Annotated in this window: 55 protein-coding genes and 1 pseudogene (2 of these 56 cut by a window edge); 15 read left to right on the top strand and 41 right to left on the bottom strand. The window is 34.1% G+C overall.

The window, feature by feature from the left end; genetic code table 11:
* The 8 genes in view from fusA to trpB are tightly spaced (at most 29 nt apart) and all read right to left on the bottom strand, a layout consistent with a single transcriptional unit that may run on beyond the window.
* A protein-coding gene (gene fusA, locus FLY87_RS07875; RefSeq protein WP_012546422.1) for an elongation factor G crosses the window boundary here: on the bottom strand, positions 1-611 show its beginning. The gene continues 1,486 nt to the left of window position 1, outside the view; the window shows 611 of its 2,097 coding nt (coding positions 1-611); its start codon is at positions 609-611; its stop codon lies beyond the left edge, outside the window.
* A gap of 29 nt (positions 612-640) precedes the next feature.
* Positions 641-1,933, bottom strand: a complete 1,293-nt coding sequence (gene purB, locus FLY87_RS07870) for an adenylosuccinate lyase (protein ID WP_012545083.1) — start codon at positions 1,931-1,933, stop codon at positions 641-643.
* Positions 1,934-1,935: 2 nt separating this feature from the next.
* On the bottom strand, positions 1,936-2,844 hold the full coding sequence (gene truB, locus FLY87_RS07865) for a tRNA pseudouridine(55) synthase TruB (protein WP_012546120.1): 909 nt from the start codon (positions 2,842-2,844) through the stop codon (positions 1,936-1,938).
* Positions 2,822-4,921: an LPS-assembly protein LptD gene (locus tag FLY87_RS07860; protein WP_012545799.1), complete on the bottom strand. Its 2,100-nt coding sequence runs from the start codon at positions 4,919-4,921 to the stop codon at positions 2,822-2,824. The genes truB and FLY87_RS07860 overlap by 23 nt, the downstream gene beginning before the upstream one ends.
* Entirely contained in the window at positions 4,918-6,222 is a 1,305-nt protein-coding gene (locus FLY87_RS07855; protein ID WP_164924820.1) for a folylpolyglutamate synthase/dihydrofolate synthase family protein, read from the bottom strand. Before FLY87_RS07855 ends, FLY87_RS07860 begins: the two co-directional genes overlap by 4 nt.
* Before the next feature lie 8 nt (positions 6,223-6,230).
* On the bottom strand, positions 6,231-7,205 hold the full coding sequence (accD, locus tag FLY87_RS07850; protein WP_028842662.1) for an acetyl-CoA carboxylase, carboxyltransferase subunit beta: 975 nt from the start codon (positions 7,203-7,205) through the stop codon (positions 6,231-6,233).
* A complete protein-coding gene (gene trpA, locus FLY87_RS07845; protein WP_012546593.1) occupies positions 7,205-7,984 on the bottom strand; it encodes a tryptophan synthase subunit alpha in 780 nt (259 codons plus the stop codon). Before trpA ends, accD begins: the two co-directional genes overlap by 1 nt.
* Entirely contained in the window at positions 7,981-9,180 is a 1,200-nt protein-coding gene (trpB, locus tag FLY87_RS07840) for a tryptophan synthase subunit beta (protein ID WP_012546381.1), read from the bottom strand. Before trpB ends, trpA begins: the two co-directional genes overlap by 4 nt.
* Before the next feature lie 84 nt (positions 9,181-9,264).
* Between trpB and FLY87_RS07835 the strand changes: the two genes are divergently transcribed.
* The 4 genes from FLY87_RS07835 to FLY87_RS07820 are packed head-to-tail and all read left to right on the top strand — an operon-like array spanning position 9,265 to position 13,628.
* The gene (locus FLY87_RS07835; RefSeq protein WP_012545510.1) at positions 9,265-10,962 is read left to right on the top strand and encodes an AarF/ABC1/UbiB kinase family protein; all 1,698 of its coding nucleotides are present in this window, start codon (positions 9,265-9,267) and stop codon (positions 10,960-10,962) included.
* A gap of 30 nt (positions 10,963-10,992) precedes the next feature.
* Complete coding sequence (locus FLY87_RS07830; RefSeq protein ID WP_181406011.1) at positions 10,993-11,682, top strand: lytic transglycosylase domain-containing protein; 690 nt, start codon at positions 10,993-10,995, stop codon at positions 11,680-11,682.
* Positions 11,664-12,575 (top strand): quinolinate synthase NadA, encoded by a 912-nt coding sequence (gene nadA, locus FLY87_RS07825; RefSeq protein ID WP_141266773.1) that lies wholly within the window; start codon positions 11,664-11,666, stop codon positions 12,573-12,575. Before FLY87_RS07830 ends, nadA begins: the two co-directional genes overlap by 19 nt.
* A 6-nt stretch (positions 12,576-12,581) precedes the next feature.
* Positions 12,582-13,628, top strand: a complete 1,047-nt coding sequence (locus FLY87_RS07820; RefSeq protein WP_012545013.1) for a class I SAM-dependent methyltransferase — start codon at positions 12,582-12,584, stop codon at positions 13,626-13,628.
* Here FLY87_RS07820 and FLY87_RS07815 read toward each other — a convergent pair.
* The 8 genes and pseudogenes from FLY87_RS07815 to FLY87_RS07780 form a co-directional block, all read right to left on the bottom strand.
* Positions 13,625-14,011 (bottom strand): annotated as a pseudogene (locus FLY87_RS07815) (CAP domain-containing protein); the annotation flags it as partial. The gene FLY87_RS07820 and the pseudogene FLY87_RS07815 overlap by 4 nt on opposite strands.
* A gap of 160 nt (positions 14,012-14,171) precedes the next feature.
* Entirely contained in the window at positions 14,172-15,332 is a 1,161-nt protein-coding gene (locus FLY87_RS07810) for an acyl-CoA dehydrogenase family protein (protein ID WP_141266771.1), read from the bottom strand.
* A gap of 12 nt (positions 15,333-15,344) precedes the next feature.
* A complete protein-coding gene (locus tag FLY87_RS07805; protein WP_012545326.1) occupies positions 15,345-16,670 on the bottom strand; it encodes a TldD/PmbA family protein in 1,326 nt (441 codons plus the stop codon).
* Positions 16,645-17,013, bottom strand: coding sequence for a 6-carboxytetrahydropterin synthase QueD (gene queD / locus FLY87_RS07800; protein ID WP_012546681.1), 369 nt, complete (start codon positions 17,011-17,013; stop codon positions 16,645-16,647). Before queD ends, FLY87_RS07805 begins: the two co-directional genes overlap by 26 nt.
* Positions 17,013-17,537 (bottom strand): hypoxanthine phosphoribosyltransferase, encoded by a 525-nt coding sequence (hpt, locus tag FLY87_RS07795; protein WP_012546262.1) that lies wholly within the window; start codon positions 17,535-17,537, stop codon positions 17,013-17,015. The genes queD and hpt overlap by 1 nt, the downstream gene beginning before the upstream one ends.
* Positions 17,538-17,733: 196 nt before the next feature.
* Positions 17,734-18,864, bottom strand: a complete 1,131-nt coding sequence (locus FLY87_RS07790) for a site-2 protease family protein (protein WP_141266769.1) — start codon at positions 18,862-18,864, stop codon at positions 17,734-17,736.
* Entirely contained in the window at positions 18,861-21,536 is a 2,676-nt protein-coding gene (locus tag FLY87_RS07785) for a cation-transporting P-type ATPase (RefSeq protein ID WP_141266767.1), read from the bottom strand. Before FLY87_RS07785 ends, FLY87_RS07790 begins: the two co-directional genes overlap by 4 nt.
* Before the next feature lie 2 nt (positions 21,537-21,538).
* Entirely contained in the window at positions 21,539-21,943 is a 405-nt protein-coding gene (locus tag FLY87_RS07780; RefSeq protein WP_012545179.1) for a phosphate-starvation-inducible PsiE family protein, read from the bottom strand.
* Positions 21,944-22,061: 118 nt separating this feature from the next.
* On the opposite strand from FLY87_RS07780, the gene FLY87_RS07775 reads away from it, so the two are divergent.
* Entirely contained in the window at positions 22,062-22,283 is a 222-nt protein-coding gene (locus FLY87_RS07775; protein ID WP_028842658.1) for a type II toxin-antitoxin system VapB family antitoxin, read from the top strand.
* Entirely contained in the window at positions 22,273-22,659 is a 387-nt protein-coding gene (locus FLY87_RS07770) for a PIN domain-containing protein (RefSeq protein ID WP_038059266.1), read from the top strand. Before FLY87_RS07775 ends, FLY87_RS07770 begins: the two co-directional genes overlap by 11 nt.
* Positions 22,660-22,680: 21 nt before the next feature.
* Here FLY87_RS07770 and FLY87_RS07765 read toward each other — a convergent pair whose 3' ends face one another.
* Both FLY87_RS07765 and FLY87_RS07760 read right to left on the bottom strand, forming a co-directional pair.
* Positions 22,681-23,790: a hypothetical protein gene (locus FLY87_RS07765; protein WP_141266765.1), complete on the bottom strand. Its 1,110-nt coding sequence runs from the start codon at positions 23,788-23,790 to the stop codon at positions 22,681-22,683.
* Positions 23,791-23,869: 79 nt separating this feature from the next.
* On the bottom strand, positions 23,870-25,060 hold the full coding sequence (locus FLY87_RS07760; RefSeq protein WP_028842655.1) for an oligosaccharide flippase family protein: 1,191 nt from the start codon (positions 25,058-25,060) through the stop codon (positions 23,870-23,872).
* Positions 25,061-25,602: 542 nt separating this feature from the next.
* On the opposite strand from FLY87_RS07760, the gene FLY87_RS07750 reads away from it, so the two are divergent.
* Together FLY87_RS07750 and FLY87_RS07745 are read left to right on the top strand one after the other, a co-directional pair.
* Complete coding sequence (locus FLY87_RS07750) at positions 25,603-27,216, top strand: acyl--CoA ligase (RefSeq protein ID WP_012545924.1); 1,614 nt, start codon at positions 25,603-25,605, stop codon at positions 27,214-27,216.
* Between the two features lie 5 nt (positions 27,217-27,221).
* Positions 27,222-28,214, top strand: coding sequence for an NAD(P)H-dependent glycerol-3-phosphate dehydrogenase (locus FLY87_RS07745; RefSeq protein WP_141266763.1), 993 nt, complete (start codon positions 27,222-27,224; stop codon positions 28,212-28,214).
* A 28-nt stretch (positions 28,215-28,242) separates the two neighbouring features.
* Here FLY87_RS07745 and rimI read toward each other — a convergent pair whose 3' ends face one another.
* The 4 genes from rimI to mnmG are packed head-to-tail and all read right to left on the bottom strand — an operon-like array spanning position 28,243 to position 31,931.
* On the bottom strand, positions 28,243-28,683 hold the full coding sequence (gene rimI, locus FLY87_RS07740) for a ribosomal protein S18-alanine N-acetyltransferase (protein WP_012546589.1): 441 nt from the start codon (positions 28,681-28,683) through the stop codon (positions 28,243-28,245).
* 8 nt (positions 28,684-28,691) lie between these two features.
* Complete coding sequence (gene tsaB / locus FLY87_RS07735) at positions 28,692-29,393, bottom strand: tRNA (adenosine(37)-N6)-threonylcarbamoyltransferase complex dimerization subunit type 1 TsaB (protein ID WP_012546261.1); 702 nt, start codon at positions 29,391-29,393, stop codon at positions 28,692-28,694.
* Complete coding sequence (gene rsmG / locus FLY87_RS07730) at positions 29,381-30,052, bottom strand: 16S rRNA (guanine(527)-N(7))-methyltransferase RsmG (protein WP_141266761.1); 672 nt, start codon at positions 30,050-30,052, stop codon at positions 29,381-29,383. Before rsmG ends, tsaB begins: the two co-directional genes overlap by 13 nt.
* Before the next feature lie 4 nt (positions 30,053-30,056).
* Complete coding sequence (gene mnmG / locus FLY87_RS07725; RefSeq protein WP_141266759.1) at positions 30,057-31,931, bottom strand: tRNA uridine-5-carboxymethylaminomethyl(34) synthesis enzyme MnmG; 1,875 nt, start codon at positions 31,929-31,931, stop codon at positions 30,057-30,059.
* A gap of 44 nt (positions 31,932-31,975) precedes the next feature.
* On the opposite strand from mnmG, the gene FLY87_RS07720 reads away from it, so the two are divergent.
* The gene (locus tag FLY87_RS07720; RefSeq protein ID WP_141266757.1) at positions 31,976-33,538 is read left to right on the top strand and encodes a sigma 54-interacting transcriptional regulator; all 1,563 of its coding nucleotides are present in this window, start codon (positions 31,976-31,978) and stop codon (positions 33,536-33,538) included.
* Here FLY87_RS07720 and FLY87_RS07715 read toward each other — a convergent pair.
* Genes FLY87_RS07715 through FLY87_RS07705 form a run of 3 tightly spaced genes read right to left on the bottom strand, consistent with a single transcriptional unit; the run spans position 33,500 to position 37,298 of the window.
* Positions 33,500-34,390 (bottom strand): lysylphosphatidylglycerol synthase transmembrane domain-containing protein, encoded by an 891-nt coding sequence (locus FLY87_RS07715; protein WP_028842648.1) that lies wholly within the window; start codon positions 34,388-34,390, stop codon positions 33,500-33,502. The genes FLY87_RS07720 and FLY87_RS07715 overlap by 39 nt on opposite strands.
* Positions 34,387-35,331, bottom strand: coding sequence for a glycosyltransferase family 2 protein (locus FLY87_RS07710; RefSeq protein WP_012546047.1), 945 nt, complete (start codon positions 35,329-35,331; stop codon positions 34,387-34,389). Before FLY87_RS07710 ends, FLY87_RS07715 begins: the two co-directional genes overlap by 4 nt.
* Positions 35,332-35,342: 11 nt before the next feature.
* On the bottom strand, positions 35,343-37,298 hold the full coding sequence (locus tag FLY87_RS07705) for a glycosyltransferase family 39 protein (RefSeq protein ID WP_181406010.1): 1,956 nt from the start codon (positions 37,296-37,298) through the stop codon (positions 35,343-35,345).
* Positions 37,299-37,409: 111 nt separating this feature from the next.
* Between FLY87_RS07705 and FLY87_RS07700 the strand changes: the two genes are divergently transcribed.
* Genes FLY87_RS07700 through FLY87_RS07680 form a run of 5 tightly spaced genes read left to right on the top strand, consistent with a single transcriptional unit; the run spans position 37,410 to position 43,007 of the window.
* Complete coding sequence (locus FLY87_RS07700) at positions 37,410-37,793, top strand: 4Fe-4S dicluster domain-containing protein (protein ID WP_200855674.1); 384 nt, start codon at positions 37,410-37,412, stop codon at positions 37,791-37,793.
* Positions 37,790-39,550, top strand: a complete 1,761-nt coding sequence (locus FLY87_RS07695; protein ID WP_141266754.1) for an aldehyde ferredoxin oxidoreductase family protein — start codon at positions 37,790-37,792, stop codon at positions 39,548-39,550. The genes FLY87_RS07700 and FLY87_RS07695 overlap by 4 nt, the downstream gene beginning before the upstream one ends.
* A gap of 6 nt (positions 39,551-39,556) precedes the next feature.
* Positions 39,557-40,867 carry a nodulation protein NfeD gene (locus FLY87_RS07690; RefSeq protein ID WP_141266752.1) on the top strand — a complete coding sequence of 437 codons (1,311 nt, stop codon included), beginning with the start codon at positions 39,557-39,559 and terminating at the stop codon, positions 40,865-40,867.
* Complete coding sequence (locus FLY87_RS07685) at positions 40,864-41,826, top strand: NAD(P)-dependent oxidoreductase (RefSeq protein ID WP_028842643.1); 963 nt, start codon at positions 40,864-40,866, stop codon at positions 41,824-41,826. The genes FLY87_RS07690 and FLY87_RS07685 overlap by 4 nt, the downstream gene beginning before the upstream one ends.
* The gene (locus tag FLY87_RS07680; RefSeq protein WP_239639296.1) at positions 41,799-43,007 is read left to right on the top strand and encodes a pyridoxal phosphate-dependent aminotransferase family protein; all 1,209 of its coding nucleotides are present in this window, start codon (positions 41,799-41,801) and stop codon (positions 43,005-43,007) included. The genes FLY87_RS07685 and FLY87_RS07680 overlap by 28 nt, the downstream gene beginning before the upstream one ends.
* A 114-nt stretch (positions 43,008-43,121) precedes the next feature.
* Here FLY87_RS07680 and FLY87_RS07675 read toward each other — a convergent pair whose 3' ends face one another.
* The 12 genes from FLY87_RS07675 to groES form a co-directional block, all read right to left on the bottom strand.
* Positions 43,122-43,613, bottom strand: coding sequence for a hypothetical protein (locus FLY87_RS07675; protein ID WP_012546438.1), 492 nt, complete (start codon positions 43,611-43,613; stop codon positions 43,122-43,124).
* Positions 43,568-44,491 (bottom strand): type II secretion system protein, encoded by a 924-nt coding sequence (locus FLY87_RS07670; protein ID WP_141266750.1) that lies wholly within the window; start codon positions 44,489-44,491, stop codon positions 43,568-43,570. Before FLY87_RS07670 ends, FLY87_RS07675 begins: the two co-directional genes overlap by 46 nt.
* Complete coding sequence (locus tag FLY87_RS07665; RefSeq protein ID WP_012546114.1) at positions 44,488-45,108, bottom strand: prepilin-type N-terminal cleavage/methylation domain-containing protein; 621 nt, start codon at positions 45,106-45,108, stop codon at positions 44,488-44,490. Before FLY87_RS07665 ends, FLY87_RS07670 begins: the two co-directional genes overlap by 4 nt.
* A complete protein-coding gene (locus FLY87_RS07660) occupies positions 45,086-45,541 on the bottom strand; it encodes a prepilin-type N-terminal cleavage/methylation domain-containing protein (RefSeq protein WP_012544961.1) in 456 nt (151 codons plus the stop codon). Before FLY87_RS07660 ends, FLY87_RS07665 begins: the two co-directional genes overlap by 23 nt.
* The gene (locus FLY87_RS07655) at positions 45,526-49,266 is read right to left on the bottom strand and encodes a pilus assembly protein (protein ID WP_012545300.1); all 3,741 of its coding nucleotides are present in this window, start codon (positions 49,264-49,266) and stop codon (positions 45,526-45,528) included. Before FLY87_RS07655 ends, FLY87_RS07660 begins: the two co-directional genes overlap by 16 nt.
* A gap of 7 nt (positions 49,267-49,273) precedes the next feature.
* Positions 49,274-49,564, bottom strand: coding sequence for a hypothetical protein (locus FLY87_RS07650; RefSeq protein WP_012546168.1), 291 nt, complete (start codon positions 49,562-49,564; stop codon positions 49,274-49,276).
* A gap of 74 nt (positions 49,565-49,638) precedes the next feature.
* Complete coding sequence (locus FLY87_RS07645) at positions 49,639-50,064, bottom strand: DUF86 domain-containing protein (protein WP_012546800.1); 426 nt, start codon at positions 50,062-50,064, stop codon at positions 49,639-49,641.
* A 3-nt stretch (positions 50,065-50,067) separates the two neighbouring features.
* Complete coding sequence (locus tag FLY87_RS07640) at positions 50,068-50,481, bottom strand: nucleotidyltransferase domain-containing protein (protein WP_012545960.1); 414 nt, start codon at positions 50,479-50,481, stop codon at positions 50,068-50,070.
* 265 nt (positions 50,482-50,746) lie between these two features.
* On the bottom strand, positions 50,747-51,640 hold the full coding sequence (locus FLY87_RS07635; protein ID WP_012545894.1) for a HAMP domain-containing sensor histidine kinase: 894 nt from the start codon (positions 51,638-51,640) through the stop codon (positions 50,747-50,749).
* Positions 51,637-52,281 (bottom strand): response regulator transcription factor, encoded by a 645-nt coding sequence (locus FLY87_RS07630; RefSeq protein WP_012546125.1) that lies wholly within the window; start codon positions 52,279-52,281, stop codon positions 51,637-51,639. The genes FLY87_RS07635 and FLY87_RS07630 overlap by 4 nt, the downstream gene beginning before the upstream one ends.
* A gap of 89 nt (positions 52,282-52,370) precedes the next feature.
* Positions 52,371-53,993 (bottom strand): chaperonin GroEL, encoded by a 1,623-nt coding sequence (gene groL, locus FLY87_RS07625; RefSeq protein ID WP_028842636.1) that lies wholly within the window; start codon positions 53,991-53,993, stop codon positions 52,371-52,373.
* A 16-nt stretch (positions 53,994-54,009) separates the two neighbouring features.
* Positions 54,010-54,276 carry a co-chaperone GroES gene (groES, locus tag FLY87_RS07620; protein ID WP_012546861.1) on the bottom strand — a complete coding sequence of 89 codons (267 nt, stop codon included), beginning with the start codon at positions 54,274-54,276 and terminating at the stop codon, positions 54,010-54,012.
* Between the two features lie 333 nt (positions 54,277-54,609).
* Here groES and FLY87_RS07615 point away from each other — a divergent pair, with 333 nt between their 5' ends.
* Positions 54,610-55,821, top strand: a complete 1,212-nt coding sequence (locus tag FLY87_RS07615) for a lytic transglycosylase domain-containing protein (protein WP_012546425.1) — start codon at positions 54,610-54,612, stop codon at positions 55,819-55,821.
* On the opposite strand, the gene FLY87_RS07610 is transcribed toward FLY87_RS07615, so the two are convergent.
* The 4 genes in view from FLY87_RS07610 to FLY87_RS07595 are tightly spaced (each overlapping or abutting the next) and all read right to left on the bottom strand, a layout consistent with a single transcriptional unit that may run on beyond the window.
* Positions 55,818-56,420 carry a tol-pal system YbgF family protein gene (locus FLY87_RS07610; protein WP_012544965.1) on the bottom strand — a complete coding sequence of 201 codons (603 nt, stop codon included), beginning with the start codon at positions 56,418-56,420 and terminating at the stop codon, positions 55,818-55,820. The two genes, FLY87_RS07615 and FLY87_RS07610, sit on opposite strands and share 4 nt — an antisense overlap.
* A complete protein-coding gene (locus FLY87_RS07605) occupies positions 56,417-57,067 on the bottom strand; it encodes a histidinol phosphate phosphatase domain-containing protein (RefSeq protein WP_028842635.1) in 651 nt (216 codons plus the stop codon). Before FLY87_RS07605 ends, FLY87_RS07610 begins: the two co-directional genes overlap by 4 nt.
* Entirely contained in the window at positions 57,064-57,624 is a 561-nt protein-coding gene (locus FLY87_RS07600) for an isochorismatase family protein (protein WP_012545477.1), read from the bottom strand. The genes FLY87_RS07605 and FLY87_RS07600 overlap by 4 nt, the downstream gene beginning before the upstream one ends.
* Positions 57,625-57,671, bottom strand: partial view of a response regulator gene (locus FLY87_RS07595; protein ID WP_012546622.1) — the end only. The gene runs 328 nt beyond the window's last position; the window shows 47 of its 375 coding nt (coding positions 329-375); the start codon falls outside the window, past its right edge; it ends in the stop codon at positions 57,625-57,627.

Below are 57,671 nucleotides of genomic sequence, written 5' to 3'. Positions count from 1 at the left end.
TCCTCAACTTTTGATGAAAGCTCGGAAGGGATAGGCACTTCTTTTACTGATTTTCCATCCTGCTCGTAGGCTTTAAGTGATATAAGGTCTACTATCCCTCTTAAGCCAGGACCTTCGCCAATGGGCAGGGTAAGAGGGATTGCCTCCTGACCAAAAACCTTTTCAATCTCTGCAACTGCTCTGTCAAAGGATGCGTTTTCCTTGTCAAGCTTGTTTACGAAAACTACTCTTGGAAGGTCGTAGTCATCGCAGTATTTCCATATTCTTTCAGTTTCAGCTTTAACACCCGAAAGGGCACTGACAATGACAACAGCGCCGTCGGAAACTCGAAGGGCATTCTTTGTATCTTCAAGAAAGTTAACAAAGCCAGGTGTATCTATAATGTTAATTCTGTGCTCTTTGTAATCACAGTAAGCAACTTTGCAACTCAGTGTCATATTTCTTGCAAGCTCTTCAGGTTCATAATCAATTACTTTGCCTGTTGTCTCGCCTGTAGTTACTCTGTCAATTTGCCCTGTTTTAAAAAGTATCTGCTCTGCAAGTTTGGTATTCCCTGCACCTGCATGGGCTACAATTGCTACATTTCTAATTTTTGTAATGTCTCTACTCATAAAACCCCCTCCTCGTATTTTTCAAATTTCTATCCAAACACTCTCCTGTAAATATGGTCTATGTTTCTTGTGTAATAGTTTAGCTCAAAAATGTTTTTTATTTCATCTTCATTGAGATACTTCCTCACTTCTTCGTCCTTAAGAAGAAGCTCCATGAATGGTATGCCTTCTTTCCAGCTCCGCATAGCATTGGACTGGACAATTTTGTATGATTCCTCACGGGTAAGCCCCTTCTCTACAAGAGCAAGTAATACCCGCTGAGAGTTGTATAGACCAAAGCTAAGTTCAATGTTTTTAAGCATCCGTTCTGGATAAACCCTCAAGTCTTTGATTATTCCGTAGAGTCTATTAAGCATATAGTCAACAAGGATGCAGTTGTCGGGAATTATTACTCTCTCAACAGATGAGTGGGATATGTCCCTGTCATGCCAGAGTGCAATGTTTTCATAGGCTGTAAAGGCATTGCTTCTGACAAGGCGGGCAAGTCCACTTAGGTTTTCGCAGCCCACAGGGTTTCTCTTATGAGGCATGGCAGAGGAGCCTTTCTGTCCTTCTGTAAATGGTTCTTCTGCCTCTAAAACTTCGGTTCTCTGTAAATGCCTTATCTCAACAGCAATCTTTTCAATCATGGCAGCAATAAGGGCAAGCACACTTAAAAACTCTGCATGTCTATCCCTTTGCACAACCTGAGTTGCCACAGGCTCAGGCTTAAGCCCGAGTTTCTTAAGGGCAATCTCTTCAATCTCTGGTGGCATGTTTGAGAATGTCCCAACAGCACCTGAGATTTTACCGACTGAAATTCTATCAATTGCTGAAGCGAGTCTATCAATATTTCTTCCTGCTTCCTCATACCATAGAGCAAATCTCAAACCAAAACTTGTAGGCTCTGCGTGAACTCCGTGACTTCTTCCCATGCATATTGTATCTTTGTATTGAAATGCCTTATCTTTAAATAATTCCTTAATCCTTTTCAAATCCTCCATTATCAACTCTCCAGCCTCTTTCATAAGCAATGCCTGGGCAGTATCAACGACATCAGAAGATGTCAGTCCCATGTGAATATATCTGGATACAGTCCCAACTTTTTCAGCCACAGCAGTCAAAAAAGCTATCACATCGTGCTTGACAGTTGCTTCAATCTCATCAATCCTTTTAAGGTCAAAGTCTGCCTTTTCTTTTATCTCCCGTAAAGCTTCCTCAGGAATCTTTCCAAGCTCAGCCCATGCCTCACATACAGCAATCTCAACAAGAAGCCATTTCCTGAACTTGTTCTCATCGCTCCAGATGTTTCCCATCTCTTTTCTTGTGTATCTCTGTATCATTATCAAACCTCCTCCCAGATAATTCTTTCAGGTTTTATAATTACGCCATTGCCATAGCCTATTCCAAGAATTTTACCCCTGGTGTCTTTTACTTTAACCCAGCCTGCTGGAACTATTCCAGAGGGTATTTTCACTGGATTGCCGTTAAGAAATCTCGGAATGATATAATCCTGCATTGTAACAGATGGCAGAAAATATAAAGCTTGGTCTATGGAGAAAATACCCTTCTTAGGCTGAAAGCTGAAGGCTGAAGAGTCAAGATTATTTGAGATTAAACTCTTTAACTCCTCTAACTCTATTGACTCCTCCACTCTAAACTCTCCAATCCTTGTTCTTGTGAGCTCTACTATATGCGCTCCTATACGGAGTTTCTCTCCTATATCGTGACAGAGAGACCTCACATATGTTCCCTTGCTGCATACTACTCTGAATGTCACAAAGGGTGGTTCAAAACTTTCTATTTTAATTGAATGGATAATCACCTTCTTTGGTTTTCTCTCTATTTCAACACCCTTTCTTGCAAGTTCATGAAGGGGTTTGCCTCCTACCTTTACTGCCGAATACATAGGTGGTATCTGCATTATCTCTCCAGTGAACTCCTCAAGGATGCTCTCAACTTGCTCTCTTTCAAGCTTAAAATCCTCAACCACTCTCACAATTTTCCCCTCAGCATCATAGGTATCTGTTGAAATTCCAAATTTTGCCTTAAAGACATACTCCTTCTCAAGTTCCATCAAAAAAGGTGTAATCTTGGTCGCTTCATTTATACATACAATCAAAATCCCTGTTGCCATAGGATCAAGTGTTCCTGCATGCCCTGCTTTTTTGACTTTTAAAATCTTTTTTACCTTAGTAACAGTATCTTGGCTTGTAAAACCTTTTGGTTTATTAAGAACTACCACTGCGTTCATAAACTCTTATTGGACCTAATCCTTTCAATTCAAAAATTACAAGAAAACTAAACTCAGAGGTTTTTCTTCCTTGTATTTCAACAGGTCTTCTTGTGATTGCAATATTTGTTGCCCAGCAAGATTGAGTATATTTTATGTTTAATGAGCTATCTCTTAATCCAGGACCTTTAGCATCATAGTTTAAATTTGCTGTAAATGACCACTTTTCTGAAAGTTTTTTGGCTATTGCTAAGGCGTATGTCTTAACTCCCCCTTCTTTTTCCTGTGAGTTATACTGGTCTCTTAATGTAGGAGACCAGAGATAAGCAGGAGAAAGTGCACCGTCTTTGGTATATCGTTCACTTAATGAGAAAGATGTTGTTTCATCTGGAGAAAAACTTATATCACTGTTAAATCTTTCCATTCTTTTTTTTGCTATATTCTGATATGTATCAAATCCGAAACTTATTTTCCATAAGGATATTCTTCCTTCAAATAAAATCGGATATAACTTATCCCATTCATTTTTTGCTCTGAAATCATATACTTGGGCAATTCTTGCTTGGATATTAAAACTTTTAAAGTTTAATTTGTTATACACACCAGCTCTTAAAAGTGCTGTGTCATCAATTGCTTCAGTATCTTTTAAAATCGGAGGCTTACCATTAACTCCTATAAAAACTCCTTCCACAAATGGCTCAACCAGATGAGTGAAATTTTCTCCTCTTTTATAAAACCTCATAAAACTTTTTGCATTATATTGAATCATTTCTCTATGAGAAGTATCCTCATAAGGAGATGTGTTTTCAAGATTATAAAAAGTTTCTTTTAATCCTAAGCTCTGTGTTAGTTTAACACTATCTCCCATACTATGACTTATTTGAGGGCTTATCTCAAATCTTTGCCCTTTAAGTCCGTCTTCTTTATAAAACTCAGCCAGATTAGTATTGAAATTTATATTGAATTGTCCAAGTTTATATGGATAAACAACATATCCAAGTTCTGCTTTTCCCGGAGGACTTATACCTCCTTCTTTTAAATCCTTCCACCCTTGTCCAAGCAAATAAAATCTTGATTGAACCCCTGGTATAGAAAGCTCCAGAGAAGACTGCAAGAATCTATCATATCTTGCAGCAAGGTCTTTCCCATATTCTTTAAAAAGAAATGTATTTGAAGCTGAACGAACATCTCCGTATTCCCTGTAAAAATCATTCTTATTGACATAGTTTAAATCTGCCAGCAAGTCAACTCCCTTAAATTTCTGAAGATGAATTCCTCGTAATTCAATATATTCTTTATTAAGTTTCCTGTCCTTGATCTGATATCCATACCACATCCCCTTTGTATCAAAATCCATGTATCTGTATTCAATTCCTTTACCAAGTCCTATTTTTGAAAAATAGTCAAGATAAAATGTGGCATCTTTATTACTATCAATCACAAGATAATAGGCAGGGCTTAAACGAACTCCGCGAGTATTTGAATTTCCAAATTTAAATGGTAAAAATCCGGATTTTTTTGTGCTTCCACCAGGACCCCAGAACACAGGAGAAAAAAGAATAGGCACATCTTTGACTTTAAAAGTAGTAATTTTTGATGTTAATGTATCATCAACCACAAGGTCAACAAACTCCCCTGTAAAACACCATGGTTGTGCAGTATCTGGCTCTGGTTCACAAGTTGAAAAAGTTGCTTTTTTAGCTTTGTATTTAATCTCGCTCAGCCTTTCAATCTCAGATGCTTTTATCCACATATCCTGCTTTTTTATATGAAGAAGAGCATTTTTTAAAAGACCTGTTTTTTTATCCCTGTTAAGTTTTCCTTCTTCAGCCCATGCAGTAATTTCGTCATCGTCATAGTAAAGGTCTCCATAGGCTTCTATATCACCTGTATTTTCATAATAAATTACTTTTTGTGCTTTAAGATCAAAGGTTATATCGCTCATATAGACATCACCAATTGCAATAATTTTTTTTTCTTCGTCAAAGTATTCTAATGTTTCAGAGATTATCTCTGTAGCAAAGGAAATACGAGCAATAAAAAAAAGAAACAGTATTATACAAAACAAAAGAAAATGCCTGGAGATAATAATTTTCATAAAATTTCTCCAAGACTTCTATGCAATGTTTTTTCTCCAAGACGCTCTTTTATTTCACCAACCAGATATGCTGAGCCTGTGCAGAGGACATATATGTCTGAATTATTCTTACAAAGTGAAATGGCATTTCTAAATGCTTCCAAAGGTTCAGGAACAAAATCTATTTTTTTATCATTTAGTCTTTTCAGTAATTCTTTATATGTCAGAGCTCTTTCATAATTAGGGACTGTAAAAATCATTTTATATGCATAATTTTCAAAACATTTTATAAATTCATTTACATTTTTATCTCGCATCATTGCAAAAACTACTACAGGTTTTTTATCTGTAAGAGTTTTTAATGATTTTATCAAAACCTCCGCAGCATCAGGATTATGTGCTATATCAAAGACAGCAAGAGGTTTATCATAGATTATTTCAAGTCTGCCTGGTATTTTTACATTTTTTAATCCTTCTTTGATTGCATTTTCATTATACATGGGATATATGTTAATAAAAGCCTTTAATGCTACAGAGACATTTTCAAGTTGATGAAAGCCTGTAAGAGGCAAGAATAAGTTAGACTGAAGGCTTGAGGTTGAAGGCTGAAAACTAAAGGGATAAAAATCAAAGACAATTCCCTCAAGGCTCATTGACTTTAATACACCTATGAAATCTCTGTCGTAAATAAATAATGGTGACTCCATCTCTTCTGCTTTTTTTATAATCACTTTCTCTACTTCTTTTTTCTGAGATGAAGATACTACTGGTATCCCGTTTTTTATGATTCCTGCTTTTTCTTTTGCAATAGAGGCTAAATCAGCACCTAAAAACTCCTGATGGTCAAGTCCTATGTTTGTTATTACAGATATCAGAGGATTTACCACATTTGTGGCATCAAGCCTTCCTCCCATACCTGTTTCAATCACTGCATATTCAATACCTTTTTCTTTAAAATATTGAAGTGCCATTACTGTTACATACTCAAAAAAGGTAAGTTCATCTGAAAAAGGTTTTATTTTTTCAATAAGATGTTCAACTTCTTCTTCAGAGATTTCAATATCATTGACAATTATTCTTTCTGTAAATCTTGTAAGATGAGGAGAGGTGAAAAGTCCAACACTCAGTCCTTGAGCTCTTATAAGACAATATATGATTTTAGAAACAGAACCCTTACCATTTGTTCCTGCAATATGAATTGATTTGAAGGAATGATGAGGGTTGCCAAGTTTTTCAAGTACTGAAATAACTCTATTAAGTCCAAGTTTTATGCCATTTGTTCTTTTTTTATAAAGCTCATTTATCAACTCTTTATATTTCATCCTCTTTGTCATTTAGAGTCTGAATTGGACGAAGAAGAATTTTTACCTGTATGCTGTTCAGTATTCTTGTTTTCTTGAATAACATTAAAGGACGATTCAGGGTCATGGATGTTTTTAAGATTTTGGCTGTTGCTGTTATATGAAGTTGATACAGGCATAAGAATCTCAATAAGTCTATGAATTGTATTTTTTAATTCTTTTCTTTCTACAATGATATCAACCATTCCGTGTTCAAGTAAAAATTCTGCCCTCTGAAATCCTTCAGGTAGCTGCTGTTTGATTGTTTCCTGAATAACTCTCGGACCTGCAAAACCTATAAGACTTTTGGGTTCTGCAATGATTATATCGCCAAGCATTGCAAAGGATGCTGTAACTCCACCAAATGTCGGGTCTGCTAAGACAGAAATATACAGAAGTCCTGCTTCTTTAACTCTTCCAATTGCCTGAGATGTTTTCGCCATCTGCATGAGAGAAAACATGCCTTCCTGCATTCTCGCACCACCTGATGATGAGATTATTATTAAAGGAAGTTGTCGCTCAACTGCTCTTTCTGCTGCTCGTGTTACTTTTTCTCCAACAACTGTTCCCATGCTTCCACCCATAAAGGAAAAATCAAGAACAGCGATTACTACATCTCTTCCATTGATTTTTGCATCTCCATATATTGCTGCCTCTTTAAGTCCTGTCTTTTTTTCGTTTTCCTGTAATCGGTCCTTATAAGGCATTGTATCTTTAAATTCAAGAGGATCAGGGCTTCTAATATCAGAGTCAAGTTCTGTAAAACTTCCGGTATCTGTTATAAGAGAAATTCTTTCTTTTGCTGAAATTCTGAAATGATACTGACATTTTGGGCAAACTTTAAGATTATTTTCAAGTTCTTTTCTATAAATTATTTCTTTACAATTTTCACATTTCACCCATAATCCTTCAGGAATTTTTACTTTTTTGTCTATTTTAGGCTCTTTTCTTTTAAACCATGCCATTATATTGCCTCTCTGAGAGATTTAATGAATTCAGAAGCCTTTTCAGGTTTTTCATGAAAAATTTTTACAATTGCACTTCCCACAATTACTCCATCAGCAATTCGAGAAATATATTTTGCTTCTTCTGGTTTACTGACTCCAAAGCCTACACAAACAGGTTTTCCAAAACTTTTTACAAAATTTATATGGTCATTGAAAGATTTATCAAGGCTAAGTGTAGTGCCTGTTATTCCTGTTATTGAAACATAGTAAACAAAACCTGTTGAGGCTTTTACAATTTTCTTTACTCTCTCAGGAGTTGATGTTGGTGCTACAAGAAATATTGTATCAATACCGTATTTCTTCGCAAATGTTCTGTAATACTTAGACTCTTCAACTGTTAGATCAGGAAAAATAACTCCACCAACATTTACTCCCTTTGCATCATGAAAAAATCTTTCAATTCCGTAACAGAAAACAGGATTTAAATAAGTCATAAGAATTATGGGTGTATTAATACTTTTTTTAAAATCCTCAAGAAAATTCAATATCTTACGTAAGGTTGTTCCAGAGTTTAATGCTCTTTCTGCTGCTTTTTGTATTGTCGGTCCATCAGCAAGAGGATCTGAAAAGGGAACGCCAAGCTCTATTAGGTCTGCTCCTGCCTGTTCAAGTATTTTTAGTCTCTTTGCAGTTTCCTCAAGATTTGGGTCTCCTGCCATAATATATGGAATAAAGGCTTTTTTACCCTGATTTTTTATCTCTTCAATTTTTTTTCTAACTGCGAATCCTTGTTTCATATTTTTGTTTTTCCATCTCCTCCTTTGATTCTCGCCACCTCCTGCACATCCTTGTCACCTCTACCTGAGAGGTTTACAATTATTATTGAATCCTTTGACATTTTTGGTGCTATCTTTATTGCTTCAGCTACAGCATGGGCTGACTCAAGAGCTGGAATAATTCCTTCAAGTCTGCTTAAAAGTTCAAAGGCTTCTAAAGCCTCCTCATCATTAGCATAGGTGTATTTTACTCTTCCTGTATCTTTCAGATAGGCATGTTCAGGACCAACAGAGGCATAATCAAGCCCAGCAGAGACAGAATGTGTTTGAAGGATATTACCATCTTCATTTTCCAAAACATAGCTAAGACATCCTTGAAAAATTCCCTTTGCTCCTCCTGCAAATCTGGCTGCATGAAGCCCTGTTTCTATACCCTTTCCACCTGCTTCAACACCAATCATCTTTACATCTTTATCATGTAAAAAAGCACTGAAAAGTCCAATTGAGTTACTTCCACCACCAACACAGGCAATAAGAACATCTGGAAGCCTGCCTTCTTTATTTAATAGCTGTTTTTTTGCCTCTTTTCCTATAACACTCTGAAAAAATCTGACAAGTAATGGATATGGATGAGGACCAAAAACAGTTCCCAAAACATAATGTGTTGTTCTTACATTGGTTGTCCAGTCTCTTAATGCTTCATTTATAGCATCTTTAAGTGTCCTTGAGCCTGTATCAACAGGGATAACCCTTGCACCAAGAAGGTTCATTCTGAAAACATTAAGTGACTGTCTGCGAATATCCTCTGTTCCCATGTATATGTCACAACTAAGTCCTACAAGTGCAGCACCTGTAGCAGTTGCAACTCCATGCTGACCTGCTCCTGTTTCAGCGATAATTCTATCCTTTTTCATGAGTTTGCTTGCAAGTAGAGCTTGTCCAAGAGCGTTATTTATTTTATGTGCACCTGTATGGGCAAGGTCTTCTCTTTTTAGATAAATTTTTGCACCACCAAGGTGTTCACTTAGCCTTTTTGCAAAATAAAGAGGGGTAGGGCGACCAACATAGTCTTTAAGAAGAGATTCAAATTCGTTAATAAAATTTTTATCTTTTCTGGCTATGTTGAAAACCTTGTCAAGTTCTTCAAGAGCGGGCATTAAAGTTTCAGGAACAAAACGGCCCCCGTATAGACCAAAATATCCCTTTTTAATACTCATGAAAAGTATTATAGCATGAAGATTTTAAGTTTTGCATTGGATAATTTCTGGCTTTATTTTCTTGTGTTATAATAGTTTCAGCGAATGGATATTTTAAGAATAAAAAAAACGTATTTTTCAGCAAAGAGACTACAAGAAATAATCAATGTGTTTTTAAAACACGGATTTGGACAAATAATTGATCAGATTCATCTTGGTAGATTTATTGGTCTAAAGAAAAGGATTAGAAGTTTCGGAAGATGGCCATATTATAAAGTCCCCACCATTGCTGAAAGGCTTAGAATAGCATTTGAAGAACTCGGACCTACATTTATAAAACTTGGTCAACTTCTCGCATCACGTCCTGACATGGTCACGCTAAATTATGCGAAGGAGTTTAAAAAACTTCAAGACAGAGTCCCTCCTTTTAAAGTGGAAGTTGTTTACGAAATTATAGAAAAAGAACTGGGTATTTCAATTGAAAAGGTTTTTCAAAGTTTTAATCCAGAGCCAATAGGTTCTGCATCAATTGCACAGGTTCATGAAGCTACATTGATGAATGGAGAAAGGGTTATTGTGAAGGTTAGACGTCCTGGTATTAAAGAACAGATTATGCTTGATCTTTCAATACTTCAAACTCTTGCTAAACTTGTTGAAAAATATATTTCAGAAAGTAAGCTATTTGACCCTGTCGGAATTGTGGATGAATTTTCAAAATCTATTACAAAAGAGCTTGATTTTAGAAGAGAAGCAAGAAATGCAATAATTTTTAAGGAAAAATTTAAAAATGAGGAAAAAGTTTATATTCCTCACGTTTTCAGAGAGTTTACTACTGAAAAAATTCTTGTTATGGAAAAAGTAGATGGAATAAGAATTGATGACAAGGAGTCAATTAAAGAGAAAGGACTTAATATAGAAACTCTTTTAAATACGCTGATTGATATATATTTTAAACAAATTTTTGATTATGGCTTTTTTCATGGTGATCCCCATCCTGGGAATATCCTTGTCAGAGATGATGGAAGAATAGCTCTTGTTGATTTTGGTATAGTCCAAAGAATTGATGAAGAATTCAAAGAGGCTTATGCAAATGTCGCACTGGCAATAATAAACCAGAATACTGAACAGTTAATTACAGAGTATCTTAAACTTGGAATAATTCCAGAGGATATTGATAGAGAAAAAATCAAAAAAGAATTAAAGGAAGATATAGAAGAGCTTCTTTTCCCAATTTATACGTACAGAATTGAGGAAATCAAAATATCAGAACTGATTGAATCAATTATGAGAGTATGTTTAAAACATAGACTTAGATTCCTTCCTGAACTTCTTTTAATTGACAAGGTTTTGATAATGCTTGAAGGATTAACAAGAGAACTTTGTCCAAAGATATCTATCATTGAGTTACTAAAACCTTATGCGAGAAAAATTATATCAAAAAGATTGCATCCAGAGTTTTACTTGAACAAAACTTTTAAAGCACTGCGTGAATTCAGGGATGCTCTTGAGCATATTCCTTTTCAGTTTAAAACGCTTCTTAAAAAGGCTGTTAGAGATGAGATAACTGTGAGAATGTATCATGTTAATCTTCCAGAGTTTATTAAAGATATTGATAAAGCGAGCAATAAAATTGCATTCAGTCTTATTGTAAGTGCCATGATACTGAGTTCTGCAATAATGCATGCAAACCAGGTAAAACCTTTGATATATGGAATTTCCCTTTTTGGTTTAATTACAGGAGTTTTTGCATTTTTTCTCGGTTTATGGTTGATAATCTCAATAATAAGGTCAGGGAAGTTGTAAGAAAATTCTTTCATTTTGATATAATTGGATATGTATAAATGGTTGACAATAATAGCAGTATTTTTTGTATTTTTCAACAACAATCTATGGGCAGATAGAATTTGTGTTAAAACAATAGATGGTGAAAGGGTTTATACAAACTTTTGTGAAGAAAAAATTAAAAAAGTATCAACAAAAAAATTAGGTAGGGTCCAAAAAATATCAACATCTCAATCAGTTTCTCATTCATCCAGACATGAGCTTGAGAAAATTGTAGATGAAAAATCCAGGTTTTATGGTGTTGACTCTAAGCTTATAAAAGAAATGATAAAAGAAGAAAGTGGATGGAATCCAAATGCTGTTTCTCCAAAGGGTGCAATGGGAATTATGCAGCTAATGCCTCAAACAGCAATTCTCATGGGAGTAAAAGACCCATTTGATCCTGTGCAAAACATAGATGGTGGAATAAAATACATGAAATATCTTCTTGACAGGTTCAATGGCAACTTTAAGCTTGCTTTGGCTGCATATAATGCAGGACCCAATCTTGTTGAAAGTCTTGGTAGAATTCCTAAGATTCTTGAAACACAAAATTATGTTAGAAAAATATCTCTAAGGTATGCAGGAGATTCTGGACAATACAGGATCAAAAAAATGCCTATTAAAGCGATTATTCTATCTGATGGCTCTGTTGTATATACAAACAGGGAGGATTTGTATATATGGTCAACAGGACAGTAGAAGAAATTCTTGCTCTTAAAAAACAAAGGAATGCTATAATTCTTGCTCACAACTATCAGAGAGAAGAAGTTCAAGAAATTGCTGACTTTGTTGGCGATTCTCTTGAATTAAGCAGGCAGGCAACAAAGGTTGACTGCGATGTTATAGTTTTTTGTGGAGTTCATTTTATGGCTGAAACCGCTGCTATTCTCAATCCTGATAAAACAGTGCTTCTTCCTGAGATTGATGCTGGTTGCCCTATGGCAGATACTGTAGATGTTGAGGAACTTAAAAGATGGATAGATAGATATCCTTATGCGCCTATTGTGTCATATGTTAACACCACTGCAGAGGTTAAGGCATTGAGTTATGCTTGTTGCACCTCTGCCAATGCTCCTCAGATTGTAAAAGCGGTTCCGTTTAGCTCAATTATATTTGTGCCTGATAAAAATCTTGCAGACTGGGTTAAAAAGCATGTGCCTGAAAAAGAGATTATTGCATGGAATGGTTTCTGCCCAACACATCATATGATAAAAAAAGAAGATATTATTCGTGCGAAAAAGGCTCATCCGGATGCATTAGTTGTTGTTCATCCTGAGTGCCGTCCTGAAGTAATAGAACTTGCTGACCATGTTGCATCCACATCTGGAATGGTAAGATTTGCTCGAGCAGCATCACAAAAAGAGTTTATAATTGGCACAGAAGTCGGGCTTCTTTACAGGCTTAAAAAAGAAAATCCTGATAAGGTTTTCTATCCTATCAAAAAAACCATGATATGCCCCAATATGAAGATTACAACACTTGAAAGCATTCTTACTGCCTTAAAAGAAAATCAATATGTAATTAAAGTCCCTGAAGATATAAGAATCAAAGCCTATGAAGCTGTCCAAAGAATGTTAACTCTCATTTCCTAAAAAGCCGTGCTTAAAGAAATAATCATTAAAAAAATCAAAAAACATGGTGCAATTCCATTTGATGAGTTTATGGAAATGGCTCTTTATTATCCAGAGCTTGGTTATTACACTAAACCAGATGCAAAAATTGGAAGACAGGGAGACTTTTTTACAGCATCTCATCTTGGTTCAGTTTTTGGATTTTTTTTAGCAAGACAAATAGAGATTTTTTATCAAAAGCTCAATTGTCCCAAAAATTTTACCGTAACTGAGATAGGACCAGGCATGGGATTTCTTGCTAAGGATATTCTTGATAATATTGACTCTTCGGCCTCTATAAAATATAATCTCGTAGAAATAAATCCTGCTTTCAAAAAAGTTCAAAGAGAAAGGTTAAAAGAACATGAAGATAAAATTTTTTGGTATAGCTCAATTGAACAATTAGAGTCATTTAGCGGATTAATTATTTGCAACGAAGTCTTTGATGCCCTTCCTGTAAGAATATTTGAAGTGAATGACTCAGGTCAGATTATGGAAGTTTATGTAGACATTGGAGAGCAAGAACAGTTAATTGAAATATTTTTGCCTTGCAGAACAGACACATTAGAGTATTTACAGGAATTCGCACCATGGGTTTTGAAAATGAAAAAATATCGCTCAGAGGTAAATCTTGCAATGAAATCATTAATTGAAAGCTTGAGCAAAAAATTAAAAAAAGGCTATATTTTAATCTTTGATTATGGCTATACCTCAGAAGAATACTATCATCCAGACAGGAATAAAGGCACTTTACTCTGTTATTATAAACACAATATTAATGAAAATCCCTATATAAACATCGGACATCAGGATATGACTGCTCATGTAAATTTTACAGCAGTTGAAAAATTAGCAACTATGGCTGGACTTAAATTTGAAGGATATTTTTCTCAGGGTAGTTATCTTATTTCGCTCTGTGATGAGAAAATATTTCAAAAAATTTATCAAAAGAATTTAAAAGAGCATTTTAAAAGACTTGTGCTCCCCCAAGGAATGGGGGAGTCACACAGAGTTATGATTTTATCTAAGGATTAATAAGGCTTCTTACCTTTGATATTACCTGCAGGATTGTAATTACAAACCCAGATTTCCTCTCCTCCCTGACATAGAGCCCTGCCACAGCCTATTTCTCTTGTATCTTTCCAAACAATCTGCGTATAATGCCCACATACTTTACCTGGTTTACAACTGTCAGATAAATAATCATAGTTAAATCTTTCCTCTGCCCAATAATCAACCACATACTTTGCTGTAACAGGATAATTTGCCCAGAATATATTTTCTCCATAATTACTACTTCGGTGCATCATTCTACAACCATATGTTCTACTTAATTTATATGCCCAGTCTATTGCAAGTTTTTCCATTTCATAAGACCATTTTAAAGCTGAAACACCTACCTTAGCCCTCCATTTATTATGCTCTGCAAGTAGTTCTTCTTTTTCACTTGCTGAAAGTTCTGCATAATATCGTTTAGTAGCATTTTTATATTGATAATTTGAGCAATTCGTTAGAAAGACTAATAAAAAAACATTATGAACAGGACTCTATTTTTTATAAAAATTTTAGTGTATTTCATTAAATACCTGATTTTGTTAATTCCTTTATAATTGCCTGTCCTATGACATTCCTCTGAATCTGATTTGTTCCTTCATATATCTGAAGAATTTTTGCATCTCTCATCATTTTTTCAACAGGATAGTCCTTCATATATCCTGAACCACCCATGACCTGCACTGCATCAACTGTTACTTTCATTGCTACATCTGTTGCAAATGTTTTTGCCATTGCTGAAGCCTTTGTAATATCTTTTGCTCCGCTGTCAATATATCTTGCAACAGAATAAATAAGTGCTCTTGCAGCTTCAATCTGAATTGCCATATCAGCAAGCATGTGCTGGACTGCTTGGAAACTTATTACAGGCTGTCCAAATTGAACTCTCTGCTTAGCAAATTTTGCTGCTTCTTCAAAAGCTCCCTGAGCAACTCCAAGTCCCTGAGCTCCGACACCAACACGACTCTGATCAAGTGTTTTCATAGCGACAATAAAACCCATGCCTTCTCTGCCGAGCATATTTTCTTTTGGAATTTTACAGTCTTCAAATATTAATTCTCTTGTGGCAGAAGCTCTTATGCCCATTTTATTTTCTTTTTTACCAAAGCTAAAGCCCGGAGTTCCTTTCTCAACAATAAAAGCAGATGCGCCTCTGGCACCTTTTGTTTTATCAGTCAAAGCAATAACTGTATAAATCTCAGCTTCTCCACCATTTGTTATCCATTGCTTTCTTCCATTAAGAATGTAATAATCTCCATCTTTTGTAGCAGTTGTTTGAATTCCTCCTGCATCACTTCCTGCATTTGGTTCGGTGAGTGCAAAAGCAACAAGACGTTTCCCATCTGCTATATCAGGTAAGTATTTTTTCTTTTGCTCCTCTGTTCCAAAAAGAAGAATTGGGTATGTCCCAAGTGCGTTTGCAGCATAGGTAGTTGAAACTCCAAGACAAACTCTTGATAACTCTTCCACAACAAGACAAAGTTCAAGGGCACCTGTTCCAAGTCCTCCATATTCACTTGGAATGAATACTCTGAACATATCTGCCTGGGCAAGAATTTTCATGATATCCCATGGGAATTCTCCTGTTTCATCAAGCTCTGCCCGGACAGGAAGAACATGTTCTTCTGCAATCTGCCTTGCTAAGTCTTTTATCATCCTTTGTTCTTCAGTTAAAAAGTAATCCACGGCGATCCTCCTTTAACCAGATATATCTGCACCTTCTACAAGAAGGGTTGGTGAACCAGTGTTTCCAAAAAATTTTAAATCATTAGCTAATGCTCGTATATTTTTGAATAATTCTATCACATTGCCAGAGTATATTACTTCCTTTACAGGATGTTTTAATTCTCCGTTTTCTATATAAATTCCTGAAACTCCCACTGAGAAATCTCCACTAACAGGATTTGCTGTATGCATACCCATAACTTCAACAACATAGATTCCTTTGTCAACTTGTTTTATTAAATCCTCTGGAGAAGGCTTTTCCCCTTCATTATCAATATATAGATTTGTTGGACCTACGGATAGTCCTCTATCTGTTCTAATTGCATTTCCTGTAGATAATGTTCCTGCCCTGTTTGCTGTATAGGTGTTATGTAAAAGAGATGTTAAAATCCCATTTTTAATTAAAACTTTTTTTGATGCTGGAACACCTTCAGCATCAAATGGTGTTGAACCAAACTTTTCTGGAGACAGTGCATCATCAATGATATTTAATTTTTCGTTTATAACAATTTGTCCGATTTTGCCTGAAAAAAGAGATTTACCCATTTGATAGTTTTCTGCAGAAATAGATTGAGCTATAAGTTCAAGAAATTCACATGCAACATAGGGAGATAAAATTGTAATTCCTTTAAATGGTTTAATTTTTCTGGGAGAAAGAAGCATTAAAGCTTTTTTACCTGCTTCTAATGCAACATCTTCAAAGTTGATATTTTTTAAAAATCTTTCAGTTCTGTAAGCCCATCCCATCTGAGAATCTCTTTCTTCAGCAATTGCAATTATATGAACCATAATGCTTGTAAAAGGTTGATAAAGAGAGATGCCTTTTGAGTTTATTATGCCTTTTTCATCAATTGTAAAGCTTATTTCTGCATTTCTGAGTTTTTTAATTCTTCTATCAAAAAGAGCGGATTTTTGCATATTTATCAATATTTCAGGCAGTGATTCTTCCTTGTTGATTAATTGTTCATCAAAAACTTCCACTTTTTTTATTTGTTCTGGACATGGAAGAGCTAAAAATTCATCTTGGTCAGATATTTGAGCAAGCGTAGTTGCTAACTGAAAAGCCTCAGGAATTTTATTTATTTCGCTACAAATTGAAAATCCAGCTTTTTTATCTTTTATTACTCTTATTGAAAAAAATTCTCTTGTAGCATCCTTTTTTTTATCAAGTTTTAAATCTTTACCTTCTACTGAATGAGTTTTTCTTCTTAGAAAATAAATTTCCCAATCAGCATGAATATCTGGTATTTTTTTTAAAACTGAATCTAAATATTCATTCCATGTATGTTGCAGATGCATAATCAGACTCCCAGACAGTAACACTATAAAGTCTTACAAGCGTTGTATTGAACTTATCTTTCAGAGACATATATATCCATCTTGCTATGTTTTCGCTTGAAGGGTTTAATTGTGTAAACGGTGGAATTTGGTTTATAAAGGTATGGTCAAGCTGGGATACTACTTCATCAACATTTTTTTTTAATTCTTTAAAATCAAGAGCAATTCCGATTTCATTAAGTTTTTCTGAAATTACTTCTACTTCCACTTTCCAGTTGTGTCCATGAATATTTTCACATTTTCCTTTATAACCTTTTAGTTGATGAGCAGCATCAAATCCTGTAATAATTTTCAACTTATACATTATTTCACTTCTTTCTTGAAGACTGTGATATAAGGGAGATTTCTGAACATTTCATGATAATCAAGCCCGTAGCCAACAACAAATTTATTAGGAATTTTAAAGCCAGTATAGTTAACAGGAACATCAACAACTCTTCTTTCTGTTTTATCAAGGAAAACACAAATTTTAAGAGAAGATGGATTCATTGAAAGAATTTTTTCTCTTATGACTTTTAAAGAAATTCCTGTATCAATAATATCATCCACAAGAAGCACATCTTTGCCTTGAATTTCCTCTCTCGGAAAATAATGAATTTTTACTTCTCCAGAGGATGAGTCTTTTATGTAACTGGATGCAATAATAAAATCAACTTTTAAAGGAGTCTGAATATACCTTATGAGATCTGAGAAAAACATAAATGAGCCTTTGAGAACTCCGATTACAAGTAAGTCCTTGTTTGCATAGTCTGCAGATATTTTGTATGCCAGTTCCTTAACTTTCTTTTGAATCTGGTCTTCTGAAATAAGCGGTGTCCCAATAAACATAGTTAACAATTATAACAGAATAAAGATTATTTTTGCGAGAGTCTTTAGATTCCTATAAAGGAATATGGAATATGTTTTAAAATGGTTCCTTTTTGTCTTTCCAACATATACATAGTAACCTGAATAGAAATAATAGTTTCCCATCTGTATGATATTGATTAAATTCAGGCTCATTCAGGTTAGCTGTACTCAACTGTCATTCATTTATTTTAGTTATAAATTTTTTTATTTCCAGATATCTAGCAATTCCATTTCTTGTTATCATGCCTGTAATTTTCCCATCTTCTAAAATTACAAGTCTTCCTACATCTTCTCTGAGCATCTTTTCAAGAGCATTTAATGCATTATCTTGAGGAGATATCTCCCATTGAGGTTTGTGCCTACCATAAAATTCAGATACCTCTCTTAGTGGTCTGTCTTCTTCAGGAATACTTTTTATATCCCTTAGTGCCAAAATACCCAGATATTTGCCTTCAGAGATTACGGGAAATCCTGTATAACCATACTTAAGAAAATAATTATTAATCACCTCTTGAATGCTCATTGATGGAGAAACAGTAACTAAATCTTTTACCATCAAATCCTTTACTTTAACATTCTGTAACAGTGCCTCAAGTGTTGATTGTTGATAACTTCCATAGGCTGCGGAATAGAGAAACCATCCAATTAAAATGAGCCAGAGACCTGTGGGAATCCCCATAAAAAGAGAGAATACACCAAATATCATGAAGAATATTGCTATATTCTGTCCGATTTTTGATGCTTTCTGGGTAGCATATAGGTAATCTTTCTTTTTGCTCCATAAATACGCTCTTAGAACCCTGCCACCATCCATAGGAAACCCCGGTATAAGGTTGAAAAAACCAAGGATTAGGTTGAGCTGGTAAACATAGGAAAAAAGAGACTTGAAACCGATATTTGTTGTTTTCAGACTAAACAAAAAGAAAAAAGCCGCTAAAAAAAAGCTTGTTAGGGGACCGGCAATGGCTATTCTGAACTCAGCCTTCGCACTTGGAGGTTCTCCTTTCATCTGAGCAACTCCACCAAAAATAAAAAGCGTGATACTTTCAATTGTAAGCTTATATCTCTTAGCTACAAGTGAATGGGCAAGTTCATGTATTGCTACAGAGAAAAATAGCAAAAACGCAGCCACTACTCCATTAATCCAGTAAGAAGCTACTGGTAACTGTGGCGCAACTTTCGGAAAATAAAATGTTGAAAGTGACCATGTGATGAGTCCGAAAACAATAAGCCAAGTGTAGTGTATTCTTATGGGAATTCCAAAAACTTTTCCAATCTGCCATGCTCCCTGAAAAAATCCATTCATTTTCTCAATCTCCTTCTGAGCCATTTGTCAATTTCAACAACTATAATAACTGAAAGAGCCACAAGAAGAACATTATGCCAGTCTTTGATTGAAATCGGTTCTGTTCTGAATATCCACTGAAGTGTTGGAACATAAATAAAAGCAAGCTGGGCAATAGTTGCTGCTATTAGGCTTAAAAACAAAAATGGATTACTTAATAAGCTGATTTTAAATATGGATTCATACTCAGAACGACTGTTCCATGCCTGAAAAAACTGGAAAAATACCATTGTGGTTACCGCCACTGTTCTTGCTCTCTCAAGGGATGCATCACTTTCTAAGGCATTGATAAAGTTAAAAACTATTCCTGCCGAGATTAACGCACCCACAATGATTGTTCTTTCAATTAAAAGCCGCGACATTATTCCCTCTTTCGGATCTCTCGGAGGCCTTGTTAGCACACCCTTTTCTCCAGGTTCAAAGGCAAGAGCAATATCCTGAAGAGCATTTGTTACAAGATTTATCCATAAAATCTGTGCAGGAACATAGGGAATGGGAACACTGAAAAGCATTGCAAGAATAATTGAAAGTATTGAGGCAACTCCTGTAGGAATCAGAAAGAATGTGACTTTTCTAATATTGTCAAAAACAATTCTTCCCTCTCTTACAGCATGAAAGATACTTGCGAAGTTGTCATCAGTAAGAACCATATCAGAGGCCTCTTTTGCCACATCTGTTCCGCTTTTACCCATTGCAATACCTATGTGAGCAGCTTTCAGAGCGGGTGCATCATTTACTCCATCTCCTGTAACTGCAACTATTTCTCCGTGACGTTTAAGTTGATTAACAATTCTTAGTTTATGTTCAGGAGAAACCCTTGCATAGATAGATACTTCTTTTACTTTATGGAAAAGCTCCTCATCGCTCATTCTTTCAAGCTCTTTTCCTGTAAGAACCTTTGATTTACCATCTGAAATCCCGAGCATCTCACCTATTGCCTTTGCAGTGACTGCATGATCTCCTGTTATCATCACAACTCTGATTCCTGCGCTTTTACATCCCTTAATTGCCTCTATTGCCTCAGGTCTTGGGGGGTCAATCATTCCCTGAAGTCCTGCAAAGATTAATCCAGAGACTGTATCACATTTTTCTATCTCTTTACATGTTATTTCCTCAATTTCTTCTTTAATTTCTCTATATGCAAAGGCAAGAATTCTGAGCCCCCTCTTTGCAAACTCATTTGCCATGTGTAGTATTTTTTCTCTGTCTATCTCATTTCCAAAGGAATCTTTTATGCACATCTCTAAAACCTTTTCAGGTGCACCTTTTACAAATAAATATTTTTTCCCTTTGTGTCTGTGTAAGGTTGCCATGTATCCTCTTTCAGACTCAAATGGAATTATTGCAATCTGTCTGTATCTTTCTTTTTCTTCTTCAGGAGACATCCCTGCCTTCATTGCTGAAACAATCAAAGCAGCCTCTGTTGGATCTCCTTGAATTTTATACTCTCCATTTTCCACATAAACTGATGATTCATTGCACAGCAGTCCAATTCTTAAAACATCTATGAGATGATGTCTTTCTTTTGGGTTTACAGGTAATCCATTATGAAGTATATTCCCCTTGGGTTCATAACCGCTTCCTTCAACTTCATAAACATCTTTCCCATCATAAATCACTTTAACTGTCATCTCATTTTTTGTTAATGTTCCGGTTTTATCTGAACCAATAACAGTGGTGCTACCAAGGGTTTCAACTGCATGAAGCTTTCTTACAATTGCATTATGCTTTGCCATCCGTGAAACACCAACTGCAAGTGCTACAGTTACGACAACAGGTAATCCTTCAGGAATTGCAGCTACTGCAGCAGCCACTGCTGTCATAAACATATATTTTATTGACTCTCCAATAATCAATCCTGCTATAAAAAGTAGCAAAGAGGCTGATAGAACAAGAATACCTATAGCATTTGCAAACTTGGTTATTTTATCCTGCAGCGGTGCTTTTACTGTTTCTGCTTCTTTTATATGCTTTGCGATTTTTCCAAAAACAGTATTCATTCCTGTTTCAACAACAACTCCCTTTGCTCTTCCACTTACCACAATAGTTCCCATGAATGCCATATTTTTCTGATCTCCGTATGTGAGATTTTCTTCTTTAATGACATGATGATGTTTTTCAACAGGAAGAGATTCTCCGGTAAGAATTGATTCATCAATCTTGAGTTCTACTGTATGAATAAGTCTTATATCAGCAGGGACACGAATACCTGAATAAAGAAGGACTATATCACCTGGAACAAGCTCCTCACTGGTTATATCTCTTTCAACTCCATCTCTTAAGACCTTGGCTTTTGGAACAAGCATTCTTTTCAGTGCTCTTACACTTTGTTCAGCTTTGTATTCCTGAAAATAACCAATTATTGCATTTATTATTACAGCTGCAAATATGACACTGGCATCAATATATTCTTTAAGCAAGATTGTAACTACTCCAGCTATGATAAGAATGTAAATAAGAGGACTTGCAAACTGATGAAGAAAGATTTTAAGTCTGTTTATTTTTTCCTCTTCGGTGAGTCTATTTGCTCCATACTGTTTAAGCCTTTTTTGAGCTTCCTCATTGGTAAGACCTTTTTCAGAGGTATTGAGTTTTTGATAGATTTCTTTTGAACTTATTTGATACCAGTTCACAATTACTCCCTTTTAATTTTTGATAGATAATATCCAATTGATAGTGCTAATATGATCGCAGCTATTCCAAGCATTGTAAGACTGGATATCTCTTTCACATCAAGGATTATCACTTTTCTTGCTATAGCAATCATGGCAACTGCCAGAACAACCTTTACATGATCCACTCCCTCTTTAAGGTAGGTTTTAATTATTGATTCAAAAAGCTCTATGCCTATTATTACAAGCATAAAAACACCAAAAATTTCAAGAAGCTCATCAAGTTCCAGAAGAAAAAAAGGTGGAGAAATTATGTCTTTTGCTATTACATAGATTAGTTCAACAGTAGCAAGCAGAAGAACTAAGGCAAGAAGGAAAATTATGACTACAATTAGTGCATGCTTGAATTTTATTAAAAGATCAAACATTATCAATTATTTTAATTTAACTTGACAAGATGTGTCTATGAATTTATTTTTTGAAATTCAGATTGACAATGCATATTTTTATATCATATACTTATAGCATATAAAGGAGGTGATATAAATGCGTGCTACATTAAATATTCCTGATAATCTTATAGATGAGATTTTAAAAATTACTGGAGAAAAGTCAAAGACAAAGGCTTTAATTAAAGTTATGGAAGAATACATAAGGCAAAAAAAAATCAGCAAATTGATAGAACTAAGTGGAAAAATTGAAGTTGAAGATCTAACTGAAGAACTTGAGATAATGGAATTACAAGAGGCAGAAAATAATGCAAACTAAAGGAGTAATAATTGATACCTCTGTTTTCATTTCATTTTTAAGAGGCACAGAAGCTGCTCCATTTGTAATTAAACTACTTAAAGAAAATAAGGCTTATATCAACGGAATTATTATCGCAGAATTGATACAGGGATTAAAAAATTTCAAGGAAGAAAGCAATATTATAGAACTTTTAAAAGCAGTGAACACTCTTGAAATTACAGTAGATATATGGATAAAAGCAGGGAAGTTAAGTCTTGATTTAAGAAGAAAAGGAATTAGTATACCTCTTACAGATGTTGCAACTGCTGCTTTGGCTTTTGAACATGATATGGAATTGTATACTTTTGATAAACACTTTGATTTAATTCCTGGTTTAAAAATTTATAAGCCCTAAAACTTTTAATAAGTAAAAAGTTTAATCTATCCTTCTTTCATAAATTCTCAGCGTTTTGTATTTTTTTGCGCCTACAATCTGGGTGAGATTTATTGTATCATAGTTATCTTCAAGTATCCATGAAAACTCACACTTTTTAAAACCATGCCTGACAGCCCCTCTAAAAGCTTCTCTTATCATTATAGATTCCACACCTTTATGTCTAAAATTACTTTTTACTCCAAATAAAAGAAGCCTTATTGATTGAATTTTTTTTCTATAGTATAAAGCCTTTATGATTGACAGCGGAGTTAGCCTTCCTTTCAGCCTCCTTAAAACCTCGTTGAAATCAGGAATAGCACCAAAAAAACCCACAGGCTCTGCGTCTTTTTCAGCAACAATAACTAACTCCGGAATAGCAACAGGTTTAAGTTTTTCTGCCATATAGTCAATCTCTTCTTTTGTTATCGGGATAAATCCCCAGTTATCTTGCCATGCCTCATTGTATACTTCCATAAATGCGTAGAGTTCTTCCTTTAGATTTTTTAATTTTACAGTTCTTGTTTTTATTCCCTGTTTTTCAGCAAATTGTGCAACTCTATCAATTTTTACGGGAAGTTTCTCAGGCACATCAACAATAAAACAGAATAAATCTTTCACCTTTTCCATACCATAAGCTTCTGAAAGTTCATTGTAATAAGGTGGATTATAAGGAATCATTATCATAGATGGTGTATCAAATCCCTCATAGAGGAAACCACATTCTTCATTGGTTGAGAGATTCATCGGACCACGCATGATTTTAAGATTATTCTCTATAAGGAATTTTCTTGCCTTATCAAAAAGAGCATTGGCAACTTCTTTGTCATTAATACATTCAAAAAGTCCGAAAAAACCCACACTATCATTATGAAACTCAAGGTGGGCATAATTAACTATAGCTGCTACTCTTCCAGCAGGTTTTCCATCTTTATAGGCAATAAAAAATTTTGCCTTTGCTCTCTTAAAAAAAGGATTTTTATCTGTAAGATGCTCCATCATATCTTTTATCAAAGGTGAAGCATAGAAAGAATCTTTTTTGTAAAGTTTTAGAGGCAGGCTTACAAACTCTTTAAGATACTTTTTATTTGTAACTTCTTTTATTTCCAGCATTTTTTTATTCTGTTTTTTAGCAGTTGAAAATTCAAGCTTTTTAAGATTTTATAAAATTATACCATAAGACATTTTATTCTTAAGCTTTGAACTGTTTATTATAAACATCTTTTCTAAAAAAACATGCATAAATAGTGAAAAAAATCAGGTTTATTAAGAAAATGTATTTAAAATAATCATAAACAGAATTGAATGAAATTAGAATAAAACCAGAATAATAAAAAATTAAATGCAAATAAATTAAATAAAAACCTTTTTCCAAAGCTGTTGCTATGCTTATGAATACTATGTTAAAAAGCAGAGGTAAAATTGCCCAAAAATAGTAAGAAAGAAATTGCACTGCGGGTTCAAATTTATATCCAAAGAGTAATAGGAAAAGAGGCTTACCAGTAATAAATATAACAAGTTGTGCCAAAATTTCAGCAAGCACAACAATGCCGAACATTTGAAAGATAACATTTTTAAATTTGTCAGAGTTTTTAAGTTTAACGAACTCTGGAAAGTAGACCCCAAGAATGGTAATAGTAAGCCATACAAGCACCTTACCAACTATTGATACAGATGCAAATAATCCTGCAGTATGCCAGTCAAATATTCTTCTTATAAAAATATCGTCAGCATAAACAAAAAAACCTGATGGTGAAATATAAAGAGACGTCTTTATTATGTTTGTAATATTTAAAGAAGCCTTCTGTCCAAAGAAATTTTTATTTTTATAAAAAAGAAAAATTAAAGTGCAGAATAAAGCTATTGTAGAAGCCAATAACACACCGCCAACTTTTAACCCAATAAAAAGCAATAATACAGCAGCAAAAAAACGAAGTGTAAGTTCAAAAATACTTGAGAAAGCAAAAAGATGGAATCTATTAGTTGACTGAAGAAAACTTTTTTCAACAGTAACCATAAACATTCCAAACCATGACAAGGCTATTATAAAAAAATAGTATAGTTGCGTTACATGTAGAAAATTTTTAAGAAATAAAGAACCTAAACAAATAGATATTGCAAACATTGTTCCTATAAAAAAGACAAGTTTTCTCAATGACCTTAAAAGTTCATATCTATAAACAAAATTTTCAACCAATATTTTTATACTCACTGCCCCAAGAAGCGATGTAATATTACCTACTGTTAGCATGAAGGAATAAAGGACCATAAATTCACCGTATTGAACAGGACCAAGACTTCTGCTTACAACTGCATGAAAGAAATAGCCGAGAATATTTATATAAATAAAAGCAACAGTTACATAGGAAATATTTTTAAACATTTTTTATATTTTTCTATAGCTTGTCAAAAAATTGTAATTTATTGTAAATCAAGGCATTACAAGTTTCAATGTTTTTCATTTATTTTTATTTGTCATTGTTCGCATTCTTTCTGTAATGTTCAGCCTTTTTTCCTGCCATTCCGAACCCTCTTTCTGTCATCCCGCTCCCACTTTTTTTATTCCGACCCCCTTTATCTGTCATTCTGAACGGAGTGAGGAATCTCCTCTGTTTTTTCTCCAGAGGAACAGTCAGAGATTCCTCTCACCATTGAGTTTGCCCGAAATGACAGATAGAAACTGAATAGCTTTTTAATCAATATCCTACATATTTTTTTGGTAATAGTCAACTTTAAATGATTTTTACTATCTTTATTTGTAACTCATATGTATTAGATTTTTTTAATTTACTTATAGAAAATTGCTGTAATTGCAACTTCATCTGAGAATTTAAATGTAAATTTTCATGATTTTCAATTGCCTTGATAAATGTATATTTTTTATTTTATGATTTTAGATTATGCAAATTACTGAGGGAGGATTCTATGCAAGATATGATGAAAAAGTACTATGAAGAAGTTAAAAATTTTAAACTTGATGTTCCAGAAAAGTTTTCTTTTCCTTTGGATGTTTTTGACAGATGGAATGACAAAATAGCACTAATCTGGACAGATGGTAACGAATTGAAGAAGTTTAGTTTTAGTGATTTAACCCGTCTTTCAAGCAAACTTGCTGGAGGGTTTAAAAAACTTGGTATAAATAAAGGTGATACAGTTTTAATACTGCTTCCAAACAAGCCTGAATGGTGGGTAATTGTTCTTGCAGTTATGAGAATCAACGCAGTTGCTATTCCTGGAACAACTCTTCTTACAGCCAAGGATATTGAATACAGATTGAAAGCAGCAAACATTAAAGCTGTTATTTCGGATAGTGAGAATGCATCAAAAATAGAAGAAGCTGTTAATAAACACGGGAAAGACGTGATTTTGATAAATATAGATAATCAGCAGGGATGGCATAAATATGAGGAACTTCTTAAAAATGAAGCATTTTTAGGTGAGAAGACATTCTCTAATGACCCAGCATTTATATTTTTTACATCAGGAACAACAGGACTTCCCAAAATGGTTCTTCATACTCAGGTCAGTTACCCTCTTGCTCACATAATTACTGGAAAGTTCTGGTTGGACTTAAAACCAGGAGAGATTCATTGGAATATTTCAGATACAGGCTGGGCAAAAGCAGCATGGTCAAGCTTTTTTGGACCTTGGAACATGGGGACAACAGTTTTCACCTACTATAGAAAAGGAAAATTTTCACCCTCTTTAATTGTGGAAACATTAAAGAAATATGAGATAAACACTATTTGCGGTCCACCTACTGCTTATAGAATGATTGTTAAAGAACTTCCTTTGGAAGAACTTAAATTTAAAACAGTAAGACACTTTGTGGCAGCAGGTGAACCTTTAAATCCTGAAATAATTAATCTATGGAAAGATGCAACAGGAGAATATATTTACAATGGTTATGGACAGACAGAAACAGTAAACACTCTTGCTATGTTCAGATTTATTCCAATGAAACCAGGAGCAACAGGATTTCCAACACCTGGATATGAGATAGATATAACAGATGATGAAGGAAATCCGCTTCCTCCAAATACAGAAGGAAATATTGCAATTAAGATAAATCCTCAAAGACCTGTGGGACTTTTTCAAGAATATATAGGTGATAAATTAGAGATGGCTGCTGCATTTAGGGGTGATTGGTATTTTACAAGGGATCGTGGCTATAAAGATGAAGATGGTTATTTCTGGTTTGTTGGAAGAGAAGATGATGTCATAATAAGTGCTGGATACAGGATTGGTCCATTTGAGGTAGAGAGCGCTCTTATCAAGCATCCTGCAGTTAAAGAAGCTGCTGTTGTTGCAAGTCCTGATGAGGTAAGAGGAGAAGTAGTTAAAGCATTCGTTGTTCTTACACAGGATTATGAACCTTCTGAACCTCTTGTTAAAGATATTCAGGAATTTGTAAAAAAAGAAACAGCACCATATAAGTATCCAAGAAAAATAGAATTTGTTGATGAACTTCCGAAAACAATAAGTGGTAAAATAAAAAGAAAAGAACTCAAACTTAAAGAGTTTGGGAAATTAAAATAAAAAATATGTCATATATAGCAGTCATAGGAGCAGGGAGCTGGGGAACAACCCTTGCTTCCCTTCTTTCAAAAAAAGGATTTGATGTAGTAATCTGGGCAAGAGAAAAAGAGATTGCGGATGCTATAAATTCTAAAAAAGAAAATCCGATATACTTACCTAATATTAAACTGCCCCATAATTTAATGAGCACCGATGATATATTAGAAGCAATTAAAAAAGCCAGATTTATTGTGAATGTTGTTCCGACACAACATATACGCTCTGTTTTTACTTCTTTACAGAATAAGTTAAATGATGAAAATATCGTTGTGAGCGCGTCAAAAGGTATTGAAAAAGGCACTCTAAAAACACCATCTATGATTCTTGAGGAAATAATAAACAAAAAAGTTTATGTTCTTTCGGGTCCCACTTTTGCTATTGAGGTGGCTCAGGAAAAACCTACAGCTGTAACAATTTCAGGTTCAGAAAAAAGAGGAAGATTATTGTTACAGGAAATTTTTAGCACTTCTTACTTCAGGGTATATGAACACGATGACCCTATTGGCGCTGAGATTGGAGGAGCTATAAAAAATGTTATTGCAATTGCTGCGGGAATTTGTGATGCTCTTGAGCTTGGCAATAATGCAAGAGCTGCTCTTATTACAAGAGGACTTCACGAAATCATGAGACTTGGCAAAAAGATGGGAGCAAAGGAAATAACCTTTTCAGGATTAAGCGGACTTGGAGACCTTTTTCTTACATGCACATCAAATCTCTCAAGAAATTATACAGTAGGATACAGACTTGGTAAGGGTGAATCACTGGATGAAATTTCAAAAAGCATGCGCTCAATTGCAGAGGGTGTTGAAACGAGTCTTTCTGCCATGCAACTTTCAAAAAAACTTGATGTTGAAATGCCTATTACAACTGAAATATATCAGGTTATATATGAAGGAAAAACACCTCAGCAAGCAGCTTCTGATTTAATGAACAGAACCTTAAAACCAGAGTTTTATTAAGAAAAGATTTTTTGAATGACAAAATAAATTAAAATAAATCAAGCTTCATAATAATAGCGTCTTCTTCAGGTAAAAGATAGTATTTTTTACGTAATCCTGCTTTTTTAAAGCCAATTTTTTCATAAAAACTGATTGCTTCATTATTTGATACTCTCACTTCAAGAAAACAAGTTTTTACAGAGTCTTTTACTTCATTCAATACATTTTTTATAAGTTCAGTAGCAATCCCTTTTCTTCTTAATTCAGGCTTTACAGCAATTGATAACAATTCTGCTTCATCTAATATTTTCCTGAGAACAATATAACCAACAATTTCTCCATTAAATTCTGCGACCTTGAGTATAGAATGAGGATTTAAAAGCTCATTTTTAAATGATTTTAATGACCATGGTATAGAAAAACTCTGGCTTGCAATTTCTAAAACACGTGAAAGGTCTTGTTCTTTTAAGTTTCTTATTTTTATATTCATCCAAAATGCTAAACTTTATCCTGAGACGAAGTTGAAAGTGTTATTTTTATTTCAGCTTCTGATTTTCTGAGATACTCAGGTTTTAAGTCTTTTCCATTAGTTGCTTCATTAATTCTTTGTAGCCCTATGTATGCCACAATTCCAGGATGTGGCACTGAATATATTAATGGTGGAAATATAGCCTTACTACCAAGTTTTTCAATCAATTTTTCTTTATAAAAATCTGCCCCACTTCCAGCAAATATTGTTTTTTCTTTAATCCAGTCTACCAGAGCATTAATTCCTAAAACCGAATCTTCCTTAAGTCTTAGAATTTTATTATTTTCCCATTTGAACAAAGCTGTGAAGACCTCTTTTTTTCTTGCATCAAATATCGGACATATCTGATATTTGCAGTAAGGAAATTCCCATGCAATCACTTCCAGTGTTGATACAGGAATTACCTTTTTTTTAGTTACGAAAGAGAGCCCTTTTGCTGTGCTTATACCAACCCTCAAACCTGTAAAAGACCCTGGTCCTACAGTAATTGCATAATAATCAATTGTTTCAAGAGGAATTTTCATTATTTCAAGAATATGGGCAATTTCAGGAAGAAGTTTCTCAGAATGGGAAGCCATAAACTGCATTGTAGATTGTGCAAGCAGTATTCCATCTTCCAGCACTGCTATACCAGCATATTTTGTTGATGTATCAATCCCTAAGATTCGCATTTTTCAATTTTGATTATATATCTTTTACCTCCTATTTGCGAAGAGTTAATATCTGGAAGTTCAAACTCTCTTATTTCTATGTTATATCTCTCAGGTAAATTTTGAATTTCCTCATCAATTTTTAATGATTTACTTATTAGAAAATATCCTTCCTTTTTGAGTAAATGGTTACAATGTTTAATAAAATCCTTTATACTCCACAATGCTCTGGATATTACAATATCAAACTTATTATGAATCTCTTCTGCTTTTGCCTTGATAATTTCAATATTTTCAAGTTCAAGTTTTCTTTTTATATTTTTTAAAAAAGCGTTTTTTTTCCAGGAAGGTTCAATCAATGTTATTTTTGCACGAGGTCTTACAATAGCTATTGGAATTCCTGGGAAACCCGCACCTGTGCCGATGTCTGCAATGCTTAGAGGATTTTCAGAGATGAAACATAAATATAAAAGCGAATCAATGAAATGCTTCACGATTATCTCTTTTTCATCTTCTATGGATGTGAGATTGTAGGCTTTGTTCCATTTTTTGAGTTCTGATAGATAAAAGAGGAATTTATCTGCCAGGACTTCAATCTGTTTATCATCATCTGGCAATTTTAACGAGTTTATAAGATTACTGCTGAAACATTTTTTGAAAAAGTCTTTCAACTCTTTCACATTATTACTTCTTAACAGTTGTTTTTTTCTGGACAGCCACCATAAGAATGGATATGGCTGCAGGAGTTACTCCGGGAATTCTCATTGCCTGACCGATTGTTCTTGGTGCTACTTCTGTGAGTTTTTGTATTACCTCCCTTGAAAGTCCAGGGATATTAAAATCAAAATTTTCAGGAATAAGTTTTTCTTCAAATTGTTTCATTCTTTCAACAAGCTCCATCTGTTTTGCAATATATCCCTCGTATTTAATATGAATCTCAACAAGCTCTTCAAGCTCTTTTGTTAAAGTCACCTCAGAAGGTGCGAATTTTTTTATAAAATCATAGTTAAGCTCAGGTCTTTTAAGAAGCTTATCAAGAAACGTGGCTTCTTCAACTGGAGTTGTTTGAGCTTCTATGAGTGCTTTATTAAGTTCTTCTGAAGGTTTAATTGTGGTAGTTTTGAGCCTTTTGATTTCTCTTTGGAGCAATTCCTTTTTCTTGTTGAATTCTTCATAGGTTTCTTCATCAACAAGGCCAATTTTATATCCATAATCTCTTAGTCTTAAATCAGCATTGTCATGTCTAAGTAGCAGTCTGAATTCAGACCTTGAAGTAAACATCCTGTAAGGCTCTTGTGTTCCTTTTGTTACGAGGTCATCAATTAATACTCCAATATATGCTTCATCTCTGCCCAGAATAAGAGGTGGTTGTTTTTTTATCTTAAGTGCTGCATTAATCCCAGCCATCAATCCCTGTGCAGCAGCTTCTTCATATCCACTTGTTCCATTAATTTGACCTGCAAGATATAATCCTTCAATTCCTTTCACTTCAAGAGTATGCCTTATCTGTGTAGGGTATACAAAATCATACTCAATTGCATATCCCGGCCTCATTATTTCAGCATCTTCAAGCCCAGGGATTGTTCTTACAAAAGCAACCTGTACATCATAGGGCAAAGATGTGGGAATTCCGTTTGCGTAATATTCTTTTCTACTCAATCCTTCAGGTTCAAGAAATATCTGATGTCTTGATTTATCTCTGAATTTTACAACTTTGTCTTCAATTGAAGGACAGTAACGGGGACCTATTCCCTTTATCTTTCCGCTATACAGGGGGGAACGGTCAAGATTATTAAGAATTATCTCATGGGTTTTTTCATTTGTATATGTTATATAGCACGGTACCTGAGGATTATTAATTTTCTTGGTGGAATAGGAAAATGGTATAGGAGGGTCATCACCGCCTTGTTCTTCTGTTTTTGAAAAATCTATTGTTTTTGCATCAATTCTTGGAGGGGTGCCTGTTTTAAGTCTTCCCATCTTTAATCCGAGTTTTTTGATTGATTCTGAAAGCTTTTTTGATGGAAATTCTCCTGCTCTGCCTGCTTCAAAAGAATCAAGACCTATGTGGATAAGTCCATTTAAAAATGTTCCAGGTGTAATTATAACAGCTTTTGCACCGTAAAAAACACCAAGAGAAGTTATAATTCCTTTAACTTTACCATTTTCAACCACTATCTCCTCAACCATTGCTTGTTTTATAGCAAGATTTTCCGTTGATTCAAGAATTTTACGCATATAAACATTGTAAAGGATTCTGTCAGCCTGAGCACGTAAAGACCAAACAGCAGGACCTTTTGAACGATTAAGCATTCTGAATTGTATACCTGCCATATCAGTTACCTTTGCCATAATACCACCCAGAGCATCAATTTCCCTTACAAGATGTCCTTTAGCAAGACCTCCGATTGCAGGGTTACAACTAAGTTGTGCTATTGTTTCAAGATATATTGTAAAAAGGGCTGTTTGTAGTCCCATCTTTGCTGTAGCTAAAGCAGCTTCACATCCTGCATGTCCAGCTCCAACAACAATTATGTCAAAATCTTTTTCTTTATACATTTTTTCCCTTTAATTTTGTTTCCCTTTTTATTATAATAAATGTGATGAGTTTTCCTGTATTCAGACATACAATTTCTAAATTAAGAGAAGTTTTAGTAGAGGATTCAGATAAAATCTCTTTCTTGATAAAGTATGACCCTATAATTGCCTATCTTATTTTTCAGGAAGTTAATAAACCCTGTAGCAAAACAGAAATAACAAACTTCTCTCAAATGGTTAACTATATTGGAACAAAAAAAATTGAACAGATAATTATTGAAAGAGATCTTTTCCTTGAAGTTGAAGATTTACATATATGGGTATATGGCATTTTAAGTGCTGAAATTTGTTCTCTTATTGCAGAGAAATTTTCTCATATTCATAGAGATGAAGCATTTTTTGTAGGCTTGCTACCATGCCTTGGTTTACTTTTTATGATGAATGATTTTCCTAAATACAGAAATATAATTCATTTTCTCGTTAAACTTCCTCTTGAAGACAGAGTCTTTCTTGAAGAATCAGTTTTTGGCACAAATCATATTGATACTCTTAAAAGAAATATAATCTGTCCTCCTTTTAAGGAAGTTGTGAATATTCTAAACAGGATGTTTCCAAAAGATGGGCAAAAGGAGATAAAAACATCTGTTCCACAAAGGGGATCTACTTTGCAGAGTTTTTATGATATGGCATTGCTTTCAGACCTTGCTTCTTATGGTGCACAGGCTTTGATGTTTCCATCTGTTGTTGATAATCGCGAACTTTTTCTTGAACTTGCAAAAAGATACTTCAGAGTAAAAGAGTCTGATTCATTAGAAATTCTTCAAAATGCAATGGATAGATTTATCTCAATTGCTCAGGAGTTTAATATCCTTGAAGAAATTCAGCTTTCAACTGAGAAAGTTTATCAACTAAGAAAGTTCAGATTTGAAACAAAAAATCCTATTTTTGCAAATATGCTTAAAAATTTATTTGAAGAAAATGCAAAAGATAGAAACATTTTTATTTATGGTGAAAGAGCAGTTGGCAAAAGACTTCTTGCTGCAGCACTTTATACTGCAGATGATAATCCTCGTAGAGAAAAACCTTTTGTAATGATTTTTTGTGATATAGAAGAGGAAACTCTTGAAGAAGAGTTTTTTGGAATAAAAGAAGGATATTTTGGCAAAAAAGGTAAAAAAGGAGTTTTAAAACATGCAGAAGGAGGAACTCTTGTAATAAAAGAGTTTGATGCAATGCCTGGAGATTTTCAAGATAAATTTCAAAAAGCAATTCAGAACGGAAAATTTTATAGAGTAGGGGATATAACTCCAGTTGAATTTCCTGATATAAAATTTATTCTTGTAGGCAAAGAAGATATAAGAATTAAGGTTGCAAAAGGAGAATTTTCAGGTAATTTACTTAAACTGCTTAATCCTGTTTTTTTCAGAATACTTCCATTAAGAGAAAGAAGAGAAGATGTTTTTTATATTGCAAATGAGATAGTGAAAAAATATAATCTGAATATTGAAGATAGACTTGCACAACCAGAAATTATAGAAAAGCTTAAAACTGACCCATTCCCGAATAATCTTAGAGATTTAAAAAGATTTTTATTCCTTCTTTATATTCAAAAAATTCTTAAACCTTAAATACTCAATTCCACCAATAAGAGAAGCAAAAACCTGAGAAATAAACCATAAAAAAGACACTGCTACAACATTAGCATATCCTAAAGAATTACCAAAAAATAAGATAAAGCACCATTCTCTTACTCCAACTCCTGATACTGATATTGGAAGCATTGAAATTAGTATTATAATTGGCATAAAAATAGCTAATTCAAAAAAAGATATTGATTGGTGAAGCCCAATAAAAATTATATAAACCGAAATAATTACAATAAATTGAACAAAAATAGACAAGATAAATGCCTTAATAATCTGTTTTTTGCTAAAACTTAAAACATAATCTTTCAATCCTTTAAAAAATTTAGTTTTTCCAAGCAATAAAAAGAAAATACTTCCTCCAATAAATCCTACAAAACTTACAGGAACAGTCCATATAAGCATTTGTTGTGGAAGCTTTGTATAAAATACACAAAAAAATATAAAGCCTATGAATAATAAAGCAGAAAGTCCTATATATCTTTCCATAAATACTGATGCCAATGCTTGTTTGGTCCCTGTTTTTTCTTTAATCATAAAAATTTTTACTATATCTCCTCCTATGATTCCAGGTAAAACATTATTAAAAAATGCGCCTATTAGATAAAGAGAAAAAAGTTTTGAAATACTCAATTCTTGATAAGGAAGAAAAATTTTCCATCTCAATGTAGATATGTATGAAGAAATAATGTATAGAAAAGAGGCAAAGAAAAAAGCAAAAGGATTTATTAAAACAAAAGAGCTTAAAACATTAGAAAAATCAATTTTTTTAAGAAGATATAAGACTAATAAAACAGTTACTGTAAAGCGAATGCAAAATTTTATATATTGCTTCAATCTCCAGGTCCTAAAATTTTCTTCAGAATATATATGGGCTTTTTCTGGGTTTCATGGTAAACTCTTACAATCATCTCTCCAAGAAGTCCCATACCAATAAAGTTTAAGCCTATCAGGACAGAGAAAAATCCTCCAAGAAGCAAAGGTCTTCCACCTATGGATATTCCCTTGAATAATTTAAGAAAAACAAGATATCCTACAATTATAACTCCTAAAATCATAAATAAAACACCAATCGGTCCAAAAAACTGTATTGGCTTTGTTGAGAAACTATGCAAAAATTTTACAGTAACAAGGTCAAGAAGAACTTTAATTGTCCTTCCTATTCCGTATTTTGACTTTCCTTTATATCTTGGATGGTGAGTTACTTCTATCTCTTTTATCTTTACTCCATACCAGCTTGCAAGGGCAGGAATAAATCTGTGCATCTCACCATAAAGTTTCAAATTTTTAACAACCTCTCTTTTATATGCCTTTAGAGAACATCCATAGTCATGAATTCTTACACCTGTGACTTTTCCGATAAGCCAATTCGCCACTATTGATGGTAGTCTACGAGATAAGAATGGATCTTTTCTTTTTTTTCTCCAGCCACTAACAATGTCTGCGTCTTTTATAGCTTCCATAAGCTTTGGAATATCAGCAGGGTCATTCTGAAGGTCTCCATCCATTGTAATTACAACATCCCCTCTGGCAAAATCAAAACCTGCTGCAAAGGCTGCTGTTTGTCCAAAATTCCTTCTGAAACTAAGCACGACTACATGGGGATCCTTTTTTTGAATTTCCTCAAGAAGTCTAAGAGTATTATCTCTGCTTCCATCATCAACATAGATTATTTCATATGAAATCAATAGTTGGCTTAATGTCTCTGATAATTTCTTATGAAGTTCCTCAATATTTTCTTCTTCATTGTAAAGTGGTATTACAATAGACAAATCCATTTTTTTCTCCCTCAATAATTCTCTGGTTTTTTTAAATTCATACCTTTGAAATTATAACACTTAAAAATTGTGTAATCTCTAATTTTAACACCTTTTTTAAAAACTGTGAAATTCTCGGATGTACATCCATCAAAAGCAGAAGAGACTTCGGGTTCAGGTTCATTTTTTGTGCCATAAACAACATAGATTCCGTGAACAACTGATAAGTCATTGAGTTCATTATTTATTGACTGCCACAGGTCATATTGATTCATTCTTCTTCCGAGATTTATACAGTAAACAACTGGTTTGCCTTTTGTATAAAAAGCAAGTTCACTTGAAATCTGATACCTATCTGAAAAAATCACCACTTTTCCTTTTTTTTCAAATTCCTTTTTTATTTCAGAGACTTTTTCCCCAAGTTCCTTCCATCCTTTAAGTCTTGCTGAAGGGTCAAATTTTTCTGGTAGATTTAGATATGGCAAAGCATAGTTAATAAATGAAAAAATAAAGGCTATCAGGATTGCTGATATTATAAGTTTTTTATAAACCCTCTGAATTAAAGCATGAGCAAGAATAATCAAAAAAGGAATGTAGGCTGGCATTGCCCAGTTTGCCTGAACTTTACCCTGTATGCTTTTTATTAGAAAAAAGGCAAAAACAGGCATTGAAAGGGAAATTAGAAGCCATCTATGATTAGGCTGAAGGTTTAAGGATGAAGGCTTAAGGAGAAGATAGACTCCTAAGATAAAAACCAAAGGAGTAACTACTAAAAGTTGACTGCCAATAAATTCAGCAAAATATTTCAATGAAACCTTCAACCCCTCATATATGTGCGCCTGTCCTGCAGTATGCTTCAGTGTTACCCAGTCATGCTGAAAGTTCCAGATGATAACAGGAGAAAAAACAATAAAAGAAATAACTATACACAAATAAAGCATGGGATTTTTAAAATGACTTATTCTGTTTTCATCTTTTTTTAATAAATAAACAAATATACACAAATAGAAAAAAGCCATTGTATACTTGGTAAGAAGCCCAAAACCTATGAATACTCCAAGAAGTAACCAGTAGTTTTTTCTCCCTTCAAGAGCAATCAAAAAAAGATAAATTGAAACAATCCAGAATAAAATAAAGGGGCTGTCAATGGTAAAGATGATACCAAATGTTGAAAATAAAGGAATTAATTGGAATAAAATTCCGCTAATATATCCGGTTTTTTCATCAAAAAGTTTTTTCCCGATTTTATAAACAAAAAAGCTGCTTAAAAATGAGCACACCGGTGCTAAAATTCTAACTCCGAATGGATTATCGCCAAAAATCCATGTAGAAAAAGCAATTAAATAAGCAATCATCGGACCTTTTGAGTAATAACTTAAATCAAGCTTTCTTGACCATTCCCAGTAATGGGCTTCATCTGGAGATATATCAACAGGTCCGTGAAGAATAAAATAAATCCTAAAAAGACTTATAATGAATAGGCTAAAGTAGAAAACTCTTTTTAATGAATTAACCCATATGATTGCATGAAAAACAAGAAATCCAAATAAAATTCCTAATATTATACTACCCAGAACATCTGTAAGCCAGTGAACACCTAAATAAAGCCTTGATATACATATAAAGAAAGCAATTAAGAGGATATAAAAATAGAAAATTTTTCTCAATTTTGTGTTAACAGAATTATTTTTCAAAAATAATATCAAAATTGTGGAAAAAGTCAGAGCATTTGTTGCATGATTTGATGGGAAGCTGTAAGAATGTGTACATCCAACAATTCCTCTAAAATATTCTGTCCAGCATGGACGAACTCTCTGAATAAGATTTTTAATCTCCAAAGAAAGCCAGTCTGAAAGAAATATTCCTAATATGATTGCCAAAATAAAATATGCTATGTATCTGTAATTTTTTGTTTTAAGATATTTGAATATCATGTAAAGAAACACTGGCAACCAAAGTATCCAGCCTCTCTGGGTAAAAAAGACCATTAAAATATCTAAAAAATTGTTTGATAGAGTTTTATGAAAGAATAAAAATATTTCTTTTTCCATGTCCAGTTTGAAATTATAACATGTTATAATTTCATTATGCCTGTTTTCGTGAAGGATAATGAAAAATGTGTTGGATGCCTTATCTGTATGTTTGCCTGCGGAAGGGCACATCAGGCTGCTGGACTTGAAAGTTCTTGTATAAAGGTGCGTTCTCAGGGTGGAATCTCAAGAGGTTTTTCAGTATTTGTATGCCGAGGTTGTGATGACCCTCCATGTGCTCGTGCTTGTCCAGAAGATGCATTGATTGTAAGAAAAACAGGAGGAGTTTTGCTTAAAGAAGAAAGATGCACAGGATGTGGTTACTGTGTCAAAGCCTGTATTCTTGATGCAATAGGATGGAATAATGGGAAAAATAAGCCTGTTATATGTATTCAATGTGGAGAGTGTGCTAAAAGCTGCCATTATAAAGTTCTGGAGTTTGTAAGAAAATGATTAAAGAAGATCCTTTAAATAGAGTTCTATACATTGACCTTACAAAGAAAAAGTTCTGGATTGAGGAAAGACCTGAACTTTTTACAAAATATATTGGTGGAACAGGTGTTGCAATAAGGCTTTTGCATGAAAACTGTCCCAATGATATAGACCCATTTTCTCCTGATAATCCTATAATCTTTGCTGTGGGACCATTAAATGGACTTTTTCCGATAGCATCAAAAACAGTTGCCATGTTTAAGTCTCCTCATACAGGAAATCTTGGTGAATCTCATGCAGGAGGCAGAAGTGCAATTGCTATAAGAATGGCAGGATATGGAGCAATAGTTATAAAAGGAAAAAGTGAACGACCATGCTATATTGCTATCCATTCAGACAAAGTATATTTTAGAGATGCTACAACTTTATGGGGGTTAAAAGAAGGATTATCAGTTGGGAGTCTTATAAGAAGGCAAGAGCCAGGTGCAGGTCTCAGAACAATAATGAGAATAGGTCCAGCAGGTGAAAAACTGATAAGTTATTCCTGCGTTACACTTGAAACTTACAGACATTTTGGGAGACTGGGATTGGGCGCTGTATTCGGGAGTAAAAATTTGAAAGCTGTTGTTATATCAGGCAAAAGAGACCTATATGTAACAAACTTTAAAGAATACAAACAACTTTATGGAGAGTTATTATTGCAACTTGCTGAATCGGAAAAAATGAAGAAATATCATGAACTTGGTACGCCTGCTAATATTCTTCCGCTTAGTTTTTCAAAAGGGATTCCTATAAAAAATCTTTTAACAAATGAAATTGAAAAAATTGAAAACATATCTGGTGAGTCTTTTGCAGAAAAACATCTCGGTAGGCGAGTTGCTTGCTCTCACTGCCCTGTTGCTTGTATTCATTTAGCTACTTTACGAAAACCCTATGAAGATGAACCATACTTTTATAGAACGGTTTATCTTTCATATGATTACGAATTAATTTATGCTCTTGGCTCAATGCTTGGAATAACTTCTTCTGAAGATGTATTAAAACTTATTGAAGCTGTAGAAGATATGGGACTTGACGCTATATCAACAGGTGTTATTTTAGCCTGGATTACAGAAGCTTTTGAAAAAGGTATCATAAATGAAACTATGACTGATGGAATTGTTCCTGAATGGGGAAACACAGAATGCTATGTAGAACTCATAAGAAAAATTGTCTACAGCAATAATGAACTTTTCAACGATTTGAGAAGAGGCATTGACTATACATCATCCAAATATGGTGGAAAAGATTTCGCTCTTACCTATGGTAAAAATGAGATGCCAGGATATCACACTGGTTATGGTGCTCATATTGGTTATCTCTTTGGGGCAAGGCATAGTCATCTTGACAGCGCTGGATATGCAATTGACAGAGAAGCAATGACAACTCAAAAAACTGTAGAGGAGTTAGTGGAAAGAATTATTAAAGAAGAACAATGGAGGCAGATACTGTCAAGTCTTGTTATATGTTTTTTTGCAAGAGAAATATATACTTCCGATGTGATTCATAAGTGTTTAAAACTATCGGGATTTGGCTTTAGTGAAGAGGAGCTTTCAGAAATTGGAAGAGAAATTTATGCTGATAAATATAGATTTAAAATTAAATGCGGCTTTGATATTGATAACCTGAGTTTACCCAAAAGAGTATTTGAAATTCCAACAAGCTTGGGATTTATTGACAAAGACTTTACAGACAAGGCAATTGTTTTATTAAAAGAAAAAATTAAAAGTTTGTTATAATTCTTCATGGCAAATAGAGAGTTACTAAATAAACATTTATTATCTTTGATAAAATATTTTATTTGCCTGTTAATCTCTTTTCTTTCTACATCCGTTTATGCAAAAGAGATAATTGTTCTTACAGTAAATGGGGTTATAAATCCACCTCATGCAGAATACACAATAAAGGGAATACAAAAAGCCCATGAACAAAATGCAGAGGCAGTTATAATCCAGCTTGATACACCAGGAGGACTTGATACATCAATGAGAAGCATAATTAAAGAGATGCTTAACTCTCAAATCCCGATTGTTGTGTATGTTTCACCTAAAGGTGCTCGTGCTGCAAGTGCAGGTGCTTTTATAACACTTGCTGCTCATATAGCTGCAATGGCTCCAGGTACGAATATAGGTGCAGCTCATCCTGTTGCTATGGGTGGAGAAAAAATGGATAAAACAATGGCAGAAAAAATAACAAATGACGCAGTTGCATATATTAAATCAATTGCAAAACAAAGAGGAAGAAACATTGAATGGGCTGAGCAAGCAGTAAGGAAAAGTATATCATCCACTGAAACAGAGGCATTGAAACTTAAAGTAATAGATTTAATTGCTGATGATTTAAATAGTCTTATGAAAGACATAAACGGCATGAAAGTAAAAACAGTACGGGGTGAAGTTACTTTAAATACAAAGACTGCAAAAATAAATAAAATTGAAATGAACTTTAGAGAAAAACTCCTTAACTTTATAAGTGACCCTAATATTGCTTATATTCTTTTGATGATCGGGATATATGGGATTATATTTGAACTGAGCAATCCGGGAGCAATACTCCCAGGTGTAATTGGTGCGATTTCTTTAATCCTTGCTTTTTACAGTTTACAAACTCTTCCAATAAACTACGCAGCAGCAGGACTTATTCTTCTTGGAGTAATTTTATTTATTCTTGAGCTCAAATTTACATCTCATGGACTGCTAACACTTGGAGGAGTAATATGTTTTATACTCGGTTCAATAATGCTTTTTGATACAGCAAATCCTTTATTCAAGCTTTCTCTTTCAGTTATTATTCCTGTAACGCTTGTTACAGCCTTATTTTTTGGAGTTTTGTTAAGGCTTGCTTATAAAGCACATAAAAGAAAACCTGTTACAGGAGTTGAAGAACTCATCGGCTTAAAAGGCATAGCAAAAACTGATATTGACAGACACAGGGGAATGGTTATGGTGCATGGAGAACTCTGGCAAGCTGTATCAGATGAAGAAATAAAAAAAGATGAGGAAATTATAGTAGAAGAAGTAAAAGGGCTAACTCTCAAAGTAAGGAGAGCTAATTGAAAGTTCTGATTACTGGTGCAACGGGTTTTATAGGAAGTCATCTGACAGAGGCTCTTTTGAATGAAAATTTTGACGTTTATTGTATTGTAAGGAATCCTTTGAAGCTTCGTTTCCTTCAGGGATTGAATGTAAAGATAATTCAGGGAGATTGTTCTCAGAAAGAAACCATTGAAAAAATTAGGTGGGATTTTGATTACATTTTTAATTTATCAGGAATTACAAAAGCAACCCATCCTGAAGAATTTTTTCAATCAAATTATCTTGGTACAAAAAATCTTGTAGAAGTAGTAGCTGAGAGGAATCCTTCTCTTAAAAGATTTGTTCATGTAAGCAGTCTTGCAGCTGTAGGACCATGCAGAGATGGAAAACCTGTTGATGAAAAAACAGAACCTGCACCTATATCAGAATATGGAAAAAGCAAATTAATGGGAGAAAAAGCAGTGGAATTTTTTAAAGATAGACTTCCGATTACAATAATAAGGCCACCTGCTGTTTATGGACCAAGAGATAGTGATTTTCTTACATTTTTTAAAATGATTAAGGTGGGGGTGGTTTTATATCTTACAGAAGCCATCTATTCAATGATTTATGTGAATGACCTTGTCAATGGCATTATTACTGCTTCAAAGAGTGAAAAAGCAGTTGGTGAAACTTTTTTTATTGCTGAATCTCAGCCATATGACACTCATCAGATAGTTGAGGCTATCTCTGATGCAGTAGGTAAAAGACCTGTCAAAATTAAAATTCCTAAGGGAATCGGAATGTTTTTCATAAGAGTATTTCAAAAATTTGATAAAAAAAGTATAATAAATAGCGATAAACTCAAAGAGCTTGTTCAGCCCTGCTGGGTTTGTGATACACAAAAAGCTGAGCAATTGCTCGGTTTTAAAACAAAAACTAAGTTAAAGGAAGGGATGGAATGGACCGCAAAATGGTACAGAATGAATCAATGGATATGAAAAAAGATGTATTTGAAAAATGTTTTAAATTTACAATAGCATATGAACTTCAAAAAATAGGAGTTTATCCATACTTCAGGGTAATTGAGTCTGCCCAAGGTCCTGAAGTAATAATGAATGGTAAAAAGATGATTATGATAGGCTCAAACAACTATCTTGGGCTTACCAATCATCCAAAGGTTAAAGAGGCTGCAATCAATGCTATTAAAAAATATGGAACAGGATGCGCAGGTTCCAGGTTTTTAAATGGAACGCTTGATATTCATGTGGAACTTGAGGAAAAATTGGCAAGATTCATGAGAAAAGAAGCTGCTTTAATATTTACAACAGGATTTCAGGTAAATCTTGGAGTAATTTCATCATTAATTGGAAAGGATGATGTAGTAATTATTGATAAGATGGATCATGCAAGTATTGTTGATGGATGTCGTCTTTCCTTTGGTGAAGTTAAAAGATATAAGCACAATGACATTGATGATTTGGAAAGAATTCTTAAAGAATCTGAAGGGAAGCCCAGGCTTGTAGTAGTTGATGGAGTATTTAGTATGGAAGGAGATATAGTTAAACTTCCAGAAGTTGTAGCTTTATGCAAAAAATATGGTACAAGGCTTATGGTTGATGATGCTCATGGAATAGGAGTGCTTGGAGTAACAGGTCGTGGAACTGCTGAACATTTCGGACTTGAAAATGAAGTTGATATGATAATGGGAACATACAGCAAATCTCTTGCATCAATTGGAGGGTTTATTGCAGGACAAAAGGATGTTATAAACTATATCAAACACTTTGGAAGGTCTTTTATTTTCAGTGCAAGCCCGCCACCTGCATCAGTAGCTGCGGTTTCTGCAGCTATAGACATAATTGAAAGTGAGCCAGAACGCAGGGAACAACTGTGGAAAAATACAAATAAGATGCTTAAAGGATTTAAAGAACTTGGATTTGATATCGGAGTAGCAGAAACACCAATAATTCCAGTAATTGTTGGAGAAGACGAACTGGCATTTAAATTTGTTATGATGCTTCAAGAAGAAGGAGTATTTGCCAATGTGGCTGTATCTCCAGCTGTTCCTCCTGGAAAAGCTCTTATAAGAACAAGTTATATGGCAACTCATACAGATGAGCATCTTGATAGAGTCCTTGAAGCGTTCAAAAAAGTTGGTAAAGCATTAGGAGTAATTTAAGTTTTTATTTTTCTCAAGAAGTTAAAACAAACTGTAAGATCAATATTAATATATTGCTTTTTGGAATTATTGATTAACCCTGTTTGCAAAAATTCAGCAGGGGCATAATCTGAACTATCTTGCATAAACAGCTTCTATACGGGAATGAGTACTTTCAGGTCCTTCTGCTTCTGAGATTATGGTATAAATAAAACCTTTATATCCTGCACCAAACTTTGAATATGCTACTCCTGTTATTTCATATCCTGGAGGAGTTTTATATGCATTGAGGCATACAGTTATATTATTTCTAAAAAGCGTATTACTTCCGTAAAGCTTGAACTTAAGTTCAATAGGACTTGATGTGCATTCTCCAACGCTATATTCGTTAAATGAACCAGATTGAATCATTATTACAGCATGATGAATCCCACCAACTGCTGCATCACGAACTGAAGCGTATGTTTTTATTGTCTGTGAAGTTCCTAAAAGTTTTGTAAGGGCAAAATAAAGTCCTGCAAGTGCTAACAATGCAAAAAGTGCAATCAATATAGCAGAAAAAAGAGAGATTCCTCTATTGTTTATTGATAGTTTCTTAATTGAATATCCTGCTCTATTACCTTCCATCTATACCACCTCCCTATATTATTCCACCACGTGCTATCTATGGTTGGTCCTCCTCCACAGTCTGTACTGAACTGCGGCTTGGTTGTTACAGTATCCTGCTTTCCACCAACCTGAAGAATAAGACAGATACGGAATAGTTTAAGGTTATGACTTTGAATATCTGAAGAAGAAACTGAATCCTGATAAATAATTGAACCACCACTTTGTATACCTGCTCTCACTTTGAAACCATTTGGTAAAACACATGAAATAATTGGTTGATTTGCCTGATAGCCTGCATATCCTGATGTCCCAGTTGTTTTGATAAGATTATATGTTCCCTGTGCACATTCCTTCGGTAAGTTTGTCTGTGTAAGGCTATAACTAACCATAAAAGATTGAGGATATTTATAATCATTATTTGTTGTAGCATAAAAACCTAAGCCACTCATACCTGTTAAATCATTGCATAGATAGTCAAGAGTTGAAGGGCATAAATTTTTTTTAGTTATAGAGTCAAGAATAATGTACCAGGCACTGGGAAATTCGCAGTCCTGTCCCATAAAGTTTTTACTTTTTATTGTTAAGCTACCATTGTCTAAAACCGCCCAGCATCCTGACCATATTTCTTCTCTTGAGGCTAATGAAGGAAACTTTAAAATTCCTGATGTTATTGTTGTTGAAGTCAAATTATCAACGTCCACTCCAAATCCTGCAGATTCAACATCCTTTAAAAGCTGATTAATAAGAACTCCTACATCAGCTTCCTGTTTTGCAACGATATGCTTAGTTACATTTTCCTTTGCTATGAATCTATATGCAGAAAGAATGCCTGCTGCTAAAATACCCATGATTGCAATTACAATTAGTATTTCAACAATTGAATAACCTCTTTTCATCTTTTTTCCTTAATTACTACGGAAGTCATCTGCTTAAGAGTATTTGTAAATGGCTCAAAATACCACACCATAACTGAAGCTGCTTTACCTGTTTCTCTGCCATAATCATCAATTATTCTTGCAATATTCACAGCTAAGTATATTTTTTTGCCTGAAAATCCTTCATATGTGCATACAGGAAGAGTGCTTGGACAGTTACTACCACTACAGCTACATTGTGCATTTACATTATTAGATGAAGGATACAGTCTTAATTTTGAAGAAAGTCCGTCAATTGGGTTCGTTCCTGTAGGTGAACCTATATTGTAAAAATCTGTCTCACTTTCAAAAAAACTGCAAGATGTTGAATTACAGATTACATTATTCCATGAAGAATTATTTGCATAAAGTATTGATTGAATTCCGCTTCCATCACTTACATAAGGAAGACTTTCAATATAAGCTGTAAACTGTTTCGCTATTTCCGTTGCTTTGTCTTTCATTTTTGCTCTTATTGAAAATTTGTTATATTCAAGAATTCCTTTTAAAAGACCAAGCATTACAATAAGTACAATGAGCATTGCAATAAGAAGTTCAATAAGAGTGAAACCTTTATTATTTAATTTGAGTTCTTCCATATTTGCTTATTTCTATTATTTTTTGATTATTATTAATGTTTTTTAAGGTGATGCTACTTACTCCCAGCGCGCATGTTATAGTTCTTGGATATCCTTTTCTATCAAAAACCAATGTCTGAGAAACAGTGGCAGTTATTCCAGAAATAAAACTCTGAGATTTAACAGTCTCAGCATTATTAAAGTTACAGTTTCCGTCTGAATCTTTAAATATTGTATAACTACCTATATTGACTACTATTCCATAGGGTTCTTTAGAAATTGATTGAGATTTTATCCAGCTTATTTCATCTGTGAGCATATTTGCCTGTCTCATGAGTTCTCTGTCTGCTTTATATTTTGTATACTGGGAAACACCAACATACATGAGAATTGACAGAATTGCTATGATTATTAAAAGCTCAAGAATGCTGAAACCTGCTATTTTTCTATCCATGAAATAAACCTGCTTTCATATCCTGTAGCTACCTGTTGTTCCACTCTAAGCACAATCCCAGCTGATACCTGAATAAACTTTGTATACTCCCTTGAGCTTATTCCAGTTGTTATCTGAAATGGATTTCCCAAGGGAGGCACACCTCTGCCAAGAGAAATCTTCGGATATACAGTTACAGTTCCTTGAGTTCCACTTGTTGCCAGACTTGAAAGCACAACAGGTCTTGGATAGGCGGTACCTGATTTATAATATAAGGCAAGAAGATTTGAATTTCCTTCATAGGCGCATATATTTGAAGGAGGAGCAAAGCTTAAAGCATCTAATACTCCGCCAAATATGGCAGGCTGGCTTATTATTGCTTCTCCTGTAAGCTCATAATACCATCCGCGGGTTACTTCTTGAATTGAACTTATAGGTGTTGTATCATACACAACATCCACAAGCCCGCAGGAACTACCTGAACAGGAGCATAGTTTTTTAATCTCTGTAACTGTTGCCTGAACGGTGACTGAAGTTGTATCTGTAAGGTTAGTTTTTGAATAAGTATTTGAACAGGAGCCATCCCAGCATGGGTCTTTGTATCCTATAAGATAGTTTTTATAGGCAATGGTTTTGTCTGCCTGAGCAAGATATCTTCCTGTTCCAAAGAAAACCCAGAGATTGCCATATTCATCCTTTGTAAATGTGGAAGCAGCAAAGACAGGAGGAGCTTCATTATATGTTGAAGTTTTGAATGTTTCAAGATCTATTGCCTTTGAGACAGTTGCCGAGGCAAGTCCATTTTTAACAACAATTCTGTAAAACATGCCCCAGGTTTTCCCGCTTTTTAATCCATACAGCCCGAAATAAATCGCATCATCAGAATAATCAAAATCAACATCAACAGGCATTATATCTCCAGTTGCAGCATAGATATTGCTTGATAGAGAAAGTGTAAAATCTTTTGCTAATGTTCCATCTCTAATGTTTAAAAAATATATTTTTGTGGAAGAAGAAAAGCTTGTTCCATCAGGGCTGCTCGGTCCTGTTCCTGTAACCACATACCAGCTACTGCCAATTTTTGTGACAGCAGGAAAAGAAAGCGTAAGAGTTTGATCATCAAGGGATTTTTCCCATAAGAGAGAAGGATTTAAAGGGTCTGTAATATCAAGAACAAAGACACTTGATGAATAACTACTTAAGGCTTTTCCCCCAAATCCCATGGCTCCTACAAGAAGAGTTTTCCATGTCCCATCCACCTTTGCATCAACAACAAGGGTTCTGTAATCAACAGTTGGAACATGACAGTAGTCGGATTTTCCGTACCATATAAGATAGGGTATAGCATTCTTTGGAATGAATGCCCATTCTTCCCTTCCAATTTTATCAGTTCCTGTATCAGTAGGTGAATTTTGTAGTTTTGAAGGTTTTTCAAGATTTGCCTGATTTACAATTGTTCCTACTCTGAATGCATGAAGCATTCCATCGTTTGCGCCTACAAAAGTTAATGATGGACGATTTTTATAACTATCCTGTCTTATAAATTCTGCATATGTACTATCTCCGTATTTTATGTGATAGATATTAACAGGCTGATCAGAGACAACTGATGGAGTAGAATGGATTATATCCCCAAGCTTCCATGTTTTTGTTTGATTTATCCCACAGAATGATTGTATATTCAGTTCTCTTGGTCTCTGAACATAGGAAAGGGTTTTACATGTGGCGTCACCTGACAAATCCTCGCCTCTTAGATATCTTATTATACAGCCTGCTTTTGTTGAATCCACTGTTGAGTCAATGCTCTGCCATACTGTAGCAAGTGTAGATGCCTCTGTGGTGGTGAAATCTGTCAGGACTCCGTTTTTATTGTATTTTATGTTTCTTGAGGAAGTATCTATGTTTGCAAGCCAGCAACCGCTGTCAAAAACTGCTTTAAGCTCAGATATTTCTTTTACCTCTTGAAGCTGACATGTATCAGTTCCACCCTGTAGCACCGCTGTTTTTGTCTGGTCATCAACTATAACAAACTGGAATATTTTATCAATGGTATTCAAAATATTGAGAATAAATTTTTCAACTGTATCCTCTCTAAGGTTTTGACTAAGATCAATCCAGAAACTTCGTAAAAATCCAAGCCATCCAAGTTCTGTACCATCTTCCCTCTGATACTTGGGATAAAAATATGGCTGAATAACAAGGCTTGATATTCCAGTTCTTGAAGCAAGAGTTGCAACAGTAGAACCTGAGGATGCGCGGCGGAGAATATCAAATATGGCGGTTTTCACTGCTTCCTTTATTTCAGTTGCATCAGAGGCTGAATAAAAAGTATCGGGTTTTCCATCTCCATCTTTATCCCAGTCAGAAGAAGATGTTGGAAGAGTTGCACAGGAACTGCCTTTCCCGCAGTTAGTTGTTGAACAGCAGTCATCAACATAACTACAGCTTGTTTGGGGATAACTACTTAAAGCATCGGGCCATGTTTTTGTTCTGTCAAAGGCTCCATACATGGCAACCTGTTTTAAAGATTTTTCTCCAGTGCCTCCAAGCCAGAGACCTATTCCGTAAACTGCTTCCACATAGGAAGAAATTCCTGTTGGTGCATTAGTAAAACCTTTTTTATGAAGCCAATAAGCAGGGACAACAGGATCTGCTGAATTTGCTTCATATCCTGTGTCTATCTTACATGTTGAGGTAACGGGATATCCACCGTAATTCCACTGCCCGTCAGTAAGAAGTATTACAAAGTTTTTTGCACAGGGAACAAGCTTAAGTTCACTTCCCTGACAGACTCCGTTGTTATCTTCATCAACACATTGATACATGGGATTACGCCATTGGTCTCCACTACCACTTTGGGGAGTAAACCCTCCATATTTCGGGCTATTCTGGGCAAAATAGTTATAGGCATCCCATAAAGCAGGAGCAGTGGGAGTTGCACCTGATGGTGACTCATAGTTTATGGCAGCAATTAAATTTTTGTAGGGATTAACTCCATCAAAACTGGCACTTGAAGTAAAATCACCAACATGTACTTTGTTGCTTCTGACTCCTGTTCCGCTGTAAAACATTACCCCAAGTCTTGGCTGTAAAGTCAAACTTCTGAACTGAAAGGTGAGGCTATCATATATTCTTGTCCAGGGAACTTTTACCTTTATTCCTGATTCTGATTCAAGAAAACAGCCACTGCTGTCACAGCTGAGATTGGCAGCTGGTTGTCCGTAGAGCTCTGGGTCACATTTTTTTGGATCATTTGAGGTGCAAGAGCTAAGTTTTCCTCCTGTTATTGCCCATCTTACAAGGTCAACTCTTGTCATATATATGAAATTGAGACATGCACCTTTATATTTCTTGGATGTATCAATATCGTATGCTCTTTTGGGGCATGTTGTTTCAGTTCCTGTTGTTTCTACCCATACATATCCATTACCCACATTTGGAATAGATATAAATTGTCTTTCATATAGTTTATCAGGATTAAAGTATCCTTCCTCTGTTCCTTTATATGTCCATCCACAGCCTGTGCTTGTGCCACAGCAGTCCTCTCTGTCAGTTTTAGGATTATAGGCACACCATGACATTGAACCACTGACATCTATTACAAATAGAACATTTGGAGAAGCAATCTGTCCAATTGAGGGAGGAACATAGCAGTAATCTGCCATATCAATTGATTCTACTGTAGGATGATCCTTGATCAAAAGAGAAATGAAAAATAGAAAAATAAAGAAAAACAATTTTCTCATGATAACCTCAATTCAAAAGAGGTGTTCGTATTTTATGTATTTTAAATTTATCACAATGATTTGAATCAATTCCGAAACTGATGACTTTGTTGATGAGTAAATCCTTTGAAAGACCCTTTTCAGCCCAGAACTCTCTAACACCTTTACATGAACTGCTTAGAACATCTATCTTTATTTTGCCAGTATCTGGTTCATAATTAATTACTTTCCCTGTAAGATAAAGTTCATCAACAGCAATTGACAGGGCAGGGGATAATATAAAAAGAAAAACCAATAAAAAAGCTACACGGACTCTCATTTTAAGCCTCCTTTTTTAGCTGAGTATAGTTTAGCAAAAAAACATCAAAAAATTGTGAAAGTTGTGTGAGAGATTTATTTGATGAATTTTTCTCTGATTGTTTCTATAAACTGATAGAAACTTTCTAAATTTTCCTTTACATTCTTAAGAAGCAGAGAGTCATCAATTTGCCAGTATCTGTGAATCAAGATATTTCTGAAATCAAAAAAAGGCTTAAGAGAGACATATATAGATTCATCAATTATATTTTTTTCTCTGGCTTTTTTGATTGTATCAATATAGCCTTTTACAGGGATACCGTAATTTTTTGCAAGTATGTGCTGGATTGTTAGAGAGATTGATTCAGCAATCTCAACAAGACTAAACTTTAAAGCTTTAAGAATCCTTTTATTATTTAAAATTTCTTCAGGAGAGAAATCTTCAAGTATTGATTTTATATCGTCTGTATTCTCTTTGATTTCATAAATATATTGAGAAATTCTCTTTACATCAATATTCATTATTTACCTATAAAACTCATTGAGGACTATTTGATTTATACGATAATTGAGTGATACTTTTTCAATAAGATTTGTTCTTAATTCCGGGTTTTTGTCCACAATTAGAACACCTCTATCAAGAACTTCAATTAGAAAGTCATAGGGAGCATTGTTAATTACTCTTAAATCAATATAATCTGGAGCTATGTCTATCCCTGCATTTATTAATTCATTAGAAATTTTAATTTTCATGTCTGCCTGAAAGTTGAATACTGATTCTATTTCTGAGCAATAAATTGCTATATCAATATCATTGAAAAAGGTTTGCTCAATAAAAGAACCATAAAGATAGGCAAAAACTACCTTTTCTTCATTGTGAAGAAGAGTTTTGAGCAAGTGAATTATTTGATTTTTCTGATTTTTTGAAATCTCCGGCATATATAATTATATCACACAGAGTAAATTTAATTTATCAAAATCGAGGCTATTAAATTGAAGAGAATCATCCCAATGGATCTTCTCCTTTAAAAAATGAGAAAATTCCTCGCAGGATAGGATTGAAAGAGAGGGGATGATATGGGAGCCTTAATTGTTGATATTAATGCCGATTTAGAAATAATAAGAAGTAGAAACCATCAAGAGAAAACTTATCAGGCTTAAAATGCCCCTTTACAAGCTTTGAAAGATGGTGTAATCTGTATCTTTATAGAAACTTTAAAATAGTTAGGAAATGCTCTCCCTTAGCTCTATATTTAATAGAGAATTTATGTATCCTGCATAGATATTCAACTATTTGTAATCCTATTCCTGAACCTTTAAGAATCTCTGAGAAATCATTTCTTATGGCAATTACGTCACTGCAAATTTTTATGTGCACTTTGCTTCGGGAGTATCTGAAGGCATTGTCAAGAAGAAGGAAAATTATTGTTTCAAATGCTTCAGGATTTATATCAAGAAAAAGTTGTCTTGAAGTAAAGATTACTTTTTTATCAGTCACAAACTTTGAAACCGTTTTGTTTACTACCTCATTCAAATTAACTGTCTGTCTGCTTTTTGATATTTTGGGTAGCTTCTTTATTGCCTCCATGGATTTCTTTATTTCATCATCAATAAGATTGCAACTATTTTCAATTCTTTCAAGAACTCTCAGTTCAGGTTTAAGTTTTAATATTTCTATATTTGTTTTCATTACAGAGAGAAAATTTCCAATTTTATGAGATAAAACAAAAAAGAGAAATTTTAAGAATTCTTCATGCTCTATTTCTTTTTTGTTTATTAAAACTAAAACTTTATAGAAAAGAAAGCTTAAAATCAAAATAAATAAAGCTTCCCAAATAAGCACTGTTTTGGAGTATCTCGCAAATCTCTCTTCATAGTATGTTTTATCAATAATTATTTCATCTCCGTATCTTTTCAAATAAGGCGGGAGAGGGTGGTTTTTACCGTGTTTTAAAATATCCTGATAGATAGAGGTAAATTCATTTTCAAATTTAATATATTCTTCCTTAAAAAAGTAGATTGTTATGAAGTTTATCGTAGAAAAGATAATCACTGCTGAAAACAGAAATAGAATAAATATTTTTGTTTGAAATCTCAACTTAATTTATATCCTCTTCCTTTATAGTTCTGAATAGTTCCTTCTGGAAGCACTTTTCTTAACTCTTTTATATATGCTCTTATAACTTCTTCGCCTACTGCTTTCCCACCCCATACATAGTTTAAAATTGTTTCTTTATCAATTATCTCTCCTTTTCTTTTTACAAACAATGTTAATAAGTCCCATGCGGTTTTTGAAAGTTTTATTTCTTTACTTCCCTTTAAAATAATTTTTGTATCAATATTAATACTGATATCACCTATGTTTATCATACTGTCTATATGCTTCCTTTTGCTTAGTGCTAATAGCCTCAAAACAAGCTCTTTTGGTTCAAAAGGTTTGGTAAGATAGTCATCAGCACCTCTTAAAAAGCATGTTTCTTTATCTTCAACTCTTTTTTTTGCTGTTAATATAAGAATTGGTGTTTTTATTCCTTTTTCTCGTATAAATGTTATTAAATCTTCACCGCGACTGTAATTTAATATTAAATCAATCACAATTACATCAAATTCATAGACATTTAGCACATTGGGAAGTTTTCGTTCATCCCATAGCCAAAGAGTTTCAAAGTTTTCAAGCTTTAGATATTCTTCAAGGCTTTCGCCAAGTACTCTGTCATCTTCCACTAAAAGAATTTTCATCAATTGAATATTACAATAAAATGTGCGGTTTTTCAAGAAAAAAAGGAGCAGACAATTGATGTCTGCTCCTCTGTAAATTGGCGAGAAAATTAATACATATCAGGTGATGGCATTGGAGGTTTCTTTTCCTCTTCAGGAATTTCAGCTACAAGAACCTCTGTTGTAAGCATTAAGCCTGCCACAGAAGCAGCATTCTGGAGAGCTGTTCTTGTAACTTTTGTTGGGTCTATAATTCCAGCCTCCATCATATCAACAAACTTTTCTGCATAAGCATCATATCCATAATTGATATTCTTATTCTCTTTGACTTTCTCAACAATCAGGGTAGCTTCAACTCCTGCATTTGCTATAATCTGCTTTATTGGTTCCTCAAGAGCTTTTTTAACTATCTCAGCTCCAAGTTGTTGGTCATGATTTTCAAATTTTATTTTTTCTAATGCTTTTTGACATCTCAGAAGCGCTACTCCACCACCAGGAACAATTCCTTCTTCAACAGCAGCTCTTGTCGCGTTTAATGCATCTTCTACTCTTGCTTTCTTTTCTTTCATTTCCGCTTCAGTGGCTGCACCAACATTTATTCTTGCAACTCCGCCTGCAAGTTTTGCAAGTCTTTCCTGAAGTTTTTCGCGGTCATAATCTGAAGTAGTTTCATCTATCTGAACCTTTATCTGCTTGATTCTTGCCTGAATCTTTTGTGGATCACCAGCCCCTTCAACAATTGTTGTGTTATCTTTGTCAATAATTATTTTCTTTGCTTTGCCGAGGTCTTCAACTTTGACATTCTCAAGTTTGAGGCCTATGTCTTCAGAAATAACTGTTCCACCAGTCAGAATAGCTATGTCTTCAAGCATTGCTTTTCTTCTTTCTCCAAATCCTGGTGCTTTGACAGCACAAACCTGAAGTACTCCTCTGAGTTTGTTTACAACCAATGTTGCAAGTGCCTCACCTTCAACATCTTCTGCAATAATGAGAAGCGGTCTACCCATTCTTGCAATCTGCTCAAGAATTGGGAGTAAGTCCTTCATAGTTGATATTTTTTTATCATGGATTAAAACAAAAGCATCTTCAAGAACGCACTCAAGTCTTTCTGGGTCAGTAATGAAATAAGGTGAAATATATCCTCTGTCAAATTGCATTCCTTCTACTATATCAAGGGTTGTAGCCATTCCCTTTGCTTCTTCAACAGTTATAACACCGTCTTTCCCAACCTTGTCCATTGCTTCAGCAATCAACTCACCTATGGAAACATCATTGTTTGCAGAGATAGTTCCAACCTGAGCAATTTCTTTTTTATCTACAACAGGCTTTGAGATTTTTTTAAGTTCCTCAACAACTGCTTCAACTGCTTTGTCAATTCCTCTTTTGAGGTCCATTGAATTGGCACCAGCTGAAACATATTTAAGACCTTCTTTGTAAATAGCATAGGCTAATACTGTTGCTGTTGTTGTTCCGTCACCAGCAACATCAGATGTTTTTGAAGCAACTTCACGAACAAGCTGAGCTCCCATGTTTTCAAAGGGCTCTTTAAGGTCTATCTCTTTTGCAACTGTGACACCGTCTTTTGTTACATTGGGAGAACCGAATTTTCTCTCAATTACTACATTTCTTCCTCTTGGTCCCAATGTTGCTTTTACAGCATCAGTAAGGAGTGTAACACCTTTAAGAATAGACTGTCTTGCTGCATCACCAAATATTAACTGCTTTGCTGCCATATCATCCCCTCCTTTTTTATTTTTCTACTATTCCAAGTATTTCTTCTTCTTTAATGATTAAATACTCTACATCATCAACTTTAATTTTTGATCCTGCATACTTGTCAAAAAGAACTGTGTCACCTACTTTTACTTCTTTTACCTCAGAACCAATTTCAACAACAGTGCCTTTCTGTGGTTTTTCCTTTGCTACGTCAGGCACATAAATTCCTCCTGGGGTTTTTTCAAGTTCTTCAGATGAGAATTTTACAACTACTCTGTCTTTGAGTGGCTTAATCTTCATATCCTCCCTCCTTTTTTATTTTTGTTTTTTTGATTATTAGCAACTACCTTAACTGAGTGCTAATATAACCTGAAATTAAATTTCCAATCAAGAACAAATAAAAGAGTTTATTGTTAATTTTTGCTTATTTTTGTCAAATATTTTAATTTTTTATCAATTTTTGCTTTTTAGCATATTATTTTATAAATTTTTTAAACATTTATCTAAAGCCTTATTTGATGAAAAAATGCTGCAATTAAGCAAATAAAATAAAAATAATATCGGCAGTTTTATATTTTTCAGAGTTTCAGAAAACTTGAAAATTTAGTTTGCTTTAAGGTATAAAAAATAGTTATGAAAAACGTGGTTGTTTTATTTCTTTTCTTTACTTTGATTTTTTGCCTTCCTTGTTATTCTGAAGAGACCTCTCCTGTTATCAAGCAAGATGAGAAAAAAGAAGTAATATTTTTAGGAAACGAAGATTTTAAGCTTTTACCAGATACAAAGGAAAGCTTTATTGAAAGAGTAGAAAAAAATATTGTTTTATTCTCTGAAAAACTGAAAGAAAAATTTTCTCTTTGGCTTAGCCGTTCTACAAAGTATATTGAAAAAATGAAAGAAATACTTGTGGAAAAAGGCTTACCAGAGGATCTTGTTTATTTGCCTTTAATAGAAAGTGGATTTAATGTGAATGCTCGCTCAAGAGCAAAAGCTGTTGGTCCATGGCAGTTTATTGAAAGCACTGCAAAAAGGTATGGTTTAATAGTTGATTGGTGGAGGGATGAAAGAAAAGATCCCATTAAATCAACTGTTGCTGCGGCAAACTATCTTAAAGATCTTTACAAAATGTTTGGAGACTGGTCACTGGCTTTGGCAGCTTATAATGCTGGCGAAGGAAGAATTTATAAAGCCATGAACAGGGTTGCTGAGAATGATTACTGGATGCTTCTTAATACAAAGTATCTACCAAGAGAAACAAAAAATTATGTGCCAAAATATATTGCAGCTATAACAATTGCCAAGCAGCCAGAGAGTTTTGGATTTAATAACATAAAAGAACATGAAACAATTAATTATGAAGAGGTTGTTATTCCTTCTCCTACTGATATTGATATAATTGCCAAGTGTGCACAGGTTGATGTAAGTATAATCAAAGAATTGAATCCAGAACTCAAAAGATGGTCTACTCCTATGAATGTTAAAGAGTACATTATTAGAATTCCTGAAGGTAAAAAAGAAGATTTTTTATCAAACTTTGAAAAGATACCACCTGAAAAAAGATTCAGCCATGATACATATGTAACAAAAAAAGGTGATACAGTTTATAAAATTGCTAAAAAAACAGGATTTTCACCAACTGTTCTTTATGAGATGAATGGTAATGAAGTATTTAAGAACTTAAAACCAGAGACAAAAATAATGATTCCTCCTCATGATAAATTTACACCTACAAATGAAGATAAATTTCATGAAAATAAAAAACCAAAAAAGAAAGTTACATTGAAAAAGAAGAAAAATTCATCTGTTAGCAAAACTAAAAAGGCAAAAAATAATAAAAAAGCTTAATTACTTAATTTTTGTAGTTCTGCTTTTGCAGATTCAACCATTGTAGAAGAAGGAAATTTATTTATAATCTCTTCATAATATTTTTTTGCTTCATCTTTATTATCCGATATTTTTGCCATTTCAAATAGTGCAACATCTTTCATTACAGTTGATTTACCATCTATAATTTCTTTTAAAGTTTTAGTTGCGCGCTCTTTATCATTGTCTTTAAGATAAATCATTGCCATTTTAAATTTTGCAAGATTTGAGAAATTTTCATCATTCATACTTGCTACTTTGCTTAAATATTCAATAGCTTTCTTGTTATCTCCTGCAAAAGAGTATGCATAACCTGCATTTATAAGATAAGTAATATTTTTCTTTTTCTCATAGGCTTTAATAAATAAATCACCTGCCTGCGAAAATTTTTGCTGAAGCAATGCTTTGTATGCTTCGTATTGAAGCTCTTTTGCATCAGTTTCTTGTTTAAGGTTATAAACATAAAAACCTGTTATCAGGAAAACTATACCGAGAAATACAAAAATTCCGATTACTAATTTCTTTTTTTGTGCAAAAAGTTTTTCTTTAAGTGTTTGTACATCTTCTGGTTTTTGTTTCACTTAATCTTCCTCCTTATAATTTCTTCCATATTCTGGAATACCTTATAAATTTCTTTTTCTATTAATCCGGCACCTTTCAGTATTTTTATAGCAAACTCCTTTGAAATAAAATCTCCTGGTGAATGACAATCAGTATTAATAACAAGTTTTGCTCCATACTTTAGGGCTGCATGAGCAACATGTCCATTGCTAAGACTATGCCCTCTTCTTGAAGTAATTTCAAGATATATATTTCGGGCTGATGCCTCTATTGCCTCTTCCTCAGTTATCAAGCCTGGATGAGCAAGTATATCAATATCTGACTGTAAAGCCTTTATGTTTGTTCCTTTTTTAACAGGCTCAACCAGTGTTTCACCATGAACAATAACGATTTTTGCCCCGAGTCTGCGAGATTCTTTTGCTAAATCAGGAATTGTATCTGGTGGGACATGAGTAATCTCTATCCCAGGAAGTAAAACCATATTAGTAAAAGGTTGGATTCTCTCCATCACTTTAACAATTCTGGGAATAATTAGGTCAATATTTGAGTGATCTGCATGATCAGTTATTGCAAGAGCTTTATAACCAATTGCTTCGGCTCTTCTGATTATTTCTGCAGGAATTAATTCTCCATCGCTAAAAACACTGTGAATGTGCAAGTCAATCATTTTATAAACTCCAGAATTTTTTTAAACTCTGTTGTCCCAGCTTTTTTAAGAATCTGAAATGCCAATGTTTCAGTACAGGATATGACTGCACCAGCTTGTTTCATAAGCTCAAGCCCAATTTGCCAATCTTGTTTTCTGCGGCTACAGACAGCGTCATAGGGCACAAAAACATGATAATCTCTTGCGAGAAGGTCAACCGCTGTCTGAAAGACACATACATGGGTTTCCATACCTGTAAGAATAATTTTCTGCCTTCCAATGTCTTTAATTTTGTTTGCAAACTTTTCTTCTCCAACTGAGCTAAAGCTAATTTTTTCAATAGCTTCTTCATTTATCAATGTTTTGATTCTATCTAAGGTTTTGCCCAATCCTTTTGGATACTGCTCAGTAAAAACTATTGGAATGTGATAGAGTTTACAAAGCTCAATAAGTGTTGTAATATTTTTCAAAGTTTTCTCAACAATTTCCTCTTTCATGGCTTTAGCAAGTTTTTCTTGAACATCAATTATTATAAGCAGAGAATTTTCAGGTTTTATAAAAAATTTTTCAAGTTTCATTCAGTGCACCTCTGTAAGTTCTTTTAAAAGTTTTATTATATCATCTA

The organism is Thermodesulfovibrio sp. Kuro-1 (genome assembly GCF_006538445.1).
GTDB lineage: Bacteria > Nitrospirota > Thermodesulfovibrionia > Thermodesulfovibrionales > Thermodesulfovibrionaceae > Thermodesulfovibrio > Thermodesulfovibrio yellowstonii.
The sequence above is the reverse complement of the archived record's forward strand: the minus strand, read 5'-3'. Positions and strand labels throughout refer to the sequence as shown.

What these genes read in the sequence shown, in the direction of transcription:
- FLY87_RS07605 (WP_028842635.1), bottom strand. Translation starts at nt 57,067, where the DNA reads ATGATTGACTTGCACATTCACAGTGTTTTTAGCGATGGAGAATTAATT.
- FLY87_RS07655 (WP_012545300.1), bottom strand. Translation starts at nt 49,266, where the DNA reads ATGAGAAAATTGTTTTTCTTTATTTTTCTATTTTTCATTTCTCTTTTG.
- FLY87_RS07720 (WP_141266757.1), top strand. Translation starts at nt 31,976, where the DNA reads ATGAGTTTTCCTGTATTCAGACATACAATTTCTAAATTAAGAGAAGTT.
- FLY87_RS07770 (WP_038059266.1), top strand. Translation starts at nt 22,273, where the DNA reads ATGCAAACTAAAGGAGTAATAATTGATACCTCTGTTTTCATTTCATTT.
- FLY87_RS07705 (WP_181406010.1), bottom strand. Translation starts at nt 37,298, where the DNA reads ATGGTCTTTTTTACCCAGAGAGGCTGGATACTTTGGTTGCCAGTGTTT.
- hpt (WP_012546262.1), bottom strand. Translation starts at nt 17,537, where the DNA reads ATGTTTATTGGGACACCGCTTATTTCAGAAGACCAGATTCAAAAGAAA.
- rimI (WP_012546589.1), bottom strand. Translation starts at nt 28,683, where the DNA reads ATGAATATAAAAATAAGAAACTTAAAAGAACAAGACCTTTCACGTGTT.
- groES (WP_012546861.1), bottom strand. Translation starts at nt 54,276, where the DNA reads ATGAAGATTAAGCCACTCAAAGACAGAGTAGTTGTAAAATTCTCATCT.
- FLY87_RS07695 (WP_141266754.1), top strand. Translation starts at nt 37,790, where the DNA reads ATGATTAAAGAAGATCCTTTAAATAGAGTTCTATACATTGACCTTACA.
- groL (WP_028842636.1), bottom strand. Translation starts at nt 53,993, where the DNA reads ATGGCAGCAAAGCAGTTAATATTTGGTGATGCAGCAAGACAGTCTATT.
- FLY87_RS07765 (WP_141266765.1), bottom strand. Translation starts at nt 23,790, where the DNA reads ATGCTGGAAATAAAAGAAGTTACAAATAAAAAGTATCTTAAAGAGTTT.
- FLY87_RS07775 (WP_028842658.1), top strand. Translation starts at nt 22,062, where the DNA reads ATGCGTGCTACATTAAATATTCCTGATAATCTTATAGATGAGATTTTA.
- FLY87_RS07675 (WP_012546438.1), bottom strand. Translation starts at nt 43,613, where the DNA reads ATGGAAGGTAATAGAGCAGGATATTCAATTAAGAAACTATCAATAAAC.
- FLY87_RS07660 (WP_012544961.1), bottom strand. Translation starts at nt 45,541, where the DNA reads ATGGATAGAAAAATAGCAGGTTTCAGCATTCTTGAGCTTTTAATAATC.
- FLY87_RS07860 (WP_012545799.1), bottom strand. Translation starts at nt 4,921, where the DNA reads ATGAAAATTATTATCTCCAGGCATTTTCTTTTGTTTTGTATAATACTG.
- FLY87_RS07780 (WP_012545179.1), bottom strand. Translation starts at nt 21,943, where the DNA reads ATGTTTGATCTTTTAATAAAATTCAAGCATGCACTAATTGTAGTCATA.
- FLY87_RS07690 (WP_141266752.1), top strand. Translation starts at nt 39,557, where the DNA reads ATGGCAAATAGAGAGTTACTAAATAAACATTTATTATCTTTGATAAAA.
- FLY87_RS07835 (WP_012545510.1), top strand. Translation starts at nt 9,265, where the DNA reads ATGGATATTTTAAGAATAAAAAAAACGTATTTTTCAGCAAAGAGACTA.
- truB (WP_012546120.1), bottom strand. Translation starts at nt 2,844, where the DNA reads ATGAACGCAGTGGTAGTTCTTAATAAACCAAAAGGTTTTACAAGCCAA.
- FLY87_RS07615 (WP_012546425.1), top strand. Translation starts at nt 54,610, where the DNA reads ATGAAAAACGTGGTTGTTTTATTTCTTTTCTTTACTTTGATTTTTTGC.
- FLY87_RS07640 (WP_012545960.1), bottom strand. Translation starts at nt 50,481, where the DNA reads ATGCCGGAGATTTCAAAAAATCAGAAAAATCAAATAATTCACTTGCTC.
- tsaB (WP_012546261.1), bottom strand. Translation starts at nt 29,393, where the DNA reads ATGCGAATCTTAGGGATTGATACATCAACAAAATATGCTGGTATAGCA.
- FLY87_RS07600 (WP_012545477.1), bottom strand. Translation starts at nt 57,624, where the DNA reads ATGAAACTTGAAAAATTTTTTATAAAACCTGAAAATTCTCTGCTTATA.
- FLY87_RS07645 (WP_012546800.1), bottom strand. Translation starts at nt 50,064, where the DNA reads ATGAATATTGATGTAAAGAGAATTTCTCAATATATTTATGAAATCAAA.
- purB (WP_012545083.1), bottom strand. Translation starts at nt 1,933, where the DNA reads ATGATACAGAGATACACAAGAAAAGAGATGGGAAACATCTGGAGCGAT.
- nadA (WP_141266773.1), top strand. Translation starts at nt 11,664, where the DNA reads ATGGTCAACAGGACAGTAGAAGAAATTCTTGCTCTTAAAAAACAAAGG.
- FLY87_RS07745 (WP_141266763.1), top strand. Translation starts at nt 27,222, where the DNA reads ATGTCATATATAGCAGTCATAGGAGCAGGGAGCTGGGGAACAACCCTT.
- queD (WP_012546681.1), bottom strand. Translation starts at nt 17,013, where the DNA reads ATGTATAAGTTGAAAATTATTACAGGATTTGATGCTGCTCATCAACTA.
- accD (WP_028842662.1), bottom strand. Translation starts at nt 7,205, where the DNA reads ATGGCATGGTTTAAAAGAAAAGAGCCTAAAATAGACAAAAAAGTAAAA.
- FLY87_RS07790 (WP_141266769.1), bottom strand. Translation starts at nt 18,864, where the DNA reads ATGAATGGATTTTTTCAGGGAGCATGGCAGATTGGAAAAGTTTTTGGA.
- trpA (WP_012546593.1), bottom strand. Translation starts at nt 7,984, where the DNA reads ATGAAACAAGGATTCGCAGTTAGAAAAAAAATTGAAGAGATAAAAAAT.
- FLY87_RS07650 (WP_012546168.1), bottom strand. Translation starts at nt 49,564, where the DNA reads ATGAGAGTCCGTGTAGCTTTTTTATTGGTTTTTCTTTTTATATTATCC.
- mnmG (WP_141266759.1), bottom strand. Translation starts at nt 31,931, where the DNA reads ATGTATAAAGAAAAAGATTTTGACATAATTGTTGTTGGAGCTGGACAT.
- FLY87_RS07830 (WP_181406011.1), top strand. Translation starts at nt 10,993, where the DNA reads ATGTATAAATGGTTGACAATAATAGCAGTATTTTTTGTATTTTTCAAC.
- trpB (WP_012546381.1), bottom strand. Translation starts at nt 9,180, where the DNA reads ATGAGTATTAAAAAGGGATATTTTGGTCTATACGGGGGCCGTTTTGTT.
- FLY87_RS07805 (WP_012545326.1), bottom strand. Translation starts at nt 16,670, where the DNA reads ATGCATCTGCAACATACATGGAATGAATATTTAGATTCAGTTTTAAAA.
- FLY87_RS07855 (WP_164924820.1), bottom strand. Translation starts at nt 6,222, where the DNA reads ATGAAATATAAAGAGTTGATAAATGAGCTTTATAAAAAAAGAACAAAT.
- FLY87_RS07680 (WP_239639296.1), top strand. Translation starts at nt 41,799, where the DNA reads ATGGTACAGAATGAATCAATGGATATGAAAAAAGATGTATTTGAAAAA.
- FLY87_RS07665 (WP_012546114.1), bottom strand. Translation starts at nt 45,108, where the DNA reads ATGGAAGAACTCAAATTAAATAATAAAGGTTTCACTCTTATTGAACTT.
- FLY87_RS07630 (WP_012546125.1), bottom strand. Translation starts at nt 52,281, where the DNA reads ATGAAAATTCTTTTAGTGGAAGATGACAGAGTACTTGGCGAAAGCCTT.
- FLY87_RS07710 (WP_012546047.1), bottom strand. Translation starts at nt 35,331, where the DNA reads ATGGATTTGTCTATTGTAATACCACTTTACAATGAAGAAGAAAATATT.
- FLY87_RS07760 (WP_028842655.1), bottom strand. Translation starts at nt 25,060, where the DNA reads ATGTTTAAAAATATTTCCTATGTAACTGTTGCTTTTATTTATATAAAT.
- FLY87_RS07750 (WP_012545924.1), top strand. Translation starts at nt 25,603, where the DNA reads ATGCAAGATATGATGAAAAAGTACTATGAAGAAGTTAAAAATTTTAAA.
- FLY87_RS07670 (WP_141266750.1), bottom strand. Translation starts at nt 44,491, where the DNA reads ATGAAAAGAGGTTATTCAATTGTTGAAATACTAATTGTAATTGCAATC.